A 57,671-nucleotide genomic window follows, 5' to 3' on the forward strand; every position below is an offset into this window, starting at 1 on the left:
AGCTGCAGGATGTGGATCGGTTCGCGACCATGTTCCTGGGCTATGATCTGCTGGCCCGAAAATGGGTGCCCTATGCCTCAATCTATCCGTTCGCCCAATTGGGCGCCGGCGTGCTGATGCTCGCGGGGGCCCTGCCCTGGCTCTCGGTACCAGTCGCCGCGTTCATCGGCGGCATCGGCGCGGTGTCTATCTACAAGGCCGTCTATGTGGAGAAACGCAGCCTCAAATGTGCCTGCGTCGGCGGCGGGACCAATGTGCCGCTCGGCTTCGTGTCGTTGACCGAAGACCTGTTCATGGTCGCCATGCCCCTGTGGATGGGCCTCAATGCCTGGCTGCTACCCGGCGCGCCGATGTAAAGGCGCGGTTGCCGGGCGCCGCTGTTCAGCGCCCGGCCCGAACCGTCTCTTACTTGCCGCGCTTCTTGCGGTGGCTCTCCAGATCGAGAACGTCGTTCTCAAGGCCCTCGGGCAGCAGGCCAAGGCGGCGGGCGACCTCCTGATAGGCCTCGACCTCGCCGCCCAGATCGCGGCGGAAGCGGTCCTTGTCCAGCTTCTCGTTGGTGGCCATATCCCACAGCCGGCAGCCATCCGGGCTGATCTCGTCGGCCAGGATGATGCGCGAGAAATCGCCATCCCAGATGCGGCCGAACTCCAGCTTGAAGTCGACCAGACGGATGCCGATGCCGGCGAACAAGCCGCTCATGAAGTCGTTCACGCGGATCGCCATGTCGGCGATGTCGTGCATCTCTTCCTGGCTCGCCCAACCGAAGCAGGCGATATGCTCTTCGGTGATCAGCGGATCGCCGAGCGCATCATCCTTGTAATAATATTCGATGAGCGTGCGGGGGAGCTGCGTGCCCTCCTCAATGCCCAGCCGCGTGGAGAGAGAGCCAGCGGCGACATTGCGCACCACGACCTCGATCGGCACGATCTCCACCTGACGAATGAGCTGCTCGCGCATGTTCAGCCGCTTGATGAAGTGGGTGGGCACGCCGATGTTCGCGAGCAGCGTGAAGACATGCTCGGAAATCCGGTTGTTCAGCACGCCCTTGCCGGAGATCGTCCCCTTCTTCTGCGCATTGAAGGCAGTCGCATCGTCCTTGAAATACTGGATCAGCGTGCCGGGCTCGGGACCTTCATAAAGGATCTTCGCCTTGCCCTCATAAATCTGGCGACGACGGGACATGTGCGGGTGCCTACTCATCAGTTGTAAAAATCAAGGCCCCGGCGGCGCGAATCAGCGAGGATCAGCGGACACCGGGGCTCTTCCCAAGCGCATAGCGCAAGGCACATGGCAGTGCAATTTTCAGACGAACCGAGCCGAGCTGGCCCGCTCGCCGCTTGCCGGGCATGGCGCCGGAACATATAAAGAACATATGAAACAGGAGACGATCACGGAACGCTTGGCGATCCTTGCGGATGCCGCCAAATATGATGCCTCCTGCGCATCGTCCGGCACGGCCAAGCGCAACAGTCGCGACGGCAAGGGGATCGGCTCGACCGAAGGCATGGGCATCTGCCATGCCTATGCGCCGGATGGGCGCTGCATCTCGCTGCTCAAGATTCTGCTCACCAATCATTGCATCTTTGACTGCCATTATTGCGTCAACCGCAAGAGCTCGAATGTGCGTCGTGCGCGGTTCACGGCACAGGAAGTCGTCGAGCTGACGCTCAACTTCTACCGGCGCAATTATATTGAGGGGCTATTCCTTTCCTCCGGCATCATCAAATCTGCCGACCATACGATGGAGCAACTGATCGAGGTCGCCCGTGCCTTGCGGGAGGATCATGGCTTCAAGGGCTATATCCACCTCAAGACCATTCCCGAGGCCGATCGCGCGCTGGTCGAGCAAGCGGGCCTGTGGGCGGATCGCGTCTCAATCAATGTCGAACTGCCGACTGAGCGCGGTCTGACCGATCTGGCGCCGGACAAGAATGGCGGGCAGATCGAAGGGGCCATGGCGCGGCTCGGTTCGGCCATGGTCGAGGCGAAGGATGCGCGCAAACGCTTCAAGCATGCGCCGATGTTCGCGCCCGCCGGCCAATCTACCCAGATGATCGTCGGCGCGGACGGCGCCAGCGACACGCAGATCATCGGCCGGGCCAGCGAATTGTACGACCGCCATCGCCTGCGCCGCGTCTATTATTCCGCCTTCAGCCCGATCCCCGATGCCAGCGCCGTTCTGCCGCTCAAGCGACCACCACTGATGCGCGAGCATCGGCTCTATCAATCCGACTGGCTGATCCGCTTCTACGGATTTTCGACAAGCGAGGTGCAGACCGCGACGGACGATGACGGGATGCTGGCGCTCGACATCGACCCCAAGCTGGCCTGGGCCTTGCGGCACCGGCAGGATTTTCCGGTCGACATCAATCTGGCATCGCGCGAGAAGCTGTTGCGCGTGCCAGGACTGGGCACGCGGGCCGTGGCTGCCATCCTGCAAGCCCGCCGCCATCATCGTCTCCGGCTGGATGATCTCGCCCGGCTCACCCGCACGGTCACCAAATTGCGGCCGTTCATCGTCACGGCCGACTGGCGCCCGACAGGCTTGATCGACACGGCAAACCTGCGCGCCCGACTGGCCCCGCCGCCCCGCCAGATGGAACTGTTCGGGTGAAGCCGGCCCAGCTCCGAGATCAGCCGGCGCTGTTCAATGCCGAACTGGAGGATGCCCATGATTTCGAAACATGGCGCGATCTGGCCCGCGCCCTGGTCTCGCAGGGCGTCGCTCCAGAGCATATCCGCTGGTCAGCGGCATTGGACGGCGCGCGGGATTTGTTCGCGTCCAAAGACACGCCCGAGCCGGCTCCATCACCCCGCCCGGTCACGGCCAACAAGCGCTTCATCGAGTTGGCCCGCAAGGTGATCCTGCACAGCTCGGATACACGGTTGGCGCTGCTCTATCGCCTGTTGTGGCGCCTGCAAAGCGACCCGCACCTGCTTGAAAAGACGAGCGATGCCGATGTGCACGCCCTCACGCAGTTGGAGCGGCAGGTGCGCCGCGACATTCACAAGATGCGGGCGTTCGTGCGGTTTCGGTTGGCCCATGATCCTGATGGAACGGATCGCTACGTCGCCTGGTTCGAGCCGGATCACGCGATCGTGCGCGCCAATGCCCCGTTTTTCCTCAACCGGTTTGCAAGCCAGCGCTGGTCCATCCTGACGCCCGATCTCAGCCTGCATTGGGATGGCACCCAACTTGCGGAGGGGCCGAGCGCCGACGCCCGGGATGCCCCCGGCGAAGACGAGATCGAAGGGCTTTGGCAGCGTTATTATGCCTCCATCTTCAACCCTGCCCGGCTCAAGGTGGCGATGATGGTGAAGGAAATGCCTCGACGCTACTGGAAGAACCTGCCGGAAGCCGCATTGATCCCTGCGTTGATTGCCGGCGCGCAGGCCCGCGAGGCTCAGATGGTCGATCAAGGCGCCGATCCCTTCCAGCGCCCGCCCCCGACGTCCCTCGGCGAGATTGCCGAGGGCATCTCGACCTGCACGGCCTGCCCGATCGGCTGCAACGGCACGCGCGCAGTCGCTGGCGAAGGGCCCGGCAACGCGCGGCTGATGATTGTGGGCGAGCAGCCGGGCGATTTCGAAGAGCAGCAGGGCCGGCCTTTTGTCGGCCCGGCGGGGCAGTTGCTCGACGGGCATCTTGAGACGGCTGGGTTCGATCGTCCCGAGATCCGGCTGACCAACGCCGTCAAACATTTCAAATTCGAGCAACGCGGCAAGCGTCGTCTCCACCAGAACCCGACCGCCGGGGAGATCGACCATTGCCGCTGGTGGCTCGATGCCGAAAGACGGATCGTTCAGCCAACGATCGTGCTAGCCTTAGGCGCGAGCGCAGGACGCGCCCTGCTGGGCCGAACACCCAGCATCGCCAAGGAGCGCGGCCAACCCTATCAGCTCGCGGACGGCAGCCAGCTCTGGCTGAGCGCCCATCCCAGCTATCTGCTGCGCCTGAGCGGCGAGGCGCAAGCGCGGGAACAGAATTTGTTCGCCCGCGATCTGGCGGCGGTCCGCGTGGCGCTGCAAGGTTGATGAGTGCAAGAGACGCGGTGCGACGGCCGCTGATGTTGCGCACAGGCCTGCGGAGATCACTTGGAATAAAAGGGGAGCAGAGAGCCATCGAACTGACCATCTCCCGATCGCAGCGAACGCAAGTACAGGCCGAAATCGGGAACGACGGAGCAGAGAGGCGCGCGCCATCGGTACTGTGCTCAATTGTAAATGGCGGAGAGGGTGGGATTCGAACCCACGGTACGGTTGCCCGTACACCGCATTTCGAGTGCGGCGCATTCGACCACTCTGCCACCTCTCCGCAGAGGTTTTCGCGTCGCAGTGCCCTGAATGAGAGCGCCGCTGCGGTAGTCGAGCGCGCGCTGTTAGCGGATGATCGGGGCTTTGCCAAGCAGTCGGTGCGGGAAAACTTGCACTCGGTGCCGGCGACACTAAATCTGTCTCATGAATCAAGCCCAAGCCCGCAAGTCATTCTCTTCCGTGACGCACATTCCGACGATCAGTGCCGCCCATCGCGTGTCGCACGCGCATTTCGGCATTGGGGAGAAGGTCCGGCACCGCCTGCTGGGGTTTCGCGGGGTTGTGTTCGATATCGATCCGGTCTTTTCCAACAGCGAGGAATGGTATGAGGCCATTCCCGAGGCGATGCGGCCGGAGCGGGACCAGCCTTTCTACCATCTGTTCGCGGACAATGGTGAAGCGACCTATGTCGCTTATGTGAGCCAGCAGAATCTAGTGGCCGACGGAACGGACGAGCCGATCGATCATCCGGCTGTCACCGCCTTGTTCGGCGAGCATCGCGGCGGGCATTATGCGCTCGACCCGAGCTACTGGCACTGAATGAAGGTGCCCCGCTCGCCAGCCGGGCCGTAGCTATCGATCAGGATTTGATGCGCCACCCCTGCCGTAGCCCGATATAGCACACAACTGCCAGCACGAGGTTGAGCGCGAGCAGGAGCGCCGCGCCGACCGCGATGGGCGAATCGGCCGCGGCGAGAAAGCCATAGCGGAAGCCCGAAATCGCGTAGAAAAACGGATTGACGTGGCTGATCGCCCGCATGATCGGCGAGACATGATCCATCGAGTAGAAGGTGCCGGAGAGCAGCGAGAGCGGCGCGACGAGAAAGTTGGTGACGGCTGCGGCATGATCGAACTTTTCTGCCCAGATCCCGGTGAGAATGCCGAGGAAGCCCAGCATCGCCGAGCCGGCAATGCCGAAATAGACGACGGCCCAGAGATGATGCGGGGCCACATGGACGCCCGGCCAGGCCAGCATCGCCAGCCAGATGGCGCCACCGACAAAGGCCGCACGGGTCACCGAGGCCGCGACGAGGGCGAACAGCAGTTCCCCGGCGGAGAAAGGCGGCATGAGATAATCGACGATGGTCCCCTGCAGCTTGCCGGCGAGCACCACGGTGGCGGTATTCTGGAAGCTGTTCTGCACCATCGCCATGATGATGAGGCCGGGCGCCACGAAATCAGCGAAGGGCACGCCCATCACCATCAGGCCGCCACGCCCCAGCGCGACGGTGAAGATGATCAGGAACAACAGGCTGGTAAGCGCCGGCCCCCAGATCGTCTGCAGATGCACCTTGAGGAAGCGGCGGACTTCCTTGAGGTAGAGCGCCTTCATCCCGGACCAGTTGACGCCGTGGATGGCGGGAACGCCCGGTTCATGACGAATGAGCGGTTGGGTGTGCGAGGAAGCAGGTTCGGCCATGAAACTGCCCTATCGCGTCCCACCCGCAGCAGCAATGGCACAGCGATACTGTGCCGCCCGGCTTTGTCGATGACAGGCCGTTTGACCTTTGGGCCATGGATGCCCATATGACCCGATCATTTGAAGGAATAGGCATGTCCTGGACAGACGAACGCATCGATCAGCTCCGGCAGATGTGGGAGCGCGGCATGACTGCGAGCCAGATCGCTGAAGAGCTGGGCGGCGTGAGCCGCAACGCCGTGATCGGCAAGGCGCACCGCCTTGGCCTGCAGTCGCGCCCCTCCCCCGTGAAGGCGGCGGACTCCAGCCGCGCTGCCGCGCCGCAAAGCCGCAAGGCCGCGCCTCCGCCGGCACCCGCCGCACCCAAGGTGGAAGCCGCGCCGGCACCCGAGCCGCGCATCGCAAAGCCGCAGCCCAAGGCGCCGCCGGTGGTGGAAGCACGGCCGCAGCCGCCCGTCGCGGCCCAGCCTGCTGCCGACGCACCGCCGCCGCCTCCCCAGCCCCGGATCGTCTCGGTTGGCCCCGGCGGCTTCCTGCGGCAGGGCCCGGGCGAGATGCAGCAGCCGATTCCGCCGGCACCGCCGCGCCGGCTGGTTCCGGCCAAGCCCAGCCCGGAAATCGCAGACAAGACCAGCCTGCTCGATCTCAACGAGAAGATCTGCAAATGGCCGATGGGCCATCCGGGCGAGCCGGACTTCCACTTCTGCGGTGAGAAGGTGAACCCCGGCTTCCCTTATTGCGTGGAGCATTGCGGGCGGGCCTATCAGGCGCAGCTGCCGCGTGGCACGCGCCGTCCGCCGCCGCCCATGCCTTATGGCGGCCCGCGGGTGCGCTGAGGCATAAAGCGATGACAAAAAAGGGGCCGGTTTCGGCCCCTTTTCTATATCTGGCATTCCAGTGCGACATACACCCTCCCGCCTTATGAAGCGGGAGGGCGCAATCGATCTTAGAAGCGGAAGCTCGCCGTCGCGCGAACGGTGTGATGATCGAACACATCGTTGGTGCGCTGGATGTCGGTGAAGCCAGCCGGCGTGATCACAAACGGGTTCGTCAGCGAGGGCGGCGTGCCCTGGCCGGCGCGAACCGTGTAGCCATCCGTGTTGAAGCGGGTGTAGCGATACTGCACGCCGATCGAGAAGTTCTGGCTCACGCGCTGCTCGATGCCGCCGCCAGCGGTCCAGCCCCACTCGTCCGCGCTTTCGTTGGACTCGGTGAAGGTGTTGAACGTGTTGGTGGTGGCGAAGTTGTTCTTGATCTTGGCGTAAGCAACACCACCGGTGCCGTAGATCAGCGTGCCGGTGCCGAGTGCCAGACCGGCGCGCAGACGGGCGTTGGCATCCCAGTCAATCCGGCGCGACAGCACATAGCTGGCGGGAGTGGTGCTGAAGCCGCTGACCGAGTTACCGATCATCGTGCGACCGCCTTCGATCACGGCACCGACGACGAAGTTGCCCATCTGCATGTCATAACCGGCATGGACACCCCAAGCGACGCGACGATCCTTGTCGCCGGCACAGGAGCCGGGCGTAGCACCAAGCGCGCGGCCGCGGCAGAAGCCGGGAGCAAAGGCATTGCCGGGGACAGCCGTGGAAACGGTGTCGCCGTAATTGCCGTCATTGTTGGTGTCGAAGGTCAGCGTCTCGAGGGTGTCGCGGTCATAATTGGGCTGCCAGGCCATGCCGAGCGAGCCACCGACATACGGACCGGTCCAATCACCCGCGCCATCCTGCGCCAGAGCCGGAGCGGCCAGCAGGCCTGCCATGGCGGTGGTGAGCGAAATGAGAGCGATCTTCTTCATACAGTAAATCTCCTGCCTCTGAACTGGCTGGCCGCAATACGTTCACCCCCTCGAATTGGTTTCGCGAACTCGCTCACAAAATTCTGTTAACCACGACACCTGTCTCTTTTTTGTAACGCTTTGGCCGCGAATATTGCTGCCAGATGAACGAAACGGTCGCGATTATTGATTTTGCGTACTTCGTTGCTCACAAAGCGGTCTGCATCTGCAGGCTATTCTATTGCATTTGGCCGCGGTGCGGCGCTGCGATGATCGATCCGCTAGAGCGCTCGGGCGCCGACATGGTTCCACCGCCCGCCCGATAAGATCACGCCGCTTGCGCCGGTGACTCCGCTGGCCCTATAGTTCCCGCATGTCCGACAACCTGTTCGACCAGAACATCGCCCGCACCACCGAAAGCTACGACGCCTCCGCCATCGAGGTGCTGGAGGGGCTGGAGCCGGTCCGTCGCCGCCCCGGCATGTATATCGGGGGCACGGATGAGCGCGCCCTGCACCATCTCGCCTCCGAAGTGCTCGATAATGCGATGGACGAAGCGGTCGCCGGCCACGCCACCCGCATCGAGGTGACGCTGGAGGCGGGCAATCGGCTGACGATCATCGACAATGGCCGTGGCATCCCAGTGGACCCGCACCCCAAATTCCCCGGCAAGTCGGCGCTGGAGGTCATCCTCACCACGCTGCACTCGGGCGGCAAATTCTCGGACAAGGCCTATGCGACCTCGGGCGGCCTGCATGGCGTCGGCATCAGCGTGGTCAACGCGCTGTCCGTCGACACCGAGATCGAGGTGGCGCGCAATCGCGAACTGTTCCGCCAGCGCTTCTCCAAGGGGCACCCTGTGGGTCCGCTGGAGAAGGTGGGCGCGGCGCCCAATCGACGTGGCACCAGCGTCAGCTTCACGCCGGATAGCGAGATTTTCGGCGAACTGAAGTTCAAGCCCTCCCGGCTGCACCGCCTCGCCCGCTCCAAGGCCTATCTCTTTGCCGGTGTGGAAATCCGCTGGAAATGCGATCCGGCCATCATCACGGATGACACACCCGCCGAGGCGGTGTTCCAGTTCCCCGGCGGCCTGTCCGATCATCTGCGTGAGCAGCTGGGCAATCGCGAATGCGCGACAGCGGAGTTCTTCCGCGGCACGCAGGATTTCCCGGACGGTGTCGGGCGCGTGGAATGGGCCATCGCCTGGCCGCTCTGGTCCGACGGTTCCACCAGCTGGTACTGCAACACCATCCCCACCCCGGACGGCGGCACGCACGAGACCGGGCTGCGCGGCGCGGTCACCAAGGGCATCCGCGCCTTTGGCGAGCTGGTCGGGCAGAAGAAGGCGAAGGACATCCAGACGGACGACATCATGTCCGGCTGCGAACTGATGCTCAGCGTGTTCATCCGCGATCCTCAATTCCAGAGCCAGACCAAGGACCGGCTGACCAGTCCTGAAGCTGCGCGGCTGGTGGAAGCGGCCATGCGCGACCATTTCGACCATTTCCTCACCGACAATATGGACCGGGGCAAGGCGCTGCTCGGCCATGTGCTGGAGCGGATGGACGAGCGCCTGCGCCGCAAGCAGGAAAAGGAAATCAAGCGCAAGACGGCGACCTCCGGCCGCAAGGTCCGCCTGCCGGGCAAGCTGACCGACTGCTCGTCCGATGACCCCGAGGGCACTGAACTGTTCATCGTGGAAGGCGACAGCGCCGGCGGCAGCGCTAAGCAGGCGCGTGATCGCAAGACGCAGGCGATCCTGCCGATCCGCGGCAAAATCCTGAACGTCGCCTCGGCCACCTCTGCCAAGATCCTCGCCAATCAGGAAATCGCGGACCTGATCCTCGCCATCGGCTGCGGCACCCGCAAGGACTGCAACCCGGACAATCTGCGCTATGAGCGCATCGTCATCATGACCGACGCCGATGTCGATGGCGCGCATATCGCCACCTTGCTGATGACCTTCTTCTTCCAGGAGATGCCGGAGCTTGTGCGCCGGGGCCATCTCTACCTCGCCCAGCCGCCGCTCTACCGCCTCGTGGCGGGCGGCAAGAGCTGGTATGCGGCGGACGATGCCGCGCTCGCCAAACTGCGCAGCGGCGAGCTCAAAGGCAAGAAGCTGGAGGTCAGCCGCTTCAAGGGCCTGGGCGAGATGAACCCCATGCAGCTGCGCGAGACCACCATGGACCCCAAGAAGCGCAAGATGATCCGCATCACCCTGCCGCAGGAATATGAGGAACGCGCGGGCGTGAAGGATCTGGTGGACCGGCTGATGGGCACCAATCCCGCGCATCGCTTCGCGTTCATTCAGGAGAATGCCGCGCAGGTCGATGAGGATGTCATCGACGCCTGAGCCGGGCGAGCCCACGGAATTCGCGCCTGAAACCGCCCGTAACGGGAGCGTTATCCCGCGCCTCGCGTTTCCCTACCAAGCAGTCGGGAGACATATGTGCGCACTGGAATTTTTGGATCATCGTTGCTGGCGGTCGCGCTGCTTCTTTCAGGTTGCGATAAAACAAAGGACAATCAGGATCAGGCCGGCGTCGCGCTGGAAGACATGCAGTGGAGCGACGAGGCAACCGATCAACTGACCGAAGCGCTGGCCCAGCGCGCCGCCCATGGACTGGACCAGAAGGATTTCGGCCTCGCCGGCTCGGGTGAAAAGGCCGACAAGACCCAGCTCACCAAGGCCGCGCTCGCTTATGCGCAGGCACTGGCTCGCGGCGCGACTGACCCGACCAAGCTGTATGAAATCTATACCGTCCCCCGCCCCTCGCCCGACCTTCGCGCTGGGCTTGCGCAGGCCTTGCGGGAGGGCAGGGTCGGCGCGTGGCTGGCCAGCCTCGCGCCGCAGGATGCAAGCTATCGCAAACTGTCCGAGACCTATCTGGCGCTGCGCAAGCAAGGCAATGGCCCCAGCACCGAAATTCCGGCAACCAGCGCGCCGCTCAAGCCCGGTGAGAGCGATCCCCGCATCCCGGCCATAGCCCGGCAGCTCGTTGCGACGGGTTATCTCGACAAGGCGAATGCCAGCACGGACACGCGCTACACCCCGGCAATCGCCGCCGCCGTGCGGGCCATGCAGGCGGACTATGGCATCGCGACCGACGGGGTGATCGGGGATGATGCGCTGAAGATCATCAACCTGTCAGACGCTGACCGCGCCCGCGCCATCGCGGTGAACATGGAGCGGATGCGCTGGCTCGAACGCACGCCGCCTGCGACGCGCATCGATGTGAACATTGCGGCGGCCCGGCAGAGCTACTGGCGCGACGGTAAGCTGGCCGATGTGCGCCGGGTGATCGTGGGCGAACCGGACCATGAAACGCCGATGCTCGGATCGCCCATCTATCGCCTCGTCGCCAACCCGACCTGGACCGTGCCCCGCTCTATCGAAGAGAGGGAACTGGCCGGCAAGGGCGCAGACTATCTCCGCCGCAACAACATGGCGCGGAAGGACGGCTGGATCGTCCAGCAGCCCGGGCCGAAGAATTCGCTCGGGCTCGTCAAATTCGACATGAAGAACGATCACGCCATCTACCTGCACGACACGCCGGCCAAGCAACTGTTCGATGACGTACAGCGCCAGCGGAGCCATGGCTGCGTGCGCGTGCAGGATGCGCTTGGCTTTGCCGATATGATTGCGCGGGACGAAGGCGTGACGACCGAATGGCAAAAGGCACGCGAAACCGGCAAGGAGAGCTTTGTCCCCCTGCCCCGCGAAATCCCGGTGCGGCTGCTCTACCAGACCGTGATCTTCGACGATGCCGGCGAGCCGGTGGTCCGCGACGATCCTTATGGGTGGAACAACCCCGTCGCCGCCGCACTTGGCTTCGGCTCGGGGTCGGAACGGCGGGTGCGGGGCGATCGCGGCGATATTGGGCCGTGATCCACTTGGTGCCGGGCGGTTTAGGCTAATCCTCCACCCGGCGCCGGCCCGGCCGCAGCAGATAGCGCCACACCCCGACAAGGTTGATGACGAGCAGCACGATGTTCTGCACGCCGATGCCTTCGCTCTCCGGCTGGAGGAAACCCCAGCCGATAAGCGCCATGGAACTGGTGACGAAAATCACCATCGCCCAGCCCGTCCACAGCCGGCCGAGATTGAGCGACACGATGAGCGCGGCCAGCGTCGCCGCGGCCGCGCCATAATATTGTAAGGCTGTCAGCAAGCCGTCAGACATGCAGGTCAGGCCGCATCGACATGACGACCTTCAGCAAATTCCTCGATGATCTTGGCGCAGAAGGCGTCCAGATCATCCGGCGTGCGGCTGGTGACGAGGCCGTTGTCGACGACGACTTCCTCATCCACCCAATCCCCGCCGGCATTCTCGATATCGGTTCTGACTGTGGGGTAAGAGGTGAGCGTGCGCCCCTCGACCACATCGGCTTCGACCAGCAGCCACGGACCGTGGCAGATCACGCCGATGGGTTTGCCAGCCTCGGCGAAGGCGCGAACCAGATCCACGACATCATCATCGCCGCGCAGCTTGTCTGCGCCGACGCTGCCGCCGGGGATGATCAGGCCGTCGAAGTCATCGACGGACACATCGGCAACCGCGCGATCCACAGTGTAGGTGCCGCCGGGGTCGAGATCATTATTGTTGGTCTTGGCTTCACCCGTCTCGATGCCGATTACGGTGACGGTGGCGCCCGCCTTGGTCACGGCGTCGCGGGGTTGAACGAATTCGGGCTCTTCCGTGCCGCGCGGCGCGATGAGGATCGCGATGGATTTTCCTTCCAGACTCATGGGGTCTCTGCCTTTCCTTGCGTTTGGGGATATTCCGGACAACGCACCGGCAGGCGTTCCGAGCCCAAAGGACGTGCAAGACAGGCTGAACCGAACCAATCATACGCTGGCGGCGGAGCAACCCCCGCCGCCAGCGCTCTCATTCAGGCTCAGAAGCGGGCGCGAACGCCGCCGTACACCGCGCGCCGCTCGACCGGGTAATAGATTGCGGAGGCTGCATTAGCGGTGATTACTGCGGAAATGTCACCGATGGCCTTCTTGTCGGTGATGTTCCGTACGTCGAGGAACATGTCGACCCCGCTCGTCAGCGTCGCGCCTGCTGTCAGGCCAAGCAGCGCATAGCCGGGCGTGCGCGTGCTGTTGGCGTAATCGGCAAACGCCCCCTGCGGCACCCATTCGAGATTGGGCGCGACATTGAGCGCCGCCGTCCCGATCCGTACTTCACTGCGCAATACATTCAGCGGCACCACCGGCAGGCGGTTGTTCCGGAAAACCGCGTCGTTGACGAAGTGGAAGTCCGAATATTGCCAGATCTGGCGCAAACGCAACCAGGGGATGGGCGCGAGGCTGACGGCGGCCTCGATGCCACTGTGCCGCGTGCGATCCGCGTTGAAGGTAGCGGCCGGAACGGTGGTGCCATTGGGGGAATATTGCAGCAGCTCATCGCGCAGGGTGGCACGGTAGGCGGTGATGTCCCAGCTCACTATGCCCGCCTGCCCGCGGGTGCCGATTTCCGCCGTCCAGGCCGTCTGCGGGGCGATGGCCGCAATGAGCGTGCTGACCGGCGGCGTGCCGACGCTCTGGAAGACCTCCCCGAAGCCCGGGAATTCCGCCGAGCGGCTGTAGTTGGCGAAGAGCTGAATGTCCGGGGTCGGCTCGATGAGCACGCCGAACTTGGGCGAGAATTCACTGAAGGCGAGGCGCCCGCTCTGGCCCGTCGAGAACAGCACGGTCCGCTTGCGGAAGCCATCGGCATAAATGCCACCGGCAATCAGCGTGACGCCCGGCACCGGCTGCAGGCGCGCCTCGCCATAGACATTGGCGGTGCGCGCGGTCTGATCGGCATCGAAGGTCAGCGCCCCGCGTTGGCCATTCACATTCCGATACTGACGCGCCCGCGTTTCGCCATGGCGGAACTCGCCGCCCAGCGTTAAGGACAGAATGCCGGCATCATGGTCCAGCCGGGCAAAGACGCCCCGGTCGGTCGATTTCTGATCGATCACCTCGAAAATCGGGTGGAACAGATCCTTCATGTTGAGAAAGGCCCCCACATCGAGCCGGGTCTGGCCCCAATCGAAGCGGGTGCGGTTCTGCAGGCGGATCGAGTCGATATCCCGCCCCTGATCGCCGCTGAAATTGCCTTTTTCCGGATTATTCAGAACATCCGTAGCGGTAAGCGCGCCGGGCAGGTCCTGACGGATGCGGTTGAGGCTCGCATAGAAGCGCGTGGTCACAACATCGGACAGAGCGAGGCCGACATTGCCATGGATGCGCATGCTCTCGCGATGGGCGTGCTGGCGGTCGCCATCCGAGCTATCGGCACTCAGGCCGACCCAATAATCTGCCGGGCCGCTGGTGCCGCCATAGGCCGCCAGTCCCCGGACTGTCTCGAAGCTGCCGGCATCGGCGCGCAGATACAGGCCGGGCGCGTCCTTGCCCGTCGGCGTCACGCCATTGATCGCGCCGCCCAGCGTGCCCGAGCCGAAGCGCAGGGCGTTGGCGCCACGATAGACCTCCAGCCGCTCGAAGAAGATCGGGTCCAGTTCCTGAAAATCGCCATTGTCATCGGCGAGATTGATCGGCGCGCCATCCTGCAGCAGCGTGATGCCCCGCATGTGGAAGCCGCGAGAGAGGCCCGAGCCGCGGATGGAGAGGCGAACCTCCTGCCCATAGCGCGGCTGGGTGTAGACGCCGGGTGAAAAGGCGAGCGTATCGCGCAGTGAGACGATGGTCTTGTCGGCATAATCCTCGTGCCGGACGACATCGGTGCCGCCCGGCGTGGCGCGGGCGAGCCGCTCGGCTTCCTGGGTCTGGGACTGGCCCACGACGATGATGGTGCGCTCGCCATCGGCGGCGGCATCGGCAGCCTCCTCAGCAAAGGCGGGCGTGGCCATGGCGAGCATGATTGCGAGAGCGATAAAGGACGTTTTCATGATGATGTCTCCCCCCCGTTCGGGGTCTGAAATATTGTGGGTCAGGCGATCAGGCGGCGAAGTTCGGCGAGGGCCGCATCTTCACTATCCTGATCGCTCAGCAGGGATTGCAGGCGCCCGTCGCGATCCATGAGGATGACGAAGGCGCTGTGATCGATGGTGTAATCGCCGCCCTCGAGCGGGATCTTCTGGTAGAAGACCCGGAAGGACCTGGCGGCGTCGGCAATCTGGGTTGGCGAACCGGTCAGGCCGAGAATGGGCGTGCCGAACAGATCGACATAAGCACCCACATCGGCCGGCTTGTCATGGCCGCTATCCACCGAGACGAAGACGATGCGGAACTTGTCCCCATCCTTGCCCATCGCCTTGCGCAGATGCGCCATGCGGCTGAGGGTCGTCGGGCAAATATCCGGGCAGCGGGTGAAGCCGAAGAAGATCGCATAGGGCGTGCCCTTGAGCGTCTGCGCGGTGACCGGCTTTCCATCCCTGTCGACCAGCGAGAAATGCTGGCCGACATCGGCCGGCGCGCCCGCAATCACTTGCGGCGGACCTTGGGTGACGAACCGCAGGGCCAGCAGAATACCAAGGCCAAGGGCAGCGAGCGCCACCAGCAGCCAGAGCCACAAGCGAATGCGAGCCAGCCGGCGCGGATCAGTGTCCGCCATGGCTGCCTCCATAAGTGACGGCCTCGACGGCGAACGAGACCTGCACCTTGCCGGCGCGGGCGAAGTCGAGCGTGACGGGAATGGTCTCGCCGCGCACCAGCGGGCGCTTGAGGCCCATGAACATGATGTGGAAACTGCCCGGCTTGAGCGTCACCGAGCCGCCGGCCGGGATCGGCAGGCCATGCTTGAGCGGCCGCATCCGCATGACACCGCCCTCCATGCTCATGCTGGGGACTTCGACGCGGGTGGCCACGGGGGTACTGCCTCCGATGAGCCGCTCATCCGCACGGGCGCTGTTGGTGATAGTGAGGAAACCGCCACCCGCAGACTGCCCACGCGCGGTTTCCCGCGCCCAGGGTCGATCGATGGTGAGGCCGTCCTTCTTGACGCCCTGCGCGGTGGCAGGTGCCACCAAGGCTGCGGCGAAACCCGCCGCGATCACGATAGGAATTTGCATTGAGAAACACTCCGACATGCCCACGCGTGACGACGCGCCGGCAGGACCGACAAATCAGCTCAGATTGTCAGGCGTAGGCCGGAGGGCCGCGTAGGGGGGGGCGGAGATAGGTCTCGTGCCGGGGCAGCCGCAGATCGGTCTGCAGCAGGGCCGTCGCGAAGATGAACGCCAGCCCGGCTTCGAGCACGACCGGATCGGTTGCGGCAAGCGCCTGAGCCGTCAGGCCGCCGAAGGCGCAGGTCTGATCCGATTGGGTCTGCGGCGTCTTGTCCTTGCCCTCGACGGGAATGTGCAGCGTGATCGGCCCGGCCCCGCCGGACGAACACAGCTCGACGGTGAGCGTCTTGCCACTGACGACGGGCATGAAGCCCGCCGGCATCAGCGCCTTGAACAGCAACGCGAGGCCGAGCAGCGTGGCAGCCCAGCAGCGGTGCGAAAGAACAAGGCGGCGCATATGCAACACGGCCGCGCTCCTAATCCCCTCCGCCGCATTTGTCACCCGCGAACGGATAAAACCTCACGGCGCGCAGGCTGGAGCGGATTTTCTAGAACAAATAGCTCAGGCTGTGCAGCGTGAGGCCGACCAGACCGCCGACCAGGGTGCCGTTGATCCGGATATATTGCAGATCGCGCCCGACTGCATTTTCCAGCCGGCCGGTGATCGTCCGCGCATCCCAACTGCGGACGGTTTCGGAGACCAGCAGGACGATGCTGTCGCCATAGCGCGCCGCCGTGCCGACCGCGACGCGCCGGGCGAAACGATTGACCACATGCTTGAGCGCGGGATCGTCGCGGAGCGTTTCGCCGAGCTGGCGCACCACCTCGCCCATCCGGCCAGCGAGCGCCGCCTGCGGATCACGCGCGGCGCGCAGCATGGCCTCGCGCGCGGCTTGCCAGATGCCATCCAGCCAGCGCTGCATGGCCGGGTTGGCGATCATCTCGTCGCGGATGCGGTCGACACGCGCCTGCATCTTGGGGTCGGTCTGGAGATCGTCCGCAAGAGTCGCCAGCCCCTCCTCCACCTTGGAGCGCAGCCGGTGCTCGGGGTCGTCAGCAGCCTCCTGCAGCAGCCTGTCCAGCCCGTCGATGATCTTGTTGGCCAGCGTCTCGTCGAGCCCGGTGAAGCGCATGATCTTGCCGGAGCGCTCATGCACGATCTGGCGGATGAGCTCGCGATTGGCTTCCAGCGTCCGCGCCCCCCAGCGGATCAGGGCATCGAGCACCGGCTGGTGACGCCCGTCCTTCATGGCGGCGGCGAGCAACTGGCCCAGCAGCGGCGCGGCATTGAGCTGCCTAATGCGCTGGATCAGCACGCCCTTGAGCATCCCGCCTAGCCGCTCGTCATCCAGCGCTTCCAGAGAATCGGCCAGCAAGCGGGAGGCGCCTCGGCGCAAGCGTCCATCACCGGCAGCCGGCGCCGCCAGCACGCGCCCGGCCGCTCCGGCGACATCCAGCCGGCCCATGCGGCGAGCGACGACGGCGGGGGTAAGGAAATTATCGCGCAGGAAGACGGCCAGCGTATCGCCGATGCGATCCTTGTTGCGGGGGATGATCGCGGTGTGCGGGATCGGCAGGCCCAGAGGATGACGGAACAGCGCAGTGACCGCGAACCAGTCGGCCAATCCGCCGACCATGGCCGCCTCGGCGAACGCCCGGACGAAGCCCAAAGCCGGATGCAGGTCCTCGAACCGACGCGCCGACACATAGGCAATCGCCATCACGACCAGCAACCCGGTCGCAATGATGCGCATCTGCCGCACGCCGCTATGGACGGGAACCTTGATCATGCGACGTCTCTAGCCGACTGCTGCCCCTGGGTCATCCGGCAAGGCATCGCGCGGCCGGTCCATCCCGGCACGCGAACCAAGCCGCTGCCGGAAGAAGTCCCGCCAGCGACAAGAGTTCCAGAAACCCCTGCTTATTCGGCTGGCTGAGCGGCCTCGCCCTTGCCGTCATAGGTCAGCACCCGGCGGCGCAGCCACGGGCCGATCCGCTTTTCCACGCCATCGGCGAGGCTGAACGCAGCCGGCACGATCGCGAGGGTGAGCAGCGTCGAGAGGATCAGGCCGCCGATCACGGTGATGCCCATCGGCGAGCGCCAGGCGCCATCACCGGTGAGCGAGAGCGCGGTCGGCACCATGCCGGCGGTCATGGCGACCGTCGTCATCACGATCGGCTGGGCGCGCTTGTGGCCTGCTTCCATGATCGCCTCGAACTTGGGCACGCCCTTGTCCATCTCCTCCAGCGCGAAGTCGATCAGCAGGATCGAGTTCTTGCCGACGATGCCCAGCAGCATCAGCAGGCCGATATAGACCGGCAGCGAAAGCGGCTCGTTCATCACCAGCATCAGCAGCAGGCCACCCAGGGGCGCCAGCGCCAGCGAGCACATGTTCACCAATGGAGAAATGAACCGCTTGTAGAGCAGCACCAGCACCGCGAAGACCAGCAGCACGCCAGAGGTCACGGCAATGACGAAGTTCTGGATCAACTCCTCCTGCCAGCGATCGCTGCCGACGGCCTGATTGCTCACGCCCTGCGGCAGGTTGCGCATGGTCGGCAGCTTGTTGATCGCCTCCATGACCGGGCCCTTGACTGCGCCCTGCGCCAGATCCGCACCGACGAAGATGCGGCGCTGCTGGGCATAACGCTGGATAGAGGTCGGCCCGGAGCCGAAGCTGATCTCGGCGACGCGGCTGAGCGGCACGGTGCCGCCGCCCGCCGTGGGGACAGGCAGGTTCTCGATGTTCGAGAGATCGCGCCGCGCCGATTCCGGCAGCATGACCCGGATGGGCACCTGGCGATCGGACAGCGAGAATTTCGCGCTGTTCTGGTCGATATCGCCCAGTGTTGCGATGCGGATCGTCTGGCTGAGCGCGGACGTCGTGACGCCAAGCTGGGCGGCCAGATCGAGCCGCGGACGGATGATGAGCTCCGGCCGCTGCATGTCGGCATTGACGCGCGGCGCCACCACACCGGGCAGGCTCTTCATCTCTTCGGCAACCTTCGTCGCCGTCTCTTCCAGAAGCGCCGGGTCAGAGCCGGAGAGCATCACGGAAATATCGCGTCCCGTGCCGAACCCGCCCTGCTGGGACGCGAACGAGACGCGCGCGTCCGCAATTTCCGCGAGGCGAGGCGCCAGTTCGCGCTCGAACTCGATGCTGGTCCGCTTGCGGTCCTTCTTGAGCGTGATGAAGATACGGGCATTGCCCTCGCCGACGTTCGCCATGGCGGTATCGACTTCCGGCTGCTTGTTCAGCAGCTCGGTCACCTGATCGGCAATGGCCTCGCTCTGCCGGAGCGTCGTGCCCGGCACTGCCTCGATGTTGATCCGGCTGAAGTCCTGATCGGCATTGGGCTCGAACTGCTTGGGCATCGAGACGAGGAGGATGACGGTCAAGGCAAAGGCCGCCAGACCAAAGCCCATCATCCAGACGCGATGATCGAGGAAGCGCGCGCGAATCCGCCGCCCCAGCCCACCGCCCCGGGCATAAGCCTTCGCCTTGCGATCATCGAGCGCCCAGCCAAGCAGGCTCATATAGCGATCCATGAGCCAGCCCTCGCCATGCTTCTCCTCGCCATGATGTTCGAGGAAATAAGCGGCGACCAGCGGCGTGATCATGCGCGCGACGGCAAGGCTGATCAGCACGGCGATGACGACCGTGAAGCCGAAATTCTTGAAGAACTGACCGGTGATGCCGGGCATCAAGGCGACCGGGAAGAACACCGCGACGATGGACATCGTCGTTGCAACCACCGCGAGGCCGATCTCGTCCGCCGCGTCGATGGAGGCCTGATAGGCCGTCTTGCCCATGCGCATGTGCCGCACGATGTTCTCGATCTCCACGATCGCATCGTCGACCAGCACGCCGGCCACCAGACCGAGCGCGAGCAGGGAGAGGGAGTTCAGGTTGAACCCCATCAAATCCATGAAATAGAAGGTCGGGATCGCCGAGAGCGGAATGGCGATGGCGCTGATCACCGTCGCCCGCCAGTCGCGCAGGAAGATGAACACCACGATGACGGCGAGCACCGCACCCTCGATGAGAGCGTGCATCGAGCTGCTATACTGGCTCTTGGTATAGTTCACGCTGTTGAAGCGCTGGTAGAAGCGAATGCCGGGATTTTCCGTCTCAAGCTGCTTCAACACCTTGAGGGTTTCATCGAAGACGCTGACGTCCGATGCGCCCTTGGCGCGCTCGATGGAGAAGTTGACGACCTGCTTGCCGCCGACCTTCGCCAGGCGCTTTTGCTCGCCATAGCCATCGGTCACGCTGGCAATGTCCGCCAGCAGGATCGTGCGGCCGTTGCCCAGCGATATCTGGGTCTGGCCGAGGCTGTAGGCATCCTGCGCATTGCCCAGCACGCGCACCGACTGACGCGAGCCGGCGATCTCCGCCTGGCCGCCCGCCGCGTTGACGTTCACCTGACGCAGCGCCTGATTGACCTGGGACGCCGTGACACCGAGCGACTGCATCTTGGCCGGATCCAGCGTCACGCGGATTTCGCGATCGACCCCGCCACCGCGCCCGACGCGCGCCATGCCTTCGATGCCGAGCAGGCGCTTGGCCACCGTATCGTCGACGAACCAGCTCAACTGCTCGATCGTCATGTCCGAGGCCTGGACCGAGAAAAACGCGATCTCGGCGCCGCCCACTTCGACCTTCTGGACGAAGGGCTCGAGAATGCCGTCTGGAAGATCGCTGCGGATCTGGTCGACCGCGTTCTTCACTTCCTGGGTAGCGACGTTGGAATCGACGCCAATCTGGAACTGGACGAAAGTCTGGCTCGATCCTTCGCTGGCCGTCGACTGGATTTCATCGACGCCATTGATCGACCGCACCGCCGCCTCGACGCGCTGGGTGATCTGGGTCTCGATTTCCGTCGGCGCGGCGCCCGGCTGGCTGATCGTGACGTTGACGGCCGGAAAATCGATGTCCGGATTGTCCACGACGGCCATACGGCTGAACGCAATGATGCCCGCCAGCAGCAGGCCGATGAAGAGCACGATCGGCGGCACCGGATTGCGGATGCTCCAGGCCGATATGTTGCGAAGACTCATCTCGTCTGTCCTGCCAATCTAGCGTGTGACGGCCGCCACAAGCAGCGGCGCCCTGTTAGACGTCGCCCGTTAGACGTCGCTTGTCAGGCGTCGCCGGTCAGCCGCCAGCCCTTCCGTCCGTTGCACTCTTCGCGAGCCGGGGCTTGACCGTCTCGCCCGGGCTGAGGAAGCCGCCGGCATAGAGCACGACGCGCTCCGAGCCATTGAGTCCCTGCACCACGGCGATGCCCCGCGTTGTCACGGCGCCCGTCTTCACCGACCGGCGCTCGACCTTGTTATCCTTGCCGACGACATAGACATAGCTGCCCTTCGGGTCGCTCTGAATGGCGGACTCCGGCAGGACCGCTGCCGACACGCGCTCCATGGCAATTTCCGCATTGGCGAAACCACCCGGACGCAGCGCGGCATTATAAGGCACGGCGATGCGGACGATGCCCTGGCGCGACGTCTGGTCGATCACCGGCGCGATCTGCCACACGCGACCCTCGAAGCTCTGCGTCATGCCGACAGGCGTCACGCGTGCTACGGCACCTTCGGACAGCAAGGCCAGCTCGTCTTCGGAGAGCAGTGCCTTCATTTCCATTTCGCCCGCGCGGGCGATGCGGAACAGCACGCCGCTGCCACCGGACACGACCTGACCCGGCTCGACCGAGCGCGTGAGCACCAGCCCTGCGGCGGGCGCGCGAATATCGAGCCGCCCGACCTGCGCGCGCATCTGGTTGAGCTGCGCCACGGCCACATTGACCCGGGCCACGGCGGCATCGCGCGTCGCGGTCTTCTGGTCGATGTCGGCGCGGGACACGAATCCGTCGCTCACCAGCGCCTTGGCGCGATCAAGATTGTTCTGGGCCAGCTTGGCGTCGGCCCGCGCGACCTGCACGGACGCTTCGAGCTGGGAAATCTGCTGGGCCTGCACCGACCGCTCGATGGTCGCGAGAATCTGATTCGCGCCGACCCAGTCGCCCGGCTGAACATGAACGGCGACCACGCGGCCACCCTCGCCGACCACGCCGACGGGCATATCCACCCGCGCTGCCAGTGAGCCGGTGGCATTGGCGGTGCGCGTCACGGCTTCCTGCGCGGGCACAGCGACGGTGACGATTGCCACCTGGCTGACCTGCTCGCCCTGATCGCCCGAACCGCCGAAGAATCGATAGGCCAGCATCGCGATGACCGCCAACGCGACGAGCGCGCCAACAACCAGCAGCAGGCGCCGCCGCTTCTGCCGACTCTCGGCCTCTTCCGGGTCCACACTGGACACGCCGTATTTCATGTTCGCTTCATAGTTCATGAGTTTCGCCGCCTAGGCGCCCCTTAGCTCGAACTGTATTACATGAATAAGTCACTATCGACAAGCGGGATTATACCCACCTTCTCGCAGCCGCAACACCCTGGGTTCACTTCGCTTTCTAAGCTGAAGACCTTACAGGACAGCAGCATGAATGAACGCTGAGCAAAAGCGATGCTCGGCGGATGCGCCTGCATGAAATCCGAGTGTCGCAGCGGCGCCGGCTTGTAGACTTCGTCTACTTGCTGTCAAACGAAATTGAGCCGCGAAAAGTCTCCACCGCTTGTGAGGCTAGCGCCCCATTTTTCGCTGCGTCTTGCCATAGCGCATCTTGCGCGTGCCGGGTTTGCCCTCCGTTGCGCGGCCAAGATAGCGCCCGGCATTGGCGGTGACCTGCTGATCGACGGGGAGCCCCAGCTCTTCGGCTTCCAGCTTGCGGATCTGGTCGCGCAGGCGGCCGGCTTCCTCGAACTCGAGATCGGCGGCGGCGGTGCGCATCTTCTTTTCGAGATCCTCGATATAGGCGCGCAGATTGTGGCCCACCATGTGCGGCGCATCGTCGAGGCCGGTGTCGACGGTCACCTGATCCTTGCTGGCCACATGGGCGATGATGTCGCCGATCTGCTTCTTCACGCTTTCCGGCGTGATGCCATGTTCCAGATTATAGGCGACCTGCTTCTCGCGGCGACGGTTCGTTTCGTTGAGCGCGCGCTCCATCGAGCCTGTCATGCGGTCGGCATAGAGGATCACGCGCCCATCCACATTGCGGGCGGCGCGGCCGATGGTCTGGATGAGGCTGGTTTCCGACCGCAGAAAGCCTTCCTTGTCGGCATCGAGAATGGCGACGAGGCCGCATTCGGGAATATCCAGGCCCTCGCGCAGCAGGTTGATGCCCACGAGCACGTCATAGACGCCCAGGCGCAAGTCGCGGATCAGCTCGATGCGCTCCAGCGTCTCGACATCGCTGTGCATGTAGCGGACCTTGAGGCCTGCCTCATGCATGAACTCGGTCAGATCTTCGGCCATGCGCTTGGTGAGCGTGGTCACCAGGGTGCGGTAGCCCTTTTGCGCGGTCAACTTGGCTTCATGGATGAGGTCGTCCACCTGATCCTCGACCGGCTTGATCTCCACCGGCGGATCGATGAGACCGGTCGGGCGGATGACCTGCTCGGAGAAGGTGCCGCCGGTCTGCTCCATCTCCCAGTTGCCGGGCGTGGCGGAGACGCTGACCGTCTGCGGGCGCATCGCGTCCCATTCATTGAAGCGCAGCGGGCGGTTGTCGATGCAACTCGGCAGGCGGAAGCCATATTCGGCGAGCGTCACCTTGCGACGATGATCGCCCCGCGCCATCGCGCCGATCTGCGGCACGGTCTGGTGGCTCTCATCCACAAACAGGATCGCGTTTTCCGGCAGATACTCAAACAACGTCGGCGGCGGCTCACCCGGCAGGCGGCCGGTGAGGAAGCGGGAATAATTCTCGATGCCCGCGCAGGAGCCCGTGGCCGCGATCATCTCCAGATCGAAATTGGTGCGCTGCTCCAGCCGCTGCGCCTCCAGCAACTTACCCTCCTCGACCAGTTCCTTCAGCCGCTCGGTCAGCTCATGGCGGATCGCCTCCATCGCCTGCTTGAGCGTCGGACCGGGGGTAACATGGTGCGAATTGGGGAAGACCTTGACGTAATCGAGGCTCGCCGCCTTCTTGCCGGTCAGTGGATCGAACTCGACAATCTCCTCGATCTCGTCCCCGAAGAAGCTGATCCGCCAGGCATTATCCTCATAGTGGCTCGGGAAAATCTCCAGATTGTCGCCCCGAACGCGGAAGTTGCCGCGCGCGAAGGCGGCATCGTTGCGCTTATATTGCAGCGCCACGAGCTTGCGGATGATCTCGCGCTGATCGGCGCTTTCGCCCTTTTTGAGGCTGAAGGTCATCGCCGAATAGGTCTCGACCGAACCGATACCGTAAATGCACGAGACGGACGCGACGATGATCACGTCATCGCGCTCCAGCAGCGACCGGGTCGCCGAGTGGCGCATCCGGTCGATCCCCTCGTTCACGCTCGACTCTTTCTCGATGTACGTATCCGAGCGGGGCACATAGGCCTCGGGCTGGTAGTAATCATAATAGCTGACGAAATACTCGACCGCATTCTCGGGGAAGAAGCTCTTGAACTCTCCATAGAGCTGCGCGGCGAGAATCTTGTTGGGCGCCAGCACCAGCGCGGGGCGCTGTACCGCTTCGATCACCTTCGCCATGGTGAAGGTCTTGCCCGAGCCGGTGACGCCGAGCAGCACCTGATCCTTCTCACCCGCTTCTGCCGCCTCGACCAGCTCGGCAATGGCGGTCGGCTGGTCGCCGGCCGGCTGATAATCGCTCACCAGCTTGAAACGCCTGCCACCCTCCGCCTTTTCCGGGCGTGCCGGACGGTGGGGAACGAAGGACTGGTCGGTCTGGGGTTCAGCCAGACTTGTGCGGATTTGGATCGCCATAGGGGGAATATGGCGATTGTGGCCGCCGGCGGCAATGGGGCGGAAGAACAAAGCGGGATCGACGATGACTGGGCCCGCCATCATGATATGGGGTGAGCATCAGTCAGGCTTTGCGGCCGATCCGACCCCCCGCGCCTTATTCTCGGGCTTGCCCCGCGCAGGCGAAACCTCCATCACCGGCCGGACGAGCTTGGACACACAGGTGCCGGGCCTTGCGAAGAGGACATGCCCATGCGCGCCGTTTTTCTGATCACCCCTGCCCTTCTTGTCCTCTCCGGCTGCGACAGCGGCCCGAATGTCTCGGCGACCAACGCGACGCCCGAGGAAGTGCAGCAGCAAGTGGCGGCTGCCGGTGGCGATGGCATCATGGTCAGTCCCGGTCGGTGGGAAGGCCAGATGACGGTGCAGAACATCGAGATGCCCGGTTTGCCCGCCGAAGCGCGTGATCACATGAAGGCGCAGATGGGCGCCGGGCGAAGCTTCACCAGTTGCGTGACCGAGGAGGATGTGAAGGAGCAGAAGGCCTTATTCCCCGGCGAGCACGACAAGAGCTGCAAATATGATCACTTCACGATGAAAAATGGTAAGATTTCCGCGCTACTCAAATGCGATGGCGGCGCGCAGGGTCGCATGGAAATGAAGATGGACGGCGAATATGCCCCCGACCGCTACCGGATGGAAATGGCCTCAAAGGCCCAAGGCGGGGACGCCGCAGGCGAGATGACGATGAAGATGACAGTAGATGCCAAGCGGGTCGGCGCCTGCAAGGGAGACGAACAGGGCTGACGATCCGCGTTTGAACGGCCTTTTAGAATCGGGGGGATGCACCCTGAGCGACATCAAACGAGCAATGCAGTGGGGAAGTGATGGCAATACTCACGCCAATCGAGAATGAAGGTTATATTCACTTCGAAGAGGATGCCAGCAAGCAAGCGGGCACCGAACTCGCCGAAATTTATCAGACTGGCGCCCCCTTTCCTCACATCGTGATGGAAGAATTCCTGCCGACGCCATTTCTGCGCAGCTTGCTCAGCGAGTTTCCCGACACCAGTGACAAAAGCTTCTTCGATCGCGACCAGGAGCGGTTCAAGGTGCAGCTTCCGCCAAGCCAGATTCCCGGCGCCCGACTGCGCAATCTTGTCACAGAGCTAAACAGCCCAGCCGTGCTGCGCTTCCTGCAGTCGCTGACCGGCATCAAGGGGCTCATTCCCGATCCATATTATATGGGTGGCGGCCTGCACGAGACGCGCAGCGGCGGCCATCTGGGCGTTCATGCCGATTTCAACATTCACAAGCCCCTCAAGCTTGAGCGGCGCCTCAACCTGTTGATCTATCTGAACGACGACTGGCAGGATGATTGGGGTGGCCATCTTGAACTGTGGGATAAAAAGATGACGAAGTGCGAACACCGAATCGCGCCGGTGCTCGGACGCGCAGTCATTTTCAACACGTCGCTCGACAGCTTCCATGGGCAGCCCGACCCCGTTCGCTGCCCCCCTGATCGCGCACGGCGATCCATTGCCACCTATTATTACACCGCCAGCGAAGAGGGGCTGACCAAACTCCCGCAGCGGACCACAGTCTTCAAGACGCGGCCCGGCACGACCGACCGGGAGGATCTCGCGGTCCGGTTCGACCATTTTCTGAGAGACTGGGTGCCGCCGCGCCTCTACCCCTTTGCAACCAAGTTCAATCGTTTCAAATGAAGCTGCGGTACGGCAAGGCCGCATCAGCGGGAGATCGTCTGTCGGGTCGACCTGGATTTGCCGTTGGTCGGCCTTTGACAGCAAGGAACGGGATCGCCTGACGGCATCCCGGCGGAGAGGCACCCATGATCGGCTACACGACGGTGGGCACCAATGACCTGCAGCGCGCCATGGCCTTCTATGATGCGCTGTTCGGCAGTGTCGGCATCCGGCGGTTGCTGGAGCTGCCGCATATCGCGGCCTGGGGCGCCAGCTGGAGCAAACCGATGTTTGGCGTCGCCAAGCCCTTCAATGGCGGACCGGCGACGCCCGGAAACGGGGCGATGGTCGCCATGGGCCAGCGCACGCGCGAGAAGGTGCGGCGCCTGCATGGCAAGGCCATCGAAATGGGCGGGGTGGATGAAGGCCCGCCTGGTCTGCGCAGTGCCGATGGGAGTCAGGCCTTTTACGCCGCCTATGTGCGGGATCTCGACGGCAACAAGCTCTGTTTCTACTGCGTCGGTCCCGGCGAAGGCGATGCGGAGACGGCTGCGCTGGCCGGCTAGATCCGCAAACACGGCCCGGCGGTCAGAATTTTCCGGGCGACCTGGCATGCGCTTGTGCTAACGGCGCGCCATGCTGACCATCAATGATATCACCGTGCGGCTGGGGGGCCGTGTCATTCTCGATGCCGCGAGCGCGGCACTGCCGCCGCGGTCGCGGGTCGGCCTGATCGGCCGCAATGGCGCCGGCAAGTCCACCCTGATGAAGACGATCATCGGGGAACTCGACCCCGATGGTGGATCGGTCGACATGCCGCGCGACACGCGTCTGGGCTATATCGCGCAGGAAGCCCCGAGCGGCAGCGCCACGCCGTTCGAGACCGTACTCGCTGCCGATACCGAGCGCGCGGCGCTGCTGGTGGAGAGCGAGACATGCGAAGACCCGGACCGGCTGGGCGACCTGCACGATCGCCTGATCGCCATCGATGCCTATACGGCGCCCGCCCGCGCGGGCCGCATCCTCACCGGCCTCGGCTTCGATGAAGAGATGCAGAACCGGCCGCTCGACAGCTTTTCGGGCGGGTGGAAGATGCGCGTCGCGCTGGGCGCCCTGCTCTTCTCCGAGCCGGACCTGCTCCTGCTCGACGAGCCATCCAACCACCTCGACCTCGAAGCGACCCTGTGGCTGGAGAGCTTCCTCAAGGAGTATCGCGGCACGGTGCTGGTGATCAGCCACGAGCGCGACCTGCTCAACAATGTGGTGGACCACATCCTGCATCTGGAGGGCGGCAAGATCACCCTTTATCCGGGTGGCTATGACGCGTTCGAACGGCAGCGCGCCGAGCGGCTCGCCCAGCTCGAATCGGCCCGCGAGAAGCAGGCGGCGGAGCGTGCCAAGCTGCAGGATTATGTCGCGCGCAACAGCGCCCGGGCCAGCACGGCCAAGCAGGCGCAATCACGGGCCAAGGCCCTGGCCAAGATGCAGCCCATCGCCGCTGCGCTGGAAGACCCCAGCCTCTCCTTCGACTTCCCCGATCCGGAAGCGCTGCGCCCGCCGCTCATCACGCTCGACATGGCGTCAGTCGGCTACAATGAGGCCCCGATCCTCCAGCGCCTCAATCTGCGCATCGACCCCGATGACCGCATCGCCCTGCTCGGCAAGAACGGCAACGGCAAGACGACGTTGGCCCGGCTGCTGGCCGCGCAATTGCCGGCCATGGAAGGCGCGATGAACGCCTCGGGCAAGATGAACGTCGGCTATTTCACTCAATATCAAGTGGAAGAGCTGGATACGGAAGACACTCCGCTGGAGCACATGACCCGGCAGATGAAGGGCGCCACGCCCGGCGCGGTGCGGGCGCAGCTTGGCCGGTTCGGCTTTTCGGGCATACGGGCAACCCAGAAGGTCGGGTCGCTCTCCGGCGGCGAACGCGCGCGGCTGGCGCTGGCGCTGATAACTCGCCACGCCCCGCATCTGCTGATCCTCGACGAGCCGACCAACCACCTCGACGTCGATAGCCGCGAGGCGCTGGTGCAGGCGCTCAACAGCTATTCCGGCGCGGTGGTGATCGTCAGCCACGACCGGCACATGATCGAGCTGGTCGCCGACCGGCTGGTGCTGGTCGATAGCGGACTGGCGCAGCCTTTTGACGGCAGCCTTGAGGATTATACGGACTTCGTGCTGGGGCGCGGTGCCAGTGCCTCGGCGAAGGAGAGCGGGTCCAAGAACGACCGCAAGGCCGATCGCCGCGCGAATGCCCAGGCACGCGAGCGCTACAAGGCGCTGCAGGCGGCCGTGAAGAAGACAGAGAAAGCGCTGGCCGATCTCACCGCCGAGCGCTCGCGGATCGATCTCGCCCTGTTCGATCCGGCAAAGGCTGGGCCGCAGGAAAAGGACCGGACGATGAGCGAACTGATGCAGCGGCGCGCCAAGCTCGACGGCGCCATTGAACAGGCCGAACAGAGCTGGATGGAAGCCAGCGAGGCGCTCGATAGCCTCGACGCGGCCTGACCGGGGCGAGCCTGCCATGACCGCCGCCGCCCGCCTCGACGCCTATCTGGCCCGCCTCGGCCTTGAGTCCGCGCCGGCGCCCGATGCCGACGGCCTCGCCATTCTTCAGGCGGCGCAGCGCCGGCGCATCGCGTTCGAGAATCTGGATGTGCGCCTGGCCCGCCCGATCCTGATCGATGGGGACAGCGTGTTCGACAAGCTCGTCACCCGGCGGCGCGGCGGCTATTGCTTCGAGCAGAACCGGCTGTTTGCCGACATGCTGGGTGCCCTTGGCCTGCCGGCCAGACCGCTGCTCGCGCGGGTGTTACTCGGCGCGGCGCCCGGCGACATCCCGCCGCGCACGCATGTTCTGTTGCTGCTCGAGATCGAGGGCCAACCCTGGGTAGCCGACGCCGGATTCGGCGGCAGCTTCGTGCCGCCCCTGCCCTTGCAAGACGGCGCCGAGGCCACGACGCCCGACGGGGCCAGCCATCGCTTGCGCCGGACCGGCCAGCCCGGCGACGTCCTCGGCGAATGGCTGCTGGAGCGCGCCGGCCCGACGGCTTCCACCGACGGGCGCAGCGCTGAGACCGACGACTGGCAACCACAATATGCGTTTCACCTCGATCCGGTGGCACCCGTCGATCTGGAGCAGTGCAACCACTGGACCTCCACCCGCTCGGCTTCGCGCTTTACGACGCTGCACATTGTCAGCATCGTGCTGCCCGACGGCTTCGCAGCGCTGACCGAGCGTGATCTGTCTATGGCGCGTGGGCCTATTCGCGAGGTGCGCGAAATAGCCACGCCGGAAGAGTATCGCGCGGCCCTGGCGGATGTCTTCGGGCTCTCACTTACGCCGGATGAGGTGGCTGCGCTGCCCCTGTTTGCGCCATGTAACAGTTCAGGCGCGGACGAATAAGCGGGGTTACCTCTTACCGATGACGCGGTGCTCCTGCGGAAGCAGGAGCCCCGGGCCTCGGGACACAGCGGTTGTGCCCTGGGTTCCTGATTTCACAGGAACACAAGGCGGTTCCTAGGCTTGACCGCGCCTAGCTCAACGATCGCACGATGAAAATCAGCAGCATGCCGCCGAGCACGGAGCCGATGAAACCGACCGGGCGGAAGTTGCCGCTCTTGCCATCCATCAGCCCCGCGACGAAGCCGCCGACGATGCCACCGCCAATGCCGAGCAGGATCGTGGCGATCCAGCCGAGGTCTACGGCGCCGGGATAGAAGAAGCGCGCGAAGACGCCAACGATGAGGCCGACGACGATATAGCCGATGATCCGGAACATAGATGCATCCTTCCTGCCTGCGGCGTCACGAGTGCGCGCCGCTGAGCGGTTATTGCGCGGATTGGCACGCACCGCAACGGCGTCGAGCGCTTGCCTGCGCAGGCCAAAGGCGTATAGCGCGCGGCATCCAAACCGCCTTTCCTTGCCATTTGCCGGGAGTCTCACGCGCGCCATGACCGTGACCATCAAGACCGCCGACCTGATCGAAAGCGTCGCCGATGCGCTTCAGTTCATCAGCTATTATCACCCGATGGATTATATCCGCGCGCTGGGCACCGCCTATGAAGCCGAGCAAGGCCCGGCCGCCAAGGACGCCATTGCGCAGATCCTGACCAACAGCCGCATGTGCGCCGAGGGCCATCGCCCGATCTGCCAGGATACCGGCATCGTCAACGTGTTCGTGAAGTGGGGCATGGATTGCCGCCTCGACGACACCAGCAAGTCGCTGCAGGAGGTCGTCGACGAGGGCGTGCGTCGCGCTTATCTCAACCCCGAGAACAAGCTGCGCGCATCCATGCTGGCCGACCCCGCCTTCACGCGGCGGAACACCAAGGACAACACGCCCTGCGTGCTTCATGTCGAAATGGTGCCGGGCCATCATGTCCATGTCGATGTCGCGGCCAAGGGGGGCGGCAGCGAGAACAAGTCCAAGTTCAAGATGATGAACCCGGCTGACAACATCGTCGACTGGGTGCTTGAAATGCTGCCGCAAATGGGCGCCGGCTGGTGCCCGCCTGGGATGCTCGGCATCGGCATCGGCGGCACGGCCGAGCATTGCGTCCACCTCGCCAAGAAGGCGCTGATGGAGCAGATCGACATGGCCAGCCTCAAGGCGCGCGGGCCCCAGACGGATATCGAGGCGCTGCGCATCGAGATTTTCGACAAGGTGAACGCGCTCGGCATCGGCGCCCAGGGTCTGGGCGGGCTTGCCACGATCCTCGATGTCAAGATCCTCGACGCGCCCTGCCATGCGGCGGGCAAGCCAGTGGCGATGATTCCCAATTGCGCCGCCACCCGCCACGCGCATTTCTCGCTGGATGGCTCCGGCCCCGCCTATCTGGAGGCGCCCAAGCTCGATGAATGGCCCAAGGTGGACTGGAAGCCGAGCGCGGAAGCGATCCGCGTCGATCTCGATGCGCTCACGCCCGAGATGGTGCAGAGCTGGAAGCAGGGCGACCGCCTGCTGCTCAATGGCAAGATGCTCACCGGCCGCGACGCAGCCCACAAGCGCATTCAGGACATGCTGGCCAAGGGCGAGCAACTGCCGGTCGAGTTCAAGGGCCGCGTGATCTATTATGTCGGTCCGGTCGATCCGGTGGGCGAGGAAGTGGTCGGCCCGGCTGGCCCGACGACCGCGACCCGCATGGACAAGTTCATGCGGATGATGCTCGACCAGGGCCTGCTTGCCTGCGTCGGCAAGGCCGAGCGCGGCCCGGCGGCGACAGACGCGATCCGCGATGCCAAGAGCGCCTATCTGATGGCGGTCGGCGGCGCGGCGTATCTCGTCGCGCGGGCGATCAAGGGCAGCAAGGTGGTCGGCTTCGAGGATCTGGGCATGGAAGCGATCTACGAGTTCGAGGTGCAGGACTTCCCGGTCACCGTCGCGGTGGACAGCGAGGGCAAGAATGTCCATCAGCTCGCGCCGCTCGTCTGGCAGGAGAAGATCGCCCGGGAAGGCCTGCTGGAGAAAGCATGAACCTGACCCGGCATAGGGCGCAGCGTTGATTTCTTCGCCGATCTGGCTGCCGGCGACGCTGCTGGCCGGCCTGCTTCAGGCGTGGCGGACGGCCGTGCAACGGCGCGTCGGGCAGATGATGTCCGTCAATGCCGCCGGGCTGGTGCGCTATCTCTACGGCCTGCCCTTCGCTGCGGCGCTGATGCTGGGCTATCACGCCCTACTGAGGGATGGGCTGTTCCCGGCCTTCTCCAGCGCCACCGTCATCTACAGCGCATTGGGCGGACTGGCGCAGATACTGGCGACGAACTTGCTGCTGATGGCCTTCCATCATCGCAATTTCGTCGTCGGCACCGCCTACTCCAAGACGGAAGCCGCGCAGGGCGCGCTACTCTCCATTCTGCTGCTGGGCGAGAGGCTGAGCCTGCTGGCCTGGATCGGCATCGCCATTGGCGTGGTGGGCGTCATGCTGCTCTCGACCGGCGGCAAGCGGATGAGCGCGGGCGATTTTCTGCGCGCGCTTGGCCAGCCCGCTGCGCGCTACGGAATCGCATCGGGCTTCTTCTTCGCGCTCACCGCGATCGCCATTCGGCGCGCGACGATGGACGTGATCACGCCCGACCCCATTTCGGCCGCGCTGACGGTGCTGGTCATCACCGTTGCCCTGCAGACGGTGATGCAGGGCGGCTACCTGCTGTGGCGCGAGCCGGAACAGGTGCGCAGGGTGTTCGAGACATGGCGCGTCTCGGGCCAGGTCGGCTTTCTCTCCGCACTCGGCTCGGCCTGCTGGTTCACCGGTTTTGCGACCGCGCCGGTGGCGCTGGTGCGGATCGTCGGCCAGAGCGAGGTCGTCTTCACGCTCAGCTTTGCGCATTTCTATCTGCGCGAGCGCCTGCGCCGGAGCGAAGTGATCGGCCTGCTGCTGGTGGTGAGCGCGGTGGTGCTGGCGCTGCTCGGCGCCCGAGGTTAAGGCGGCGCGCCACTAATACCGCACTGCACAACGTCATTTTAACCGCTTGTTCCTAAACCGCCCGTCGAGCGGGAGACAAAAGCGCGTGAACATGACGAACCGGCTGGAAACGACGATCTTGCATGTCGCCGAGCATACCGGCGCGCTCGGCCTGCGCACGCTCGACCTGCAGGTGGACATTGCCGAGCTGGCCGACCGCGTCACCGATCAGGCATCCATGCTCGAAACGCTCGAAGATGCCGCGATCGCGCTCGGCCAGATGGGCGATGACGTAGGCGACAATGCCGATCAGGCCCGCGCGCAGGCCAGCACCGCGCGCAAGGTGGTCGATGATTCGAGCACGCAGCTTGCCTCCGCCTCGCAGAATGTGCTGGATCTGATCGATCAGGTCTCCCGCATTCACGAGCGGCTGGACGGGTTCAATCTCGCCCTTGCCAGCGTGAGCGACACCAGCAAGGTGATCAGCGGCATTGCCGGCCAGACCAACCTGCTCGCGCTCAACGCGGCCATCGAGGCCGCCCGCGCCGGCGACGCCGGACGGGGTTTCGCGGTGGTGGCGGCGGAAGTGAAGAAGCTGGCACAGGAGACGGCCCTCGCCACGCAGCAGATCGAAGGATCGATCCGCGAATTGCGCAACGAAGCGCAGACCATGCTCGATCGAATCGCTCAAGGCGCGGAAAAGGCCAATGGTGCCCACGCCGCCTCGGGCGAGATCGCCGCGCTGGTCGCGCGGTTGCGGGATCTGATCCTCGGCCTCTCCGGCAACAGCGAGGCGGTGTCGGCCAACATCCACGCTATCCTCGGCTCGGTCGGCGAAATCCGCACCGGCCTCTCCGACCTTGCCGATGCCTCCATCGACAATGCCATCGGCCTCCAGCGGCTATCTACGCGCGTCATCGACGTGAGCGAGGACACCAACCAGCTGCTCCAGTATCTGGCCGAAAGCGGTGTCGACATCCCGGATTCGCCTTATATCCGCTTTGCGTCCGAAGCCGCGGCGGCCATGGCCTCTGCCGTCGAGGAGGCCATCGCAGCCGGCGAGATCACGGCCGATCTGATCTTCACGGACGATTATGAGCCGCTGGCGGGCAGCAATCCGCCGCTGTTCAGCCATCCTGCCCAGACCCTGATCGCGCGGATCGCGGCAGGCTGGCGGGAGGGTGCGCGGCAGCTGCCGGGCCCGGTTGGCTTCAACTGCCTCGACCGCAACGCCTTTTGCGCGCTTGCTCTGTCCATACAGGGCATGGAGCAACCCTCCGCAGCCCTGGAGCCAGCGAGCGACCAGGGCCAGCAGGGGCAGATGCTCAATGCGCCGCACATGCGCGCGCTGGCGCGGAACACGCGACCGTTCACCGTGCGGACGAGTCGCCGCCCGCTGGCGCAGGGCAGAAGCGGGCTGTTCAAGCAGGTGGTGGCGCCGCTCTCCATTGCGGGCCAGCATTGGGGCGTCATCGAACTGATCTATCAGCCGCCGCTGGCTGCGCCGCTCACCATCGCAGCCTGAAGGCTCAGCCGCGTTGGCGCGGCACCAGATGCCAGGCGCACGCCGTCGCCATGCCGCCGCAAACCATCAGGGCCAGAGCGAGCGAAGCCGGCTCTCCCGCCGTCACGCGCGAAAAGATCGCCACGATCAGGCCGGCCAGCGCCAGTTGGACGAAACCCAGCAAGGCCGAGGCCTGACCGATGCTGTGCGGATGGGTGGACAAGGCGCCCGCCTGCGTCTGCGGCTGCACGATGCCCCAACCCATGGTGTAGAGCATCTGCGGGATGACCAGCGCGACCCATATGTGCGGCCAGGCAGAGACGGCGAGCAGCATGAGCAGCGGCCCAGTCGCCTGGAACAGCACGCCGACCCGCAAGGTGCTATCCACGCCAAGGCGACGAACGAGACGATAAGACAGGAAATTGCCCGCGATGAACCCGGCCGTCGCCAGCGAGAGCATCGCGGCATAGCCGGCGGCCGAGACGCCGAGATAATCGATGATGACTTGCGGCGCGGCAGAAGAAAACAGCAGGATGCCGCTGTAAGCAAAGGCGTTCGCGATGATGTAGGCCATCAACGCGCGCGACCGGGCAAGGCCTGAGAGGGTGCGGAACAAGGCGCGCAGATCAAAGGGGAGCCGCTCTTCGCGCGCCAGCGTTTCCGGCAAGCGCAGGGTCGTCACGATGACCAGCACGCCGCCCATCACGGCCAGTGCCACCAGGGGCGCACGCCAGCCGCCTGTCGCCACCAGAACGCCGCTGATGAGTGGTGCCAACGCGGGAGTGAACCCCATGATGATGCCGATCAGCGCCAGAGCGCGTGCGGCATCCTCCCGGCCAAGCTGATCGCGGACCATCGTGCGGGCCAGCAGCACCGCTGCGGCTGCGCCGACGCCCTGCAGCGCACGAGCCGCGAGCAGCATCGGGAAGCTCTCCGCAAATGCACCCAACAGGCCCGCCAGCGTAAATAGCAGCAACCCGCCGATGACGACCGGCCGGCGGCCCAGCGCATCCGCGCACATGCCGCCCAGCAGCTGCGCGATAGCGAAGCTGATCACGAACGCGCTCATCGCCGTCGGCATATGAGTGGGGTCCGCCCCGAGGCCGCTCGCAATGGCCGGCAAGGCGGGTGAAACGCCCTCGATGGCGGCCGGCAAGGTCGCCGTCAGCGCAGCCAGCAGCAGGACACGGCCGAGCGGGAGGTGCGAGGGGGCGGACGCGCTTTGCGCCGCGACGCCGGGCGCCGCCTTGGAAGGATGATCAGTCAGAATGGGGGTCCGTTCAACTGTTGCCGGGGCCGTCCAGCTTGCCGAACCGCGCCTCGAAGCCGGCAGTGTCACCGCGCGCAAGGAAGCCGGCTTGCTCCACCCAATTGTCGCGCACGATGCGGCCCTTGAACGTGCCCAGATTGGCATCGACCGTTGCAATGTCCGCCGCGTTCCAGCCGGCGATCTGGTCGAAGCGGGTAATCCCGAGTTCCGTCAGCAAAGCGGCCAGCTTCGGCCCGACGCCCTTGAGCAGACGCAGATTGTCCGGTGCGCCCACCGCAGCAGGAATGCCGATGGCGTTGGGCGTCGACGCCGCGGGGGCCGGGGCTGCGAGGGAGTCATCCGGGATCGGTGTCGTCGCCGGGGGGGCTGTCTGCGGCTCAGACTTGCCCTCGAACTTATGCGCGACCTCTTCGGCGATGTTGCGTGCCGCTTCCGTCACCGCGCCCACGGCGGTGGCCGAGGTATCGATATGGTCCGCCGCTCCGAATCGTGACCGGAAAACCCACACCAGCAGAATGATGAGCGCGATTGCGCCGATGATCATGATGATGCCTTGGGACATGCCGACAATCCTCTGTGCCTGACTCTTCGCCCGATCCATAAGGCGGCCTCGGCGGATTTGCCAGCATCACGAGGGCGCGCATTCGGTCCACGTCGCCAGGCACGTCCCGATGGCCGGCCTTTTCCACATCTTTATTTTTCCGGCCCGCTTTCTACGCTTGCTTTCCGGCAAGCCCGCGCAGGACCGCGCGTCGCTGCACTGCAGCATAAGCAGACATCGCCCAACCGAGTCATTTCGTCGATGAAATGCGGCCCCGCGATCGCCATTATACCTTGCATCCGCAATCATCTGTGGCACTATCAATAGTGTTAGGGGTCCGGGGGCTACGCTATAGATTGTGCTTCGTGATGTTCTGGATAGCGCGCCAAGGCGCGTAACCCGGCGGGAAATCCCGCCGACATCCGAATTTGAGGTCTCTCCGGCCAAGGCTTGACGAAACCGAACGAAGCAAGAACATTGGGGGTTGAATCATGGAGTTTCGGGATTTGCAGGCGGAAGGTTTGGCAGAAGCAACGCTGGCCAGCGAGGGCATCATGGAGACTGTGCGGACAGGCGATGCGCCTGAAAAGGCGCCCAAGAAGGCGGCAGCATCGAACACCATCGACGCCCGCCGCTTCGATGTGGTGACCGATTCCACGCGCGATGCCCTGCTGACGGAGTTCGGCAAGGAGACGCTCAAGGATCGCTATCTGCTGCCCGGCGAATCCTATCAGGATCTGTTCGCGCGCGTCGCGGCGGCTTATGCCGACGATGAGGCGCACGCCCAGCGCATCTACGATTATATCTCCAAGCTGTGGTTCATGCCCGCGACGCCCGTGCTCTCCAATGGCGGCACCGGGCGCGGCCTGCCCATCTCCTGCTATCTCAACAGCGTGGACGATAGCCTGGAAGGCATCGTCAACACCTGGAACGAGAATGTCTGGCTCGCCTCGCGCGGCGGCGGCATCGGCACCTATTGGGGCAGCGTGCGCGGCATCGGCGAGCCGGTCGGCCTGAACGGCAAGACCAGCGGCATCATTCCCTTCGTCCGCGTGATGGATTCGCTCACCCTCGCGATCAGCCAGGGCTCGCTGCGGCGCGGCTCGGCGGCCTGCTATCTGGACGTCTCGCACCCGGAGATCGAGGAGTTCCTCGAAATCCGCAAGCCATCGGGCGACTTCAACCGCAAGGCGCTCAACCTGCATCATGGCGTGCTCATCACCGATGAGTTCATGGAAGCGGTGCGCGAGGGCGCCGAGTTTCAGCTACGGAGCCCCAAGGACGGCAGCGTGCGCGCCACCGTCGACGCCCGCTCGCTTTTCCAGAAACTGGTCGAGACGCGGCTGGCGACCGGCGAGCCCTATATCGTCTTCTCGGACACGGTGAACCGGATGATGCCCAAGCATCATCGCGACGTGGGCCTGAAGGTCTCCACCTCCAACCTCTGCTCGGAAATCACCCTGCCGACCGGCAAGGACCAGTTCGGCGAGGATCGCACCGCCGTGTGCTGCCTCTCCTCGCTCAACCTCGAAACCTGGGACGAGTGGAACGGCGACAAGATGTTCATCGAGGACGTCATGCGCTTCCTCGACAATGTGCTGCAGGATTATATCGACCGCGCCCCGGACGAGATGGCCCGCGCCAAATATTCCGCCGGCCGCGAGCGGTCCGTTGGCCTCGGCGTCATGGGCTTCCACAGCTTCCTGCAGGCGCGCGGCATCTCCTTCGAAGGCGCCATGGCCAAGAGCTGGAACCTGCGCATCTTCAAGCATATCAACGCCAAGGCCAACGAGGCCTCGATGGTGCTGGCGCAAGAGCGCGGCCCCTGCCCCGACGCGGCCGATCAGGGCGTGATGGAGCGCTTCTCCTGCAAGATGGCGATCGCCCCCACCGCGTCGATCAGCATCATCTGCGGCGGCACCTCGGCGTGCATCGAGCCGATCCCGGCGAATATCTACACGCACAAGACGCTCTCGGGCAGCTTCATCGTCAAGAACCCCTATCTCGAGAAGATCCTCGCGGCGAAGTCCAAGGATTCGACCAATGTGTGGAACTCGATCCTCGAGAAGGGCGGCAGCGTGCAGCATCTCGACTTCCTGACCCAGGAAGAGAAGGACACGTTCAAGACCAGCTTCGAGATCGACCAGCGCTGGCTGCTCGAACTGGCCGCCGACCGGGCGCCGTTCATCGATCAGGCGCAGTCCTTGAACCTGTTCATCCCGGCCGACGTGGAGAAGTGGGATCTGCTGATGCTCCACTTCCGCGCCTGGGAGCTGGGCGTGAAGTCGCTCTATTATCTGCGCTCCAAGTCCATCCAGCGCGCCGGCTTCGCGGGCGGCGTCGAGGCGGACAACACAGCCGAGCTCAAGAAAATCGAGCTGGGCGAGTCCACCGATTATGACGAGTGCCTCGCCTGCCAGTAGCGAGACACTCGGCGGAGGCATAAACATTTGAGCATGAGTGGCGGGCTAGGGTTCGCGAGATTCCTGGCCCTTTTGCCTGTTACGCGGCGCCGAGAGGTGTGACGTAGGTAGGCCAGGGACGAGCCGTTACATGGACATGTTAGCAGGCGTAAGCATGCCCCCATTTCGGATCCTCAAGTCTAGGACCGACGGGTGACGGCAAGGCCTGGATTGTGCTCATGACCGACTCCCAAGGGTCACCAGCACGCACTATTTCCAAACCTGTCACGACCATAAATTACGACCTGATTTGCCGGTCCGCCCGTAGCCTCGACATGGTCCTTCGGGCCATCGGAATGGTCACCCTTGGAAGAAATGGCCGATAAAGATCTGGACGATGATCTATCCGAAGGCTGTTTTCTCAGCTCGTCAGACGTTATGAACGTCCTACGCTTCCTCGGCCTCAAACGGTCACAGCTCGAAGCAAGTTTGAATAGCCTTCCAATTAGGCCGCAAATCTTCAATTTTCCTTCATTTGGTAGTGTCCCTTCAGGGGTTTTAAGAAACCCCTCCGCATTCGCGGTCTGTCGGCGGTCGGTCGTGCTGTACAGGGTTTTTACACGGCCGACGTTGTATTGACTCAAAGCAACCGTTGTCAGCGATCGGCACATCTCAAGTCGCACTCCGATGGCCGGTCGGGGAAGCACTGGGCGCCCGCTACTGGCCAGGCTGCAGTTCTAGGCGTTACCCAATAGCGGTTGGAAGACAGTCTCCCCCGGCGCCCTTGAGCCTGATGAACGAATGGCCGGGTTTGGAAACCGGTCTGGGCGGTCCAACGTCAGCTATGACCGGCGATCAGTAGCAGTCACCCGGATCAAGACACCTCCACATGCAGCTCTTCCAGCGCCTTGCGGAGCAGCACCACGGCTTCCATTAGCACTGCGGGATTGGCGGGACCATCATGGGAGGCCAGGCGGCTGAGCAGATGCTCGACGCGCTTGAGGGACTGGGCGATCTTGGCCCGGTCGACACATTGCCCGTCCACGGTTGCGGCCTGGGCGCCCAGCGCCGAGAGCCGTTCTTCCAGTCGCATCCGCTGCGCGATCTCGCGCGTGAGCCGGTCTTTCAGCTCGCGCCGTTCCAGCGCGCCGGTGGACTGGCGCCGGTCCATTGAGGCATATTCACTGCGCACGGCCCGGCTTGCGCGGGATGCCTGCAGCTGCTTTTCGATCCGCGCCTTGAGGGCGATGAAGTCGATGGGCTTTGGCACATAATCATTGGCGCCGGCTTCCAGCACATCGACGATCGTCGTGGCTTCAGTGCGCGCCGTCAGCATGATGACCGGCAAGTCGGCATAATGGGGGTTGGACCGCAGTTCGCGCAGCACAGCGAGGCCGGTCAGATCCGGCATCATATAATCCAGCAGCACGATGTCGGGCCGGGAGGCATAGATGGCGGCCAGGCCGCTGCGGGCGCTGTCTGCCGCTTCCGGCATATAGCCCATGCGCGCCAGGTGGCGGCAGACGATCACGCGATTGTCCGCGACGTCGTCGATAACCAATACGACCGGCGCATGCTCCTGGGCCGACGCCACATCAATCTTAGTCGAGTAGGACATGATGCATTCCATCATCAAAGGGTTGATCGGTCCGGACGCGCGCCAGAGCTTCGCGCTGGTCTTTGACCAGCTTCACGGCAGCTTTGACGAGGGCTTCCGGCGCGAAGCTTCTCGGATCGAGAAACGCATCCCCGCCCAGCCGGCGCAGAACGTCGTCTTCGGGCCGGCGTTCCCCCATCACCAGCACCGCACTGGCCCGTCGCGCGCGCGTCCCGCGATGGACATGGTCGCTGGCGATCTGGGCAAGGTCGACCACGGCCAGGTCGGGCCGGTCGTCCGCCATGCAGAGAGTGAAGCCAGCCTGTTTCAAACTCCGCTCCAGCTTCGCGCTCATCGCCGCGTCGAAACCGGAGACGCAGACCCGCGCCGCAAGCTGCCGCGCCTCGGCATAAAGCCCGAGCAGAGACAGCAGCCGGTCCCGCTGCAGCGGCTTGGGAAGATAGGCAGCCGCACCCAGGGCAAAGCTGGAGGCTTCCATATCGTGGACGCTGATGATGAAGCAGGGGATCGCCGCCAGCGCTTCGTCCTCGGACAGCTGACGCAGCACGGCGCGCCCATCGGTGCCCGGCATGACGAGATCGAGCAGAATGGCGCAGGGGCTGGTCTCTCGCACCATCTGCAGGCCTGCGTCGCCGCCGGAGGCCAGCCGCAGATCATATCCGGCCGGGGAGAGCCAGCGATCCAAAATGGCAAGACAGGCCGGATCATCATCGATAGCGATGATGTGATCCGGCTTCACCCCGGCAGGCGTCATCTCTTCGATAGACAGGACGCCCGACTGCGCCTCCCGCTCGATCGGGATGGCGACGGTGAAGATGGTGCCCAGCCCTTTTTCGCTGGAGACACTGATGGTCCCACCCATCAACTCCACGAACCGCAAGGTGATGCTGAGGCCAAGGCCCGTGCCGCCCGCCCGGTAGGAGGCGGTGCTGCCCTGCACGAACGGCTCGAACAGACCGTCGATCTGCTCGGCATCGATGCCGATGCCGGTATCCGCCACGCTGAGGATCAATAGCGTGCCTGCGCCCTCCTCCTTGAGCGAGGCGCTGAGCACGATATGCCCCTCATCCGTGAATTTGCAGGCATTGCCGCCCAGATTGAGCAGACATTGGCGGATCTTGAGCGGGTCGATCCGCATCGGCGTGGGCGGAACGTTGATCTGCAAGGCCACGCTGTTATTGCGGCGTGAAGCAATCGGCTCGAGTGTTGCCAGCACGTCGCGCATGATGTCGCCCAGATCGATCATTTCGAGATCGAGGGTCATCCCGCCCGCTTCGATCTTGGCGAAATCGAGCACCTCGTTGATCAGGGTGAGCAACTGGAGCGCCGACCGGTGGATGACCGTGACGTCGGCGAGGTTCTCCTTGTCGTCGAGCGCGGCCAGTTCCTCTTTCACCAGTTCGGCATAAGCGATGATGGCATTGAGGGGCGTGCGCAGTTCGTGGCTCATGCTGGCGAGGAACTCGGACTTGGCGACATTGGCCGCCTGCGCCTGATCGCGCGCTGCCTGCAAATCCGTCAGCGTCGCCGCCAGCGCGCCCTCGCGGCGTTCGATTTCGGTCAGCATCCCATTGAATGCCTTCACGATGCGGCCGAGTTCATCCCCGATCGACTGCGGCATACGGGCCGAATAGTCCGCCGTCTGCCGGATGCGCTCCATGGCCTCGACCATCCGGTCCATCGGGAAGAACAGCAGCGTGAGCATCTTGCGGGCGATGAGCCAGGCGACGAGAAACGCCAAGCAGCCAAAGGCACTCGCGATGCCCAGAGTTCGCAGCATCATTTCGGTCAGCGTCTCGGTTTCGGTGGAGAGTTTGAGCCACCCCACGGTGTCCCCGGCCACCATGATCGGCGTGACGACCTGCAGGCCCGCCTGGTCCGCTTTCGATCCGACGAGAGCGGCGGGTTTATCCTGATTGCTCGTTTGCGGCGGTTGCCCACGGACGGCGATCCGGCGCTGCTGCTCGTCATAGACCTCGATGGAGCGGATCGTCTTGATGGTCGCCATGGAGGCCAGCGTTTCCTGGATCGCCTTCACGTCGTTGAAGACGAGCGGCGCTCCCAGCGTGGCAGCGACCACCTCGCCCAGCTCGCTTTGACGCTCGGCATTGGCGGCGCTCTGGACATGATATTGCCAGGCCGCCAGACCGGCGCAGCTCAGGAGCAGGGCGACCATGCAACTGCTGAGCACCGTCGCGATCAGGCCGCGGCGGAAGCTCCAGGGGGAGAACCATGGCATGCGCCCTCAATCCCTGACGGCGCGTGCGAGGCGGAGCAGGCGTGAACTGAAGACGGCCCCGCCGCGAGCCCCGGCCTTCAGGTTCACCTCGAACCCGATCTGCCTGCCGAAATTGACGAGCGCGACGCTCCCCTGCCGATCGAGAAAGTCCGATCCTTCGCCGATGAGCAGCGGTGGCGGGGACGAGGTAACGAGCGGCCCGGTACTGGTTCCGGGGCCGACATAAGCGATGCGGCAATCGACGCTCCACGTCGTCCGCTTCACGATCCGCACCTCAAGCCGGCCGCCAGCAACATTGCGGCCTTCATAGACCTGCAGGGCGCCTGCGAGGGGCTCGTCACTGGAAACGCACAGGACCACGCGGTCGCGCGGTGGGCGCAGGTCGACGAAGCGGATGATGTTGTAGATGATCGCAGCCTTGAGCTCGGTCTGCTCGTCAGCGGCGCGCGCGGGCGCGCAGGCCGCGAAGAAGGCCAGAAGCGCGATGAAGGGGCCCGTGAGGAGATGGACGAAGCGCATCATCTCAAAAATCCACCGAGAGACGCAGGGCGACGGAGCGACCGACATAGCTGCGGGGCGCGGGATAGAGCTGCTGCGCGAACTCGATCCGCCTGTCGGCCAGCAGGTTCTGGCCGATCAGCGACAGATTGAGGCGCGGCATCAGCGCATAGTTGATGCGAAGATCAAGGTCTTGATAGGCCGGGATGTCGCTCGCCGGCAAAGCGCTGACATGGCGCAGCCACGCATCGACTTCCAGATTGGGTGCCACGTCGTAGCTGACCCGCATGCCGGCCTGAAACTTGGGCGAGAGGCCGGCGAGCGCATGGCTGATCGATGTCGGACTGTCTGTCTCGAAGGAGAGATGCTGCATCGAGGCATTGGCCTGCACCTTCAGATTGGGCGCGGGACTGAAGGTGATAGCGGCTTCCACGCCATAGGTCTGCCCCTTGCCGATATTGGCGCTCTGATAATCCAGCAGCAGAACAGGCGTGGGCGAGAAGACCATGGACTGGCCGCGCGCGGCGTAGCCGATGAGGTTGCGATAGCGGTTGTAATAGGCCGCGATGTCATAAGTGAAGGAACTTGAGACGCTGCCGCGAATCCCCAGCTCAAAGGCGTCGAGATTTTCAGCGGCCAGATCGGCCTGCCCTTCGATGCGCGCCACCATGGGCATCGGGGTCGGATTCATCGGCGTTCCGGCGGGGATCCCCAGATTGACCCGGACGGCCTCCTCGAACCGTGCCGGCGTCCGCACCGCGCGGGAGGCGGCGGCCCAGATGGTCATCGAGGGTGTGGGCTTGGCGAGCAGGCGAACGCTGGGCTGAAGGGCAAAGCCGCTGATCGTGTTATATTCCGCCTTGGTTCCGACCGAAAGCCGCAGGCGATCCGGCACCAGCCAGAGATCCTGCTGCGCGAAGCCGCTCACCCAATGATGGGTTTCGCGCGGTACGATGAAGGAGACGAAGCGGTCCGAAGAGCCCAGAGAATCGGTCGTCCGCCGGACGTTGAGGCCAAGGACCAGTTCCTGCCGGTCGCCGCCCAGCCTCAGGCTCGCGTCGATATCATCCACGGTGCGGGAAATGTTGACGCCGAATTCACGGCGCTGAACCCAATCATGATAGGCCTGCAGATTGAACTCGCGCTGGCTGTCCCAGCGATGTGACCAGCGCGCGAGCAGATTCATGCCCGAGAAGCTGCCGTCGAACGGGTGCATGCCGGTCTGCTGGACCTGCGGCGGCGTTTGCAGCAGGTCCGCGACGAAGGTGCCATGCTGCACATCGCCCTGCAGCGTGATCGTGTCATTCTCGTCCGGCACCGCGTCAAGCCGGAAGCCAGCCTGCACGGCGCGCGAGCCGCTGTTCCAGCTTTCACCATTCGGCTGCTCGAGCCCATCGATGTCGCGCGCGGTCACATAGGCGCGATAGCTGAGCTTGTCCTTGCTTCCCCCGTAGCGCACCGTGCCGTTGCGCCCGTCTGCGGAGATGAACGCATTCGCTTGCCAGCCCTGGGTCTGGATGCTGTCCTTGGTGATGATGTTGATGACGCCGTTCACGGCGTTGGACCCCCACAGGGTGGCGCCCGGTCCCCTGACCACCTCAATCCGCTCGATGTCGGACAGGGGCACGAGCTGCTGGTCCCACAGCACGCCGGAGAGGCTGGAGACATAGAGCGAGCGGCCATCGATCATCACGAGCAGATTATTGGCAAACCGCGTGCTGAAGCCGCGCACGGAAACCGCCGTCGAGACGCTGTCGATTTGGCCCACTTCCACGCCCGGCACCAGCCGCAACACTTCGGGAATGCTCTGCGCCCCGGAGCGCAAAATGTCTTCCTGAGTCAAGATGGTGACAGCGGCGGTGCTGTCACTGAGGCGCTGCCTGCGCTTGGCGACGGAGGTGGATTCGGTGGTCAGCAGGTCTTCGAGCGAATAGCTGCTCAGATCCTGAGCATGGGCGCTCCTGACGCCGGGAACGCAGGCGCCGACCAGCGCCGCCGCTGCCATCAGCCGCCAACGGGAGGCCTTGACGCTCATCGGTCGCTCCCGGCGACGGGCAAACCGGCCATGTGCGGACAGCGCAGCCAAGCCAGCGCGTCCGCCTCATTGAGGGGCCGCGCGATGGCGTAGCCTTGCAGCGCGTCGCAGCCCATCTCCTTGAGCATCTCAGCCTGGGCCGCCGTCTCCACGCCTTCTGCCACCACTTCGAAGCCGAGACCGTCCGCGAGGCTGACGAAGGTGCGCACGACCGTTTGATAGTCCTTGCGCGTGGCAAGGTCCGTCACCAGCGAACGGTCGATCTTGATGCAGTCGATCGGGAGAAGCAGCATTCTGGCCCAGTTGGAATAGCCGGTGCCGAAGTCGTCGATCGCAATGCGGATGCCCAAGGAGCGAACCTCCAGCAAGCGCTCGACGAAGATGGGCGAGTCCTCCATCAGCATCGATTCCGTAACCTCAAACTCCAGAAGCTCGGCGGATGCGCCGGTCTGCGCCAAAGACGCCCGCACGAAATCCACGAAATCCGGCTGGCGGATGTCCTGCACCGTGATGTTCAGCGAGAGCAGGCAAGGCATGTTCTGCCGCGCCCAGTCTGCGGCGACCCGCATCCCTTCCAGAAGAGTCCAGCGGCCGATCTGCACCAGAAAACCGGCCTCTTCCGCCAGCGGGAGGAAGCTGCCGGGCAATAACATGCCCCGCTGTGGGTGGCGCCACCGGACCAGCGCCTCGACAGAGGGACGCACATCGGGACTGGTGGGCAATTTGGGCTGGAACGCAAATTCCAGCTCGCCCCGGTCCGCCGCGAGCCGCAACTCCGCCTCCAGCCTTGCACAGTCCTGCGCCCGTTCGATGATCTGCGGATCGCATAGGCAGACCTGATTGCCGCCTCGCGCTTTTGCCTGATGCATGGCCATGCCGGCTTTCGCCATCAGTCGCTCATAGATCCTGGCGTCGTGCGGCATCCGCGCGGCGCCAGCGCTCGCGGTGAGCGTGGCCGGAAGCGTCCCGCCATCAAGGTCGAACGGTTCTGCCAACAGGCGCAGGCACCGGGTCGCCAGTTCCTCCAGATCGTCCGCTGTCAGCGCACCCGAGCAGAAGATGCCAAATTCATCTCCCGCGAGGCGCGCGATGATCGGCGCGGGGCCGGTCGGCCGCAACTCCCGGCACCATTCCGCGGCCAACCGCAATCGCCCCGCAATCGCCTGCAGCAGGCGGTCGCTCTCCCACAAATCGAGCCGGTCGTTGATTTTTCGGAACGAGTCCAGGCCCAGATAAATGATGGCGCCGACCGGACTGGTCGCACCGCTTTCGTGAATTGCGGCCTCGACCAGACGACGAAAGCTGACACTATTGTCCAGAGCCGTCGCCGGGTCGGTGAGCGCCGCCCGCTCACTGGCGCGCAATAATGTGGACACCCGCCTCATCAGTTTCGCCAGGGCAAGTCTGAGTTTTTCCGGCTCGGCATCTAAATCGGTCTCGGGGTTGAAGGCCCACTCCCCAAGCGCGGTCGCCTCGATCATCTCGCAGACGCGATCCAGCCACGTCTCGTCCACACGCTCCCCTGTGGCGCGAGGCGTGAAAGCCGAAGGGCGATCGCCGCTATGGGAGGGGATTGGATCGTGCTTCACCAGTCGCCTGCCTTGCAGGAGAGGAGCGGCTTCAGTCGCATGGGTCCCCTGCCCCCGCGTCGCAGCGGCCGGCATGAGGTCAGATTTTGGGGGCGAGATTTCGCAGGCACGACAAGGGATTGCGCCACACGAAAACGATCGATGAACATCCGCACGAGCCTTTCAGTCCAGCGCGGCTCAGCGAGACCGCGACCGATGGTCGGCCGTGACAAAACAGGGCAAGCCGCCGAGGAGAGAGAAGCGGCCCGGCCCTATCTGTTGCCAATCATCGAGTGCAAGCGGCTCATTCCCGCCCCCTTAAGACAATGATTGGCACAACTATTCGAGAAATTTAAGTTTCTTCTTGTAACATATTGAAAGCATCTTCAGGCGCGAAAGTATTAATTTTCATTAACTAAGTTATTGCGGCGGACAGTTCTTCAATAAGATCATGAAGAGACTTTGACGCCCGCTTGAAACGGTCGATATCCTCCGCTTCCTGAGGATCGTGATTTGCTGTCGGCGGATGCATGAGTTCGAACGTCCCATCCATAACGCCAAGCTTGTTCCGCATCTTGTGCTGCAGATCCCGCACACGCGCGACAGACAGCGTCGTGGGTGAGTCCAAATTTTTCGGCTGTTCCATCATGACACCATATAAATTTTTGCCGCAGATGATCGTCTGCTATTGATTGCACGATAGGGAAGGCATTTAAACGGGGGAAAATAAGCCCGCCGTTCGGCTTCAGGCCGTTCGCATTGGATAGGGTAAAGACATGCCGCAGGTCGCAAGTGTCGGAAAGTCCACCCAAATACTCTATGCAGACGATGAGGATGATCTTCGAGTCGTTGTAACGCGTCTGCTGGCCCGCGTGCCTGATTTCGAGGTGCAGGACGTAAACAGCGGCGCAGCGCTGCTTGCACGGCTCGCCGATCCGGCCTGCAAGCCCGACGTCATTTTGCTCGATGTCATGATGCCCGGCCTTGATGGCCTGGAGACAGCCCGTCGGGTGCGGCGAACAGACCAGCAGACCCCGATCATCTTCTTCACCGCCAATGCCGAACTCACCGAGCAGTGGCGCGCCAGCGACGGGCCCATCCTCGGCACGCTCAAAAAACCCTTCGATCCCGACATGCTGGCGCTGGATATTCTGCGGATGCTGGGCCGCCAGCTGTCCTCAGACCCAGCCGCGCCATTCCCTGAATGAAAGAAGAAGGCACGGACACTGTTGCGTCCGTGCCTTCTGGCTGGATTGCCGGGCGCCCCGTCAGCGCCGGATGAAGCGCAGACTTGGCGAGATCACCCGATTGGTCGGATAGGGGAGACCACTTCCCTTCACCGTGACCCTGCAATCCTGCTGTTCGGTTCCGCTCTTGCAGACCAGTTCCTCATCGGACGAGGCCTCGACTGTGCCCTGCTCGCTGCTCTGGCCATTCCCGTTCGTCGCAGCGCCATCGGCATTGGCGACGCCGGTGCGGCCAAGTTCACCCGGGCCAGTGATGGTCTGGCCGGCATCGGCCCATCCGTCATTATAGCCGACCTGCACGTTGACGGGGATCGTACCGGGCAACTGGTTCGCACCGCCCCAGCCGAACACCGCGCCCGGATCGAACCCGGCGCCGCCGCGCACAGGTGCGGTCGAAGCCGACGTGTTGCTCGGCGGGGTGCTCTGCGAGGCCGTATCGGCCGCACCATGAGCTGCATCGATAACGGTGGAAGGCAGCGCGCTTCCGCCGTTACCCGAACCGCCATTGCCGGACCCACCATTGCCAGACCCACCATTCCCGGTTCCGCCATTACCGGACCCGCCATTCCCACCGGAAGCCGATGCCAGGATCGCGAAATTGCCCGGCGTGACGCTCAGCGCATAGTTGCCGCCGGCCGACAGCGAACCCAGTCCGATGGCGTAATTGCCGACCGCTTCACCTGCGACACGCGATGCACTGCCGGTGAGCTGGTCACCCGCAACCATGCCCTCGCCGCCGAGCGTGTAGGTGAAGGCGGGATCGACCGCGCCGCGCACCTTACTCTGATCGGCGAAGACGATGCTGATCTGGCGCTGGTTGATCGTTCCCACGGCGCCGGCAAGCGCAGGGCTGACCGTGTAGTTGCCGGCATCCGCACCATTCAGGGCCAGATCGGCAACCGAGACCATCTTGCCGGTGCCCGCGTTCCGGTCGGCATAACGCGCCGTACCGTTCGCAACCACCTGGTCGCCGGTGATCAGCCCATCAAGTGCCACGTCGCTGGCCGTAAAACTGGCCAGATCGGCGCCGTCATAGCCCTTGACCAAAGTGCCGACGAACCGTGCCGAGAGGGCCTTGGGCGAGATGGTAGCGACCAGCGGCGCGATGGTATCGAGCACATAGTTGCCGGCATCCGCACCGGAGAGCCCGGCACCCGACACCGTGACCACCTTGCCGGTTCCGGCATTGCGATCGGCAAAGGTGAAGGTGGCGCCGGTCAATGCAACATGGTCGCCCATGAGCACATTGGTAAGCGGATCGAACCCGCCCGTGCCAATGGTCGTGCCGTCATAGACCTTGTCATTGGCATGGGCCACCGTGGCAATCACACGCTGGGCGATCGTGCCGGTCGCATTGGTGTCGAAGCCCACGATGTAGTTGGCGCCGCCATTGCCGTCGTCCAGCGTCCAGTTGTTGACTTGCAGCGTGCGGTTGCCGGCATTGCGGCTGTCGAACGCCTGCGTCGCTTGGGCAACGTCACCCTGCACCAGCCCCGTGATCAGCACTTGGCCGGAGGAGGCATCGGTGCCGTCATAGGTCTTGCTATCGGAGACAGTGCCGAGCGTCAGAGCCGCACGAGCGATGTTCGCGATGCCAAGGGCAGAGCCATCCGCCAGCACATAATTGTCGTAACCGTTATTGGTCAGGGCGTAACCCGAGAGCGTGACCGCCTTGCCGGTGCCTGCGTTGCGATCGGCCAGCAGGCCGGTCACGCCGGAGGTATCGAGGAGCACGCCATCGGCGCTCAGCAGATCCTGGGTTACCGTGTCGCCATCGGCGAGCGTGAACCCGATCGTGCCGAGCTGGTGCGTGCCGAGCAATGTGGTGCCGTCATAGGTCTTGGTGCCCGCACCGGAGACCGTCACCGTGATGGCCCGCGGCGTGATCGTGCCAATATTGGCTGCGGCATAATCCTGCAGCAGGACATAGTTGCCGGCATCCGCGCCGTTGAGGGTCATGCCGCCCACCGTCACCATCTTGTTGGTGCCGGCATTGCGATCGTCATAATGAGCGCCAGCCGTGGTGAGCGTCAGCGCATCGCCGGCGATCACCCCATCGAGATTGATCGGCAGCACCGTGGCGTTGTCAGTCCCGTCATAGACCTTGGTGACGGTCCCGGTCAGTGCGCCACTCAGCATCTTCTGCGTGATGTCGCCCGACGCCGTGACGATATTGCGGATATAGTTATTACCGTCATTGCCGTCATTGATCGTCCAGCCGGTGACCGTCAACGTGCGGTTGCCCGCATTCTTGCTGTCGAACGACTGCGTGGCAGTGGCGGTATCGACATCGACGAGGCCGCTGATCGTCACTGTGCCGATGGAGCCGGTGGTGCCGTCATAGACCTTGCTGTCGCCAGAAGCGGTCAGCGTTAGGTTCGCCTTGAGGATGCTGGCCGTGCCGTTGGCGACATTACTCAGCACATAGTTGGCGGCATCCGCACCGGAGAGGCCAAGGCCCGAGACGATCACGCTCTTGCCGTTGCCGGCATTGCGATCGATGAAGGCCATGTGCCCGTTGCTGTCATCCAGCGAGACCAGATCATTGCCGATGACGCCGACAAGGCCGTCGAAGCTTCCCGCGAGGGTCGTGGTGCCGTCATAGACCTTGTCATTCACCATCGCGCTGGCGCTCAGCACCTTTTGCGTGATCGTGCCGCTGGCCGTCGAGCCGAGCGAGACGGCGTAGTTGTTGCCGCCATTGCCGTCATAGACCGCATAGCCGTTCTGCACGGTGAGCGTGCGGGTGCCCGCCTGACGCTGGTCATATTCCTGCGTCGCGATGACGGTATCACCAGTGATGAGACCGACCGCCTGCACGAGGCCGTTCGACAGCGTGGTGCCGTCATAGACCTTGCTGGCGCTGGTTGCGTTGAGCACCAGGCTGGCCTTGTAGATGTCGGCCGTGCCGTTGGCGATGGAATTGAGCGTGTAGTTCGCCGCATCCGAACCTTCCAGCAGATAGCCCGTGGCGACCACTGCCTTGCCGAGGCCGGCATTGCGGTCGATGAACGTCAATCGGCCATTGGCGTCGTTGAGGTGAACCTGATCCGTGCCGATCACCCCGTCCAGATCGGCGAAGGTGCCGATTGCAGCGGTGGTGCCGTCATAGACCTTGTTGCCGACCGTCGCGGTGGCGGTGATCGTCTTGGGGGTGATCGTGCCGGCCGTGGCCGATGCGATCACGACCGCATAGTTGTGGCCGCCATTGCCGTCCTGCACGCTCCAGCCATTCTCGACCTGCAGCGCACGGACGCCCGCGTTGCGGCTGTCGAACGACTGGGTCGCGGTGACGAGGTCGCCACTGATGAGGCCACTGGCCACAACCGTTCCGCCAGAGGCGTTCGTGCCGTCATAGACCTTGCTGTCTGCGCTGGCGGTGAGCACCAGATTGGCCTTGAGGATGTCGGCGGTGCCGTCCGCCACCGGATCGAGGATGTAGTTGCTGGCATCCGCACCGGTCAGCACCGGGTTGGAGACGGTCACCGTCTTGCCGATGCCGGCGTGGCGATCGGCGAAGGCCAGGGTACCGGCTGCCTCGACATGGTCGCCAGTCACCAGATTGGTGAGCGCGCTGAACGTGCCGGTGGCCGTGGTGGTGCCATCATAGACCTTGTCCTGGACGGACACCGTGGTGCTGGTCGTCCGGCGGTCGATGATGCCGTTGGCCGTTCCGAAGTCGACCAGATAGTTGGCCCCGTTGTTGCCGTCATCGATGACATAACCGTTCTGTACGACGAGTAGACGATTGCCGGCATTCTTGCTGTTGAACGCCTGGGTGGCGGTGGCACTGTCTCCCGCAATGAGGCCGACGATCTGCACCACTCCGTCCGAACTTTCAGAGCCGTCATAGACCTTCTGATCGGAGACAGCATTGAGCGTCAGGGCGGCGCGGGCAACGTCAGCGACACCAAAGGCCGAGGACGATGCGAAGACATAATTGCCGAAGTCATTGCCGGTCAGCGTATACCCGCTCAACGTCACGCTCTTACCGGTTCCGGCATTGCGATCAGCCAGCGCTCCGGTCAGGCCAGAGAGGTCAACGACGATGCCATCGGCCGCCATCAGATTCTGCGTAGTGCTGTCGCCATCGGCGACGAGCAATTGGATCGTCCCCATCTGATTGCCACCGAGCATGCTGGTGCCGTCATAGGTTTTCGCGCCCAGTCCCGTCGCGGAGACGGTGATCTGGCGGGCGGAAATCGTCCCCACATAAGCGGAGGCATTGTCGCTCAGCAGATCATAGTTCGTCGCATCGGCGCCGCTCAGCTGAATACCGGACACGGTGACCAGCTTGCCGGTGCCGACATTTCTGTCCGCATAGTTCGCCGTGCTGGCGGTCACCGCGACGGCATCGCCCGACACGATATCGACAAGGTTGCTCGGAAGCAGGATCGCCGTCGTCGTGCCGTCATACACCTTGCTAACGGCGCCGGTGAGCGTGGCACTGATCTGCTTGCGCGAGATTGTGCCCGCAGCCGTGTTGCGCACCACAAAGTAGTTGGCGCCGTTATTGCCGTCATCGATGGTAAAGTGGTCGACGACAAGCTGGCGATTGCCGGCATTCTTGCTGTCGAACGCCTGGGTGGCGCTCAGGCTGTCGCTTGCAATCAGACCGTTCCACTGCACCACGCCGTTCGATGTCGTCGTGCCGTCGTAGATCTTGCTGTCGGATACGGCATTAAGTGTCAGGGTCGCCCGAGCGATGTCGGCCAGACCCAAGGCGGATGTCGAGGTGAGGGCGTAATTGCCCAGGCTGTTGTTGGTGAGCGAGAAGCCGCTCAGCGTCACCGCTTTGCCGTTGCCGGCATTGCGGTCTGCAAACGCTGCCGACAGGGTCGAAGAGTCGAGCCCCAGGCCGTCGGCGCTCAGCATGCCTTGCGTCGCGGCATCACCATCGGCGAGGATCAGCGCCAGACTGCCGAACTGCGAGAGCGCGAGGTTGGCGTTGCCGTCATAGGTCTTGCTGCCGTGGCCGGTCACGGTCACGTTGACCTGACGCGGCGTGATCGTGCCGATGTCCGCAGAAGCCGAGGTGGCATTCAGCACATAGTTGGCGGCATCGGTGCCCGTGAGCTGCATGCCTGAGACGGTGACCGTCTTACCGGTGCCGACATTCGCATTGGCGAAATCGGCGCTGGCGGTGGTGACGACCAGATCGTCCCCGGCGATCACGCCGGCGATGTTGACCGGCTGCAGCGTTGCGCTGGTGGTGCGGTCGTAGACCTTGCTCACCGTGCCGGTCAGCGAGCCGGAGAGCAGCTTCTGCGCGATGCTGCCGCTGGCCGCCGTGCCAAGGACGACGGCATAGTTGCCACCGCCATTGCCATCCTCGACCGTCCAGTGATCGACCTGCAATGTGCGGCTGCCCGCATTCTTGCTGTTGAACGCCTGGGTCGCGGTCACGCTGTCGCCGGCGATCAGCCCGCTGGAGAGGACCACGCCCGTCGAGCCGGTCGTGCCGTCATAGACCCTTGAGTCCGACACCGCCGTGAGGTTGAGCGTCGCCTTGGAGATCGTCGCCGTCCCGTCGGCAATGTCGCTCAGCGTGTAGTTCGCCGCGTCCGCGCCGGAGAGCGTTGCGCCCGAGACCGTCACGGTCTTCCCGACGCCGGCATTGCGATCATAGAAGGCAAGGGTCGCGCCGCTGTGATCCAGCGACACATCGTCTCCCGTGATGGTATTGCCAAGGCCACTGAAGGTGCCCGTGGCCGTCGTCGTGCCATCATAGACCTTGTTCTGGACCGCCGCAGTCGCCTGCAGGACGCGCTGGCTGATCGTGCCGTTGGCCATGGCGCCATAGCTCACCAGATAGTTGCCGCCGCCATTGCCGTCGAACACCGTGTAGCTATCGACCTGCAGCGTATGTGCGCCGGCCTTGAAGCCGTCGAACCGCTGCGTCGCCACAAAGCCGTCGCCCGCGATCAGGCCGTTGGCCTGCACCGCGCCCGCCGACGCGGTCGTGCCGTCATACTGACGCGTGTCGGTCACTGCAGAGAGGACGAGCTGCGCCTGGCTGATCGTCGCGCTGCTGTTGGCAATGCTGCTGAGCGTGTAGTTGTGCGCATCGGTGCCGCCCAAGGCATAACCGGTAGCAGTCACGGCCTTGTTGATGCCCGCATTGCGGTCATAGAAGGCCAGGCTGCCATTGGTCTTGTCCAGCAGCACCTGATCGGAGCCGACGATCCCGCCCAGCGAGGAGAGGTCGCCCGTGGCCGTCGTCGTGCCGTCATAGACCTTGTTGTTGACGATGGCCGTCGCGGTCAGCACCTTGCGAGCGATCGTGCCGGATGCGGCCGCGCCAAAGGTGGTGACATAGTTGTTGCCGCCATTGCCGTCGTTCACGGACCAGCCGGCCTGCACCTGCAGGGTGCGTGACCCCGCATCGCGCGTGTTGAACGCCTGGGTTGCCGTGAAGCTGTCCCCGGCTGCCAGGCCAAGCGCCTGGACCGCAGCGGAAGAGGCGACCGTGCCGTCATAGCTCTTGCTGTCGCTCACGGCGGTCAGCACGAGATTGGCGCGGGTGATGTTGGCCGTGCCGTTGGCGATCGGATCGAGCACATAGTTGCCCGCGTCGGCACCGGTCAGGACGGCGCCAGCCACGCTGACTGCCTTGCCGTTGGCGGCGTTCTTGTCCGCGAAGCTGAGCGTGCCGCTCGCCGCGACGATGTCGCCGGATATCACACCCGAAAGCGGGTCGAACGTACCGGTGGCGCTCGTCGTGCCGTCATACACCTTGTCATTGGCGTGGACCGTCGTGCTGACCGCACGCTTGTAGATCGTTCCGGCTGCGTCGATACGGCTGACGATATAGTTCAGACCGCCATTGCCATCGTTGACGACATAGCCATTCTGGACTTGGAGCAGGCGGCTGCCCGCATTCTTGCTGTCATACGCCTGCGTGGCTGAGGCCGTGTCGCTGCCCTTCAGGCCAGAAATCGTCACTGTGCCGATCGAGCTGGTGGTGCCGTTATAGGTCTTGCTCATGCTCGACGCGGTCATGGTCAGCGCGGCGCGTGCCACATCCGCAATGCCGTTCGCCGAGGTGGAGCTGAGCGCATAGTTGCCCAGCCCGTTGTTCACGAGGCTGTAACCGGAGACCGTCATCGACTTGCCGGTGCCGGCATTCTTGTCGGCCAGCATGCCGGAAATGCCGCTGCTGTCCAGCGTGACCCCGTCAGCGGTCAGGAGCGCCTGCGTTGCGCTGTCGCCCTGCGCCAGCGTGAAGCCGAGGCCGGAGAGCTGCGCACCGGTGAGCCCGGTGGCGGCGTCGTAGGTCTTGCTGCCATGGCCGGTCGTGCCCACCGTGACGGCGCGGGCCGTGATGGTGCCCACATAGCCGGAGGTGCTGGTGCTGCCGAGCGTGTAGTTGGACGAGTCCGCGCCGGCCAGCGCCAGACCGGTCGCGGTGACCAGCCGGTTCGTGCCGACATTCTTGCTGTCATAGCTGGCGGACGTCGACGAGACGGTGACCGCATCGCCTGCCACCACACCATTCAGATTAGTGCCTGAAATGGTGGCCGTGGCGCTGCCGTCATAGACCTTCGTCACCGGTCCGACGAGCGAAGCTGAGAGGGTCTTGCGGGCAATCGCGCCAATGTTGCCGGTGACGGAGCCTGCAATCGTGTAGTTCGCCGCATCCGCGCCGGTGAGGCTGAGGCCATAGGCCGTGACCGACTTGCCGGTGCCGGCATTCTTGTCGCCATAGAGCCCGACCAGACCCGCGGCGAGCGACAGGGCGTCGCCCGAGACGACACCGGTCATGGCGACATTGGACGCCGTGATCGAAGCCAATGTATTGCCGTCATAGACCTTGTTGGAGGCGCCGGTGAGCGAGGCCCCCAGCTGCTTGGCCGAGATCACGCCGAAGCTGGCCGTAGCGGCCGAGTTCACCGTGTAATTCGCGGCGTCGGCCCCGGTCAGCGCCAGGCCGGAGACAGTCACCGTCTTACCGGTCCCGGCGTTCTTGCTGTCGTAGATGCCGGTCGCCGGCATCACCAGCGACACCGAGTCACCGCTTACCGCATTCGCCAGCGCATAGTTGGAGGCGCTGAGCGAGGCGGTGGTCGTCCCGTCATATGCGCGGGTGATGCCGCCCGTCAGGCTGGCGGTCAGCGCACGCGGCGTGATGCTGCCCATGACGGCGGACGCCGTGTAGTTCGCCAGACCGTAGCCGTAGATGCGGATAGCGCCATCGCGCACAACCACGGCCATCTCGTCAGCCGTCACCGTCTTGGAGGCGCCGACATTCTTGTTATCGAAGCTGCCCAGGGCATAGACGCTCGCCTTGTCGTTGCCGAGCAGGCCGGTGACGAGGAAGTTGGTCTGCGTCAGCAGGGCGTCGGTCGTGCCGTCATAAACCTTGGTGACATTGTCCTTCAGCGAGATGCTGAGCAGCGGCATCTGGTTGTACATCACGCCATTGCCGGTGGTCTGCGCCGGAGCGGTGATGCCGTAGGACGCACCATATTGGCGGAAGCTGTAGGAGAGGCCGCCGACATCATTGGTCGGGTCCTGCAGCCAGACGAGCCAGCGACCATTGGCGGCAGAGAGCGCGCCTGCGCCGCTATTGTTGAAGAACTTGCCGTTCGTCGCAAGTTGCAGCGAGGTGTTGGCCCCGCTTGCCGACACGCTGCTGCCCGCCGTCATGGTCAGGTCGCCAACCGAGCGGATGACCGCGCTGCCGGTCGTCACGGCGCCGTTGATCTCCAGCGCGCTGCTGGTGAACAGGTCCAGCTTGTTCGTGAGCGACATCGGGCCGAGCTTGCCGATGGTGTTGCCGCTGTTGTTGAATGAAACGGTACCCGCGCTGCCGGTGAGCTGGCTGGCGCTGATGTCCACAGACTGTGTGAACAGGCCACTGCCGGCCAGCGCCAGGCCACCATTGGCGATCAGCGGCTTGTTGTCGGTATCGCCGGTGACGCTCACCGTGCCGGTGCCTGCAAGCGTGACCGGGATCGCATATGTGTTCGCGCCGGTCTGGGTGTAGAGCGTCAGGCCCGTGCCGGTGCCCGTCGTTCCGCCGAACACGATGCCGCTATAGGCGCCGGTCAGCACGTTATTGTTGATGAAGCCGGCGTAGATGTCCGAGCCGAGCGTCAGATTGCCGCCATCCTCGGCGCGCAGGGTCAGCACGCCCTTGGTCAGCAGCTTGGCGGCGACCGGGGTGGCCCCGTTCTTGGCGTTGAGGAACATGCTGTTGGCGACGAGCGTCAGATTGCCCGTATAGGCTGCGGTGCCGAGCGTCGCGGCGCCGGTGTTGCCCTGGTAGATGCCATAGCTGTTGGCATTGCCCGCCCGGCCGGTGAGGGTCACTGGGCCGGAGCCCGTGGCGTTGACCACCGCAAAATTGTTCGCGCCATCGAAGAAGATGCCGCTATGGGTAAGCGCCGCGCTGCCGGCGGCACCACCACCGAAGCCGGTGAGGTTGATCGCGCCAGCAGCCGTGGACCGCACGGCGGCGCCACCAGAGATGGAGATGCCGGTGCCGTTGGCGGTGGCCGCGCCGCCGCGACCGTTGATCGTCAGCGCCTTGGCGCCCGAAACGGCCACGCTGGCGTTCGTGTTCATCAGCACGCCGTAACTTGATGTGGCGGAGGAGGAGCCATTGCCGACGCCGCTGATGGTAATCGCGCCGCCCGTGCTGCTGATCGCGCCACCGTTCAGATAAACACCCAAATCGTTGCCGACATAGCGGCTGGCGCCCATGAGGATGAGGTCGCCGCTCGCGGTGCTGAGGTTGGTCGTGGCGTTGGTCTGCACCGGATAATAGTCGCTGGCCCGTCCCAGCGCATACAGCCGCAGGCTGCCTGTGCCGGTGGTGGCGAGCGTCTTGTTTATCAGATTGAGGCCCGTATTGGCGTTATTGCTGCCGAGCGCGCGCATCTCGATGTCGCCCCCGCCGGCCGTGAAGGCCGCGCTGGCGGAGCTGATGTCGATGTTCGTGCCCGTCGCCAGCATCGCCGCCGTATAGGCTGCCAGATCCACCGTCGGGTCGAACAGCGGAGACACCGCCGCCGATCCGCCACGCAGCAGGATGTTGCCGCCCTGCGTGGTGATACCGTTGCTGACGGTGATGGTGCCCGTCGCTGCGTCGGCCGAGCGGGAGACCAGCGTCACGTCCAGCTTACCGGCGCCTGCGACCGCGTTGATCGCGTTAGGGACCGTCACATTGCCCTGCGACTTGGCCGTAAAGCTCGATGCGCCGGTGGCAGCGGCTGCCTTGTTTACGGTCGCGAGCGTCAAATTGTTGACTGCCGAGACGGTGACCGCCGTGCTG

General features: G+C 64.2%; 39 protein-coding genes and 1 tRNA gene (2 of these 40 running past the window's edge). 17 read left to right on the plus strand and 23 right to left on the minus strand.

What is annotated here, in order from left to right:
- Positions 1–356: the final stretch of a glutaredoxin gene (locus tag M2341_RS12910; protein WP_264585515.1), read on the plus strand. 424 nt of this gene lie to the left of the window's left edge; the window shows 356 of its 780 coding nt (coding positions 425–780); the start codon falls outside the window, past its left edge; its stop codon occupies positions 354–356.
- 49 nt (positions 357–405) lie between these two features.
- Here the strand turns inward: M2341_RS12910 and purC are convergent, their stop codons facing one another.
- Positions 406–1,185 (minus strand): phosphoribosylaminoimidazolesuccinocarboxamide synthase, encoded by a 780-nt coding sequence (purC, locus tag M2341_RS12915; RefSeq protein ID WP_181560284.1) that lies wholly within the window; start codon positions 1,183–1,185, stop codon positions 406–408.
- A gap of 190 nt (positions 1,186–1,375) precedes the next feature.
- Here purC and M2341_RS12920 point away from each other — a divergent pair, with 190 nt between their 5' ends.
- Both M2341_RS12920 and M2341_RS12925 read left to right on the plus strand, forming a co-directional pair.
- Positions 1,376–2,617: a putative DNA modification/repair radical SAM protein gene (locus M2341_RS12920; RefSeq protein WP_264585516.1), complete on the plus strand. Its 1,242-nt coding sequence runs from the start codon at positions 1,376–1,378 to the stop codon at positions 2,615–2,617.
- A complete protein-coding gene (locus M2341_RS12925) occupies positions 2,614–4,038 on the plus strand; it encodes a UdgX family uracil-DNA binding protein (RefSeq protein WP_413715527.1) in 1,425 nt (474 codons plus the stop codon). The genes M2341_RS12920 and M2341_RS12925 overlap by 4 nt, the downstream gene beginning before the upstream one ends.
- A gap of 190 nt (positions 4,039–4,228) precedes the next feature.
- Here M2341_RS12925 and M2341_RS12930 read toward each other — a convergent pair.
- Positions 4,229–4,318: transfer RNA gene (locus M2341_RS12930), tRNA-Ser, on the minus strand.
- A gap of 143 nt (positions 4,319–4,461) precedes the next feature.
- Between M2341_RS12930 and hspQ the strand changes: the two genes are divergently transcribed.
- Positions 4,462–4,857 carry a heat shock protein HspQ gene (gene hspQ, locus M2341_RS12935; protein ID WP_264571004.1) on the plus strand — a complete coding sequence of 132 codons (396 nt, stop codon included), beginning with the start codon at positions 4,462–4,464 and terminating at the stop codon, positions 4,855–4,857.
- Between the two features lie 40 nt (positions 4,858–4,897).
- On the opposite strand, the gene M2341_RS12940 is transcribed toward hspQ, so the two are convergent.
- Complete coding sequence (locus M2341_RS12940; RefSeq protein ID WP_264585517.1) at positions 4,898–5,737, minus strand: ABC transporter permease; 840 nt, start codon at positions 5,735–5,737, stop codon at positions 4,898–4,900.
- Positions 5,738–5,871: 134 nt separating this feature from the next.
- Here M2341_RS12940 and M2341_RS12945 point away from each other — a divergent pair, with 134 nt between their 5' ends.
- Positions 5,872–6,573 (plus strand): GcrA family cell cycle regulator, encoded by a 702-nt coding sequence (locus M2341_RS12945; RefSeq protein ID WP_181560304.1) that lies wholly within the window; start codon positions 5,872–5,874, stop codon positions 6,571–6,573.
- Positions 6,574–6,683: 110 nt separating this feature from the next.
- Here M2341_RS12945 and M2341_RS12950 read toward each other — a convergent pair whose 3' ends face one another.
- Positions 6,684–7,535 (minus strand): outer membrane protein, encoded by an 852-nt coding sequence (locus M2341_RS12950; RefSeq protein WP_264585518.1) that lies wholly within the window; start codon positions 7,533–7,535, stop codon positions 6,684–6,686.
- A 352-nt stretch (positions 7,536–7,887) separates the two neighbouring features.
- Between M2341_RS12950 and parE the strand changes: the two genes are divergently transcribed.
- Positions 7,888–9,867, plus strand: coding sequence for a DNA topoisomerase IV subunit B (gene parE / locus M2341_RS12955; protein ID WP_264585519.1), 1,980 nt, complete (start codon positions 7,888–7,890; stop codon positions 9,865–9,867).
- A gap of 96 nt (positions 9,868–9,963) precedes the next feature.
- Complete coding sequence (locus M2341_RS12960) at positions 9,964–11,403, plus strand: L,D-transpeptidase family protein (protein ID WP_264585520.1); 1,440 nt, start codon at positions 9,964–9,966, stop codon at positions 11,401–11,403.
- A gap of 25 nt (positions 11,404–11,428) precedes the next feature.
- Here the strand turns inward: M2341_RS12960 and M2341_RS12965 are convergent, their stop codons facing one another.
- From M2341_RS12965 to uvrB, 10 genes are all read right to left on the minus strand, one after another.
- The gene (locus tag M2341_RS12965) at positions 11,429–11,698 is read right to left on the minus strand and encodes a hypothetical protein (protein WP_264579518.1); all 270 of its coding nucleotides are present in this window, start codon (positions 11,696–11,698) and stop codon (positions 11,429–11,431) included.
- A gap of 5 nt (positions 11,699–11,703) precedes the next feature.
- Positions 11,704–12,264, minus strand: a complete 561-nt coding sequence (locus M2341_RS12970; protein ID WP_264571009.1) for a type 1 glutamine amidotransferase domain-containing protein — start codon at positions 12,262–12,264, stop codon at positions 11,704–11,706.
- A 149-nt stretch (positions 12,265–12,413) separates the two neighbouring features.
- Positions 12,414–14,417: a TonB-dependent receptor family protein gene (locus tag M2341_RS12975; RefSeq protein WP_264585521.1), complete on the minus strand. Its 2,004-nt coding sequence runs from the start codon at positions 14,415–14,417 to the stop codon at positions 12,414–12,416.
- A gap of 41 nt (positions 14,418–14,458) precedes the next feature.
- A complete protein-coding gene (locus M2341_RS12980) occupies positions 14,459–15,082 on the minus strand; it encodes an SCO family protein (RefSeq protein WP_264571011.1) in 624 nt (207 codons plus the stop codon).
- A complete protein-coding gene (locus M2341_RS12985) occupies positions 15,069–15,539 on the minus strand; it encodes a copper chaperone PCu(A)C (protein WP_264585522.1) in 471 nt (156 codons plus the stop codon). The genes M2341_RS12980 and M2341_RS12985 overlap by 14 nt, the downstream gene beginning before the upstream one ends.
- 67 nt (positions 15,540–15,606) lie before the next feature.
- The gene (locus M2341_RS12990) at positions 15,607–15,993 is read right to left on the minus strand and encodes a DUF2946 family protein (RefSeq protein ID WP_413715708.1); all 387 of its coding nucleotides are present in this window, start codon (positions 15,991–15,993) and stop codon (positions 15,607–15,609) included.
- Between the two features lie 91 nt (positions 15,994–16,084).
- Positions 16,085–17,326 (minus strand): DUF445 domain-containing protein, encoded by a 1,242-nt coding sequence (locus M2341_RS12995; RefSeq protein ID WP_264585524.1) that lies wholly within the window; start codon positions 17,324–17,326, stop codon positions 16,085–16,087.
- Positions 17,327–17,457: 131 nt separating this feature from the next.
- Complete coding sequence (locus M2341_RS13000) at positions 17,458–20,598, minus strand: efflux RND transporter permease subunit (RefSeq protein WP_181560314.1); 3,141 nt, start codon at positions 20,596–20,598, stop codon at positions 17,458–17,460.
- 97 nt (positions 20,599–20,695) lie between these two features.
- A complete protein-coding gene (locus M2341_RS13005) occupies positions 20,696–21,889 on the minus strand; it encodes an efflux RND transporter periplasmic adaptor subunit (protein WP_264585525.1) in 1,194 nt (397 codons plus the stop codon).
- A gap of 288 nt (positions 21,890–22,177) precedes the next feature.
- On the minus strand, positions 22,178–24,373 hold the full coding sequence (uvrB, locus tag M2341_RS13010; RefSeq protein WP_264586045.1) for an excinuclease ABC subunit UvrB: 2,196 nt from the start codon (positions 24,371–24,373) through the stop codon (positions 22,178–22,180).
- Between the two features lie 231 nt (positions 24,374–24,604).
- Here uvrB and M2341_RS13015 point away from each other — a divergent pair, with 231 nt between their 5' ends.
- The 5 genes from M2341_RS13015 (at position 24,605) to M2341_RS13035 (ending at position 29,470) form a co-directional block, all read left to right on the plus strand.
- Positions 24,605–25,159 (plus strand): DUF3617 domain-containing protein, encoded by a 555-nt coding sequence (locus M2341_RS13015; RefSeq protein WP_264585526.1) that lies wholly within the window; start codon positions 24,605–24,607, stop codon positions 25,157–25,159.
- Between the two features lie 80 nt (positions 25,160–25,239).
- On the plus strand, positions 25,240–26,079 hold the full coding sequence (locus tag M2341_RS13020; RefSeq protein ID WP_264585527.1) for a 2OG-Fe(II) oxygenase: 840 nt from the start codon (positions 25,240–25,242) through the stop codon (positions 26,077–26,079).
- 125 nt (positions 26,080–26,204) lie between these two features.
- Positions 26,205–26,624, plus strand: a complete 420-nt coding sequence (locus M2341_RS13025; RefSeq protein ID WP_264585528.1) for a VOC family protein — start codon at positions 26,205–26,207, stop codon at positions 26,622–26,624.
- Between the two features lie 70 nt (positions 26,625–26,694).
- Positions 26,695–28,572, plus strand: coding sequence for an ABC-F family ATP-binding cassette domain-containing protein (locus M2341_RS13030; RefSeq protein WP_264585529.1), 1,878 nt, complete (start codon positions 26,695–26,697; stop codon positions 28,570–28,572).
- Positions 28,573–28,588: 16 nt separating this feature from the next.
- Positions 28,589–29,470 carry an arylamine N-acetyltransferase family protein gene (locus tag M2341_RS13035; protein WP_264585530.1) on the plus strand — a complete coding sequence of 294 codons (882 nt, stop codon included), beginning with the start codon at positions 28,589–28,591 and terminating at the stop codon, positions 29,468–29,470.
- Positions 29,471–29,600: 130 nt separating this feature from the next.
- Here the strand turns inward: M2341_RS13035 and M2341_RS13040 are convergent, their stop codons facing one another.
- On the minus strand, positions 29,601–29,846 hold the full coding sequence (locus M2341_RS13040; RefSeq protein ID WP_264575280.1) for a GlsB/YeaQ/YmgE family stress response membrane protein: 246 nt from the start codon (positions 29,844–29,846) through the stop codon (positions 29,601–29,603).
- Between the two features lie 172 nt (positions 29,847–30,018).
- Here M2341_RS13040 and M2341_RS13045 point away from each other — a divergent pair, with 172 nt between their 5' ends.
- From M2341_RS13045 to M2341_RS13055, 3 genes are all read left to right on the plus strand, one after another.
- A complete protein-coding gene (locus tag M2341_RS13045) occupies positions 30,019–31,542 on the plus strand; it encodes a fumarate hydratase (RefSeq protein ID WP_264585531.1) in 1,524 nt (507 codons plus the stop codon).
- Between the two features lie 25 nt (positions 31,543–31,567).
- A complete protein-coding gene (locus tag M2341_RS13050) occupies positions 31,568–32,491 on the plus strand; it encodes an EamA family transporter (protein ID WP_264585532.1) in 924 nt (307 codons plus the stop codon).
- A 91-nt stretch (positions 32,492–32,582) separates the two neighbouring features.
- Positions 32,583–33,995, plus strand: a complete 1,413-nt coding sequence (locus M2341_RS13055) for a methyl-accepting chemotaxis protein (RefSeq protein WP_264586046.1) — start codon at positions 32,583–32,585, stop codon at positions 33,993–33,995.
- A 4-nt stretch (positions 33,996–33,999) separates the two neighbouring features.
- On the opposite strand, the gene M2341_RS13060 is transcribed toward M2341_RS13055, so the two are convergent.
- Both M2341_RS13060 and M2341_RS13065 read right to left on the minus strand, forming a co-directional pair.
- A complete protein-coding gene (locus M2341_RS13060) occupies positions 34,000–35,313 on the minus strand; it encodes a multidrug effflux MFS transporter (RefSeq protein WP_264586047.1) in 1,314 nt (437 codons plus the stop codon).
- Positions 35,255–35,806, minus strand: a complete 552-nt coding sequence (locus tag M2341_RS13065) for a hypothetical protein (protein WP_264585533.1) — start codon at positions 35,804–35,806, stop codon at positions 35,255–35,257. The genes M2341_RS13060 and M2341_RS13065 overlap by 59 nt, the downstream gene beginning before the upstream one ends.
- A 533-nt stretch (positions 35,807–36,339) precedes the next feature.
- On the opposite strand from M2341_RS13065, the gene M2341_RS13070 reads away from it, so the two are divergent.
- Entirely contained in the window at positions 36,340–38,208 is a 1,869-nt protein-coding gene (locus M2341_RS13070) for a ribonucleoside-diphosphate reductase subunit alpha (protein ID WP_181561483.1), read from the plus strand.
- Between the two features lie 853 nt (positions 38,209–39,061).
- Here M2341_RS13070 and M2341_RS13075 read toward each other — a convergent pair.
- From M2341_RS13075 to M2341_RS13095, 5 genes are read right to left on the minus strand one after another with little or no spacing between them, the layout of a single operon-like run.
- Complete coding sequence (locus tag M2341_RS13075; RefSeq protein ID WP_264585534.1) at positions 39,062–39,805, minus strand: response regulator transcription factor; 744 nt, start codon at positions 39,803–39,805, stop codon at positions 39,062–39,064.
- On the minus strand, positions 39,789–42,044 hold the full coding sequence (locus M2341_RS13080; protein WP_264585535.1) for an ATP-binding protein: 2,256 nt from the start codon (positions 42,042–42,044) through the stop codon (positions 39,789–39,791). The genes M2341_RS13075 and M2341_RS13080 overlap by 17 nt, the downstream gene beginning before the upstream one ends.
- 6 nt (positions 42,045–42,050) lie before the next feature.
- Entirely contained in the window at positions 42,051–42,566 is a 516-nt protein-coding gene (locus M2341_RS13085) for a YfiR family protein (RefSeq protein ID WP_264585536.1), read from the minus strand.
- A 1-nt stretch (position 42,567) separates the two neighbouring features.
- On the minus strand, positions 42,568–44,577 hold the full coding sequence (locus tag M2341_RS13090; RefSeq protein ID WP_264585537.1) for a TonB-dependent receptor plug domain-containing protein: 2,010 nt from the start codon (positions 44,575–44,577) through the stop codon (positions 42,568–42,570).
- On the minus strand, positions 44,574–46,091 hold the full coding sequence (locus tag M2341_RS13095; protein ID WP_264585538.1) for a putative bifunctional diguanylate cyclase/phosphodiesterase: 1,518 nt from the start codon (positions 46,089–46,091) through the stop codon (positions 44,574–44,576). The genes M2341_RS13090 and M2341_RS13095 overlap by 4 nt, the downstream gene beginning before the upstream one ends.
- An 830-nt stretch (positions 46,092–46,921) precedes the next feature.
- On the opposite strand from M2341_RS13095, the gene M2341_RS13100 reads away from it, so the two are divergent.
- Positions 46,922–47,353 (plus strand): response regulator, encoded by a 432-nt coding sequence (locus M2341_RS13100; RefSeq protein ID WP_264585539.1) that lies wholly within the window; start codon positions 46,922–46,924, stop codon positions 47,351–47,353.
- A 60-nt stretch (positions 47,354–47,413) separates the two neighbouring features.
- On the opposite strand, the gene M2341_RS13105 is transcribed toward M2341_RS13100, so the two are convergent.
- Positions 47,414–57,671, minus strand: partial view of a YDG domain-containing protein gene (locus tag M2341_RS13105; RefSeq protein ID WP_264585540.1) — the 3' portion only. 4,304 nt of this gene lie beyond the right edge of the window; only the last 10,258 of its 14,562 coding nucleotides appear in the window; the start codon falls outside the window, past its right edge; it ends in the stop codon at positions 47,414–47,416.

The organism is Sphingobium sp. B7D2B (genome assembly GCF_025961895.1).
GTDB lineage: Bacteria > Pseudomonadota > Alphaproteobacteria > Sphingomonadales > Sphingomonadaceae > Sphingobium.

Coding starts and splice junctions, on each gene's coding strand:
- purC (WP_181560284.1), bottom strand. CDS start 1,185: ATGTCCCGTCGTCGCCAGATTTATGAGGGCAAGGCGAAGATCCTTTAT.
- M2341_RS12920 (WP_264585516.1), top strand. CDS start 1,376: ATGAAACAGGAGACGATCACGGAACGCTTGGCGATCCTTGCGGATGCC.
- hspQ (WP_264571004.1), top strand. CDS start 4,462: ATGAATCAAGCCCAAGCCCGCAAGTCATTCTCTTCCGTGACGCACATT.
- M2341_RS12940 (WP_264585517.1), bottom strand. CDS start 5,737: ATGGCCGAACCTGCTTCCTCGCACACCCAACCGCTCATTCGTCATGAA.
- M2341_RS12945 (WP_181560304.1), top strand. CDS start 5,872: ATGTCCTGGACAGACGAACGCATCGATCAGCTCCGGCAGATGTGGGAG.
- M2341_RS12950 (WP_264585518.1), bottom strand. CDS start 7,535: ATGAAGAAGATCGCTCTCATTTCGCTCACCACCGCCATGGCAGGCCTG.
- parE (WP_264585519.1), top strand. CDS start 7,888: ATGTCCGACAACCTGTTCGACCAGAACATCGCCCGCACCACCGAAAGC.
- M2341_RS12965 (WP_264579518.1), bottom strand. CDS start 11,698: ATGTCTGACGGCTTGCTGACAGCCTTACAATATTATGGCGCGGCCGCG.
- M2341_RS12970 (WP_264571009.1), bottom strand. CDS start 12,264: ATGAGTCTGGAAGGAAAATCCATCGCGATCCTCATCGCGCCGCGCGGC.
- M2341_RS12975 (WP_264585521.1), bottom strand. CDS start 14,417: ATGAAAACGTCCTTTATCGCTCTCGCAATCATGCTCGCCATGGCCACG.
- M2341_RS12980 (WP_264571011.1), bottom strand. CDS start 15,082: ATGGCGGACACTGATCCGCGCCGGCTGGCTCGCATTCGCTTGTGGCTC.
- M2341_RS12985 (WP_264585522.1), bottom strand. CDS start 15,539: ATGCAAATTCCTATCGTGATCGCGGCGGGTTTCGCCGCAGCCTTGGTG.
- M2341_RS12990 (WP_413715708.1), bottom strand. CDS start 15,993: ATGCGCCGCCTTGTTCTTTCGCACCGCTGCTGGGCTGCCACGCTGCTC.
- M2341_RS12995 (WP_264585524.1), bottom strand. CDS start 17,326: ATGATCAAGGTTCCCGTCCATAGCGGCGTGCGGCAGATGCGCATCATT.
- M2341_RS13000 (WP_181560314.1), bottom strand. CDS start 20,598: ATGAGTCTTCGCAACATATCGGCCTGGAGCATCCGCAATCCGGTGCCG.
- M2341_RS13005 (WP_264585525.1), bottom strand. CDS start 21,889: ATGAACTATGAAGCGAACATGAAATACGGCGTGTCCAGTGTGGACCCG.
- uvrB (WP_264586045.1), bottom strand. CDS start 24,373: ATGGCGATCCAAATCCGCACAAGTCTGGCTGAACCCCAGACCGACCAG.
- M2341_RS13015 (WP_264585526.1), top strand. CDS start 24,605: ATGCGCGCCGTTTTTCTGATCACCCCTGCCCTTCTTGTCCTCTCCGGC.
- M2341_RS13020 (WP_264585527.1), top strand. CDS start 25,240: ATGGCAATACTCACGCCAATCGAGAATGAAGGTTATATTCACTTCGAA.
- M2341_RS13025 (WP_264585528.1), top strand. CDS start 26,205: ATGATCGGCTACACGACGGTGGGCACCAATGACCTGCAGCGCGCCATG.
- M2341_RS13030 (WP_264585529.1), top strand. CDS start 26,695: ATGCTGACCATCAATGATATCACCGTGCGGCTGGGGGGCCGTGTCATT.
- M2341_RS13035 (WP_264585530.1), top strand. CDS start 28,589: ATGACCGCCGCCGCCCGCCTCGACGCCTATCTGGCCCGCCTCGGCCTT.
- M2341_RS13040 (WP_264575280.1), bottom strand. CDS start 29,846: ATGTTCCGGATCATCGGCTATATCGTCGTCGGCCTCATCGTTGGCGTC.
- M2341_RS13045 (WP_264585531.1), top strand. CDS start 30,019: ATGACCGTGACCATCAAGACCGCCGACCTGATCGAAAGCGTCGCCGAT.
- M2341_RS13055 (WP_264586046.1), top strand. CDS start 32,583: ATGACGAACCGGCTGGAAACGACGATCTTGCATGTCGCCGAGCATACC.
- M2341_RS13065 (WP_264585533.1), bottom strand. CDS start 35,806: ATGTCCCAAGGCATCATCATGATCATCGGCGCAATCGCGCTCATCATT.
- M2341_RS13070 (WP_181561483.1), top strand. CDS start 36,340: ATGGAGACTGTGCGGACAGGCGATGCGCCTGAAAAGGCGCCCAAGAAG.
- M2341_RS13075 (WP_264585534.1), bottom strand. CDS start 39,805: ATGTCCTACTCGACTAAGATTGATGTGGCGTCGGCCCAGGAGCATGCG.
- M2341_RS13080 (WP_264585535.1), bottom strand. CDS start 42,044: ATGCCATGGTTCTCCCCCTGGAGCTTCCGCCGCGGCCTGATCGCGACG.
- M2341_RS13085 (WP_264585536.1), bottom strand. CDS start 42,566: ATGATGCGCTTCGTCCATCTCCTCACGGGCCCCTTCATCGCGCTTCTG.
- M2341_RS13090 (WP_264585537.1), bottom strand. CDS start 44,577: ATGAGCGTCAAGGCCTCCCGTTGGCGGCTGATGGCAGCGGCGGCGCTG.
- M2341_RS13100 (WP_264585539.1), top strand. CDS start 46,922: ATGCCGCAGGTCGCAAGTGTCGGAAAGTCCACCCAAATACTCTATGCA.